37 protein-coding genes are annotated in these 44,574 nt (G+C 67.9%); 9 read left to right on the top strand and 28 right to left on the bottom strand.

The features are described from left to right. Positions 1-38: 38 nt before the first annotated feature. The gene (locus ACPXB3_RS20345) at positions 39-428 is read right to left on the bottom strand and encodes a hypothetical protein (RefSeq protein ID WP_425729314.1); all 390 of its coding nucleotides are present in this window, start codon (positions 426-428) and stop codon (positions 39-41) included. Between the two features lie 878 nt (positions 429-1,306). Here ACPXB3_RS20345 and ACPXB3_RS20340 point away from each other — a divergent pair. Then, positions 1,307-2,119 carry a hypothetical protein gene (locus tag ACPXB3_RS20340; protein WP_425729312.1) on the top strand — a complete coding sequence of 271 codons (813 nt, stop codon included), beginning with the start codon at positions 1,307-1,309 and terminating at the stop codon, positions 2,117-2,119. Between the two features lie 45 nt (positions 2,120-2,164). On the opposite strand, the gene ACPXB3_RS20335 is transcribed toward ACPXB3_RS20340, so the two are convergent. The 3 genes from ACPXB3_RS20335 to ACPXB3_RS20325 all read right to left on the bottom strand — a co-directional run bounded on the left by ACPXB3_RS20335 (position 2,165) and on the right by ACPXB3_RS20325 (position 5,298). Next, positions 2,165-2,821, bottom strand: a complete 657-nt coding sequence (locus ACPXB3_RS20335) for a GNAT family N-acetyltransferase (RefSeq protein ID WP_425706487.1) — start codon at positions 2,819-2,821, stop codon at positions 2,165-2,167. Positions 2,822-2,893: 72 nt separating this feature from the next. Then, entirely contained in the window at positions 2,894-4,198 is a 1,305-nt protein-coding gene (gene glp / locus ACPXB3_RS20330; RefSeq protein WP_425706488.1) for a gephyrin-like molybdotransferase Glp, read from the bottom strand. A gap of 149 nt (positions 4,199-4,347) precedes the next feature. Then, positions 4,348-5,298 (bottom strand): UTP--glucose-1-phosphate uridylyltransferase, encoded by a 951-nt coding sequence (locus tag ACPXB3_RS20325; RefSeq protein ID WP_425706489.1) that lies wholly within the window; start codon positions 5,296-5,298, stop codon positions 4,348-4,350. 139 nt (positions 5,299-5,437) lie between these two features. Here ACPXB3_RS20325 and ACPXB3_RS20320 point away from each other — a divergent pair, with 139 nt between their 5' ends. Beyond that, positions 5,438-6,028 carry a 5-formyltetrahydrofolate cyclo-ligase gene (locus tag ACPXB3_RS20320; protein ID WP_425706490.1) on the top strand — a complete coding sequence of 197 codons (591 nt, stop codon included), beginning with the start codon at positions 5,438-5,440 and terminating at the stop codon, positions 6,026-6,028. Between the two features lie 11 nt (positions 6,029-6,039). Here ACPXB3_RS20320 and ACPXB3_RS20315 read toward each other — a convergent pair whose 3' ends face one another. After that, entirely contained in the window at positions 6,040-6,381 is a 342-nt protein-coding gene (locus tag ACPXB3_RS20315) for an FmdB family zinc ribbon protein (RefSeq protein ID WP_425706491.1), read from the bottom strand. Between the two features lie 119 nt (positions 6,382-6,500). Then, on the bottom strand, positions 6,501-7,760 hold the full coding sequence (nhaA, locus tag ACPXB3_RS20310) for a Na+/H+ antiporter NhaA (protein WP_425706492.1): 1,260 nt from the start codon (positions 7,758-7,760) through the stop codon (positions 6,501-6,503). A 251-nt stretch (positions 7,761-8,011) separates the two neighbouring features. On the opposite strand from nhaA, the gene ACPXB3_RS20305 reads away from it, so the two are divergent. The 4 genes from ACPXB3_RS20305 to ACPXB3_RS20290 all read left to right on the top strand — a co-directional run bounded on the left by ACPXB3_RS20305 (position 8,012) and on the right by ACPXB3_RS20290 (position 11,381). Beyond that, positions 8,012-8,668: an SAF domain-containing protein gene (locus tag ACPXB3_RS20305; protein WP_425729310.1), complete on the top strand. Its 657-nt coding sequence runs from the start codon at positions 8,012-8,014 to the stop codon at positions 8,666-8,668. 28 nt (positions 8,669-8,696) lie between these two features. Then, entirely contained in the window at positions 8,697-9,707 is a 1,011-nt protein-coding gene (locus ACPXB3_RS20300; RefSeq protein WP_425729308.1) for a carboxylesterase family protein, read from the top strand. 53 nt (positions 9,708-9,760) lie between these two features. Next, the gene (locus tag ACPXB3_RS20295) at positions 9,761-10,267 is read left to right on the top strand and encodes a hypothetical protein (RefSeq protein ID WP_425729306.1); all 507 of its coding nucleotides are present in this window, start codon (positions 9,761-9,763) and stop codon (positions 10,265-10,267) included. Positions 10,268-10,394: 127 nt separating this feature from the next. Then, positions 10,395-11,381, top strand: a complete 987-nt coding sequence (locus tag ACPXB3_RS20290; protein ID WP_425729317.1) for an MscL family protein — start codon at positions 10,395-10,397, stop codon at positions 11,379-11,381. Between the two features lie 397 nt (positions 11,382-11,778). Here the strand turns inward: ACPXB3_RS20290 and ACPXB3_RS20285 are convergent, their stop codons facing one another. From ACPXB3_RS20285 to ACPXB3_RS20260, 6 genes are all read right to left on the bottom strand, one after another. Continuing rightward, a complete protein-coding gene (locus ACPXB3_RS20285; RefSeq protein ID WP_425706495.1) occupies positions 11,779-12,456 on the bottom strand; it encodes an MspA family porin in 678 nt (225 codons plus the stop codon). A gap of 68 nt (positions 12,457-12,524) precedes the next feature. Continuing rightward, on the bottom strand, positions 12,525-13,184 hold the full coding sequence (locus tag ACPXB3_RS20280; RefSeq protein ID WP_425729304.1) for an MspA family porin: 660 nt from the start codon (positions 13,182-13,184) through the stop codon (positions 12,525-12,527). A gap of 663 nt (positions 13,185-13,847) precedes the next feature. After that, on the bottom strand, positions 13,848-14,471 hold the full coding sequence (locus ACPXB3_RS20275) for a MogA/MoaB family molybdenum cofactor biosynthesis protein (protein WP_425706497.1): 624 nt from the start codon (positions 14,469-14,471) through the stop codon (positions 13,848-13,850). A gap of 92 nt (positions 14,472-14,563) precedes the next feature. Continuing rightward, positions 14,564-16,147: a S1C family serine protease gene (locus tag ACPXB3_RS20270; RefSeq protein WP_425706498.1), complete on the bottom strand. Its 1,584-nt coding sequence runs from the start codon at positions 16,145-16,147 to the stop codon at positions 14,564-14,566. A gap of 181 nt (positions 16,148-16,328) precedes the next feature. After that, positions 16,329-17,747: an ATP-binding protein gene (locus tag ACPXB3_RS20265; RefSeq protein ID WP_425729315.1), complete on the bottom strand. Its 1,419-nt coding sequence runs from the start codon at positions 17,745-17,747 to the stop codon at positions 16,329-16,331. Between the two features lie 160 nt (positions 17,748-17,907). After that, positions 17,908-18,594 (bottom strand): response regulator transcription factor, encoded by a 687-nt coding sequence (locus ACPXB3_RS20260; RefSeq protein WP_425706499.1) that lies wholly within the window; start codon positions 18,592-18,594, stop codon positions 17,908-17,910. A gap of 168 nt (positions 18,595-18,762) precedes the next feature. Here ACPXB3_RS20260 and ACPXB3_RS20255 point away from each other — a divergent pair, with 168 nt between their 5' ends. Continuing rightward, positions 18,763-22,953 carry a molybdopterin-dependent oxidoreductase gene (locus tag ACPXB3_RS20255; RefSeq protein ID WP_425729302.1) on the top strand — a complete coding sequence of 1,397 codons (4,191 nt, stop codon included), beginning with the start codon at positions 18,763-18,765 and terminating at the stop codon, positions 22,951-22,953. Positions 22,954-22,970: 17 nt separating this feature from the next. Here the strand turns inward: ACPXB3_RS20255 and ACPXB3_RS20250 are convergent, their stop codons facing one another. The 6 genes from ACPXB3_RS20250 to ACPXB3_RS20225 all read right to left on the bottom strand — a co-directional run bounded on the left by ACPXB3_RS20250 (position 22,971) and on the right by ACPXB3_RS20225 (position 30,653). Then, positions 22,971-24,635, bottom strand: coding sequence for an MFS transporter (locus tag ACPXB3_RS20250; protein WP_425729300.1), 1,665 nt, complete (start codon positions 24,633-24,635; stop codon positions 22,971-22,973). A gap of 143 nt (positions 24,636-24,778) precedes the next feature. Further along, positions 24,779-25,111 (bottom strand): Rieske (2Fe-2S) protein, encoded by a 333-nt coding sequence (locus tag ACPXB3_RS20245; RefSeq protein WP_425729298.1) that lies wholly within the window; start codon positions 25,109-25,111, stop codon positions 24,779-24,781. Beyond that, a complete protein-coding gene (gene nirB, locus ACPXB3_RS20240) occupies positions 25,108-27,606 on the bottom strand; it encodes a nitrite reductase large subunit NirB (RefSeq protein WP_425729296.1) in 2,499 nt (832 codons plus the stop codon). Before nirB ends, ACPXB3_RS20245 begins: the two co-directional genes overlap by 4 nt. Beyond that, positions 27,606-27,953, bottom strand: coding sequence for a molybdopterin oxidoreductase (locus tag ACPXB3_RS20235; protein WP_425706504.1), 348 nt, complete (start codon positions 27,951-27,953; stop codon positions 27,606-27,608). Before ACPXB3_RS20235 ends, nirB begins: the two co-directional genes overlap by 1 nt. A 181-nt stretch (positions 27,954-28,134) precedes the next feature. Then, positions 28,135-29,718, bottom strand: coding sequence for an FAD-dependent oxidoreductase (locus tag ACPXB3_RS20230; RefSeq protein WP_425729294.1), 1,584 nt, complete (start codon positions 29,716-29,718; stop codon positions 28,135-28,137). Continuing rightward, on the bottom strand, positions 29,718-30,653 hold the full coding sequence (locus ACPXB3_RS20225) for an AurF N-oxygenase family protein (RefSeq protein ID WP_425706506.1): 936 nt from the start codon (positions 30,651-30,653) through the stop codon (positions 29,718-29,720). Before ACPXB3_RS20225 ends, ACPXB3_RS20230 begins: the two co-directional genes overlap by 1 nt. Before the next feature lie 170 nt (positions 30,654-30,823). Between ACPXB3_RS20225 and ACPXB3_RS20220 the strand changes: the two genes are divergently transcribed. Then, on the top strand, positions 30,824-31,594 hold the full coding sequence (locus ACPXB3_RS20220; protein ID WP_425706507.1) for an SDR family oxidoreductase: 771 nt from the start codon (positions 30,824-30,826) through the stop codon (positions 31,592-31,594). A gap of 27 nt (positions 31,595-31,621) precedes the next feature. On the opposite strand, the gene ACPXB3_RS20215 is transcribed toward ACPXB3_RS20220, so the two are convergent. The 3 genes from ACPXB3_RS20215 to ACPXB3_RS20205 form a co-directional block, all read right to left on the bottom strand. Continuing rightward, positions 31,622-33,913, bottom strand: coding sequence for a CocE/NonD family hydrolase (locus ACPXB3_RS20215; protein ID WP_425729292.1), 2,292 nt, complete (start codon positions 33,911-33,913; stop codon positions 31,622-31,624). Positions 33,914-34,062: 149 nt separating this feature from the next. Beyond that, positions 34,063-34,236, bottom strand: coding sequence for a 50S ribosomal protein L32 (gene rpmF, locus ACPXB3_RS20210; RefSeq protein ID WP_425706509.1), 174 nt, complete (start codon positions 34,234-34,236; stop codon positions 34,063-34,065). Between the two features lie 152 nt (positions 34,237-34,388). Then, positions 34,389-35,036 (bottom strand): DUF4190 domain-containing protein, encoded by a 648-nt coding sequence (locus tag ACPXB3_RS20205; RefSeq protein WP_425729290.1) that lies wholly within the window; start codon positions 35,034-35,036, stop codon positions 34,389-34,391. A gap of 141 nt (positions 35,037-35,177) precedes the next feature. On the opposite strand from ACPXB3_RS20205, the gene ACPXB3_RS20200 reads away from it, so the two are divergent. Beyond that, on the top strand, positions 35,178-36,110 hold the full coding sequence (locus ACPXB3_RS20200) for an AEC family transporter (protein ID WP_425706511.1): 933 nt from the start codon (positions 35,178-35,180) through the stop codon (positions 36,108-36,110). A 6-nt stretch (positions 36,111-36,116) separates the two neighbouring features. On the opposite strand, the gene ACPXB3_RS20195 is transcribed toward ACPXB3_RS20200, so the two are convergent. From ACPXB3_RS20195 to ACPXB3_RS20165, 7 genes are all read right to left on the bottom strand, one after another. After that, on the bottom strand, positions 36,117-36,764 hold the full coding sequence (locus tag ACPXB3_RS20195; protein WP_425706512.1) for a DUF1707 SHOCT-like domain-containing protein: 648 nt from the start codon (positions 36,762-36,764) through the stop codon (positions 36,117-36,119). 84 nt (positions 36,765-36,848) lie between these two features. Further along, positions 36,849-38,834: a vWA domain-containing protein gene (locus ACPXB3_RS20190; RefSeq protein ID WP_425706513.1), complete on the bottom strand. Its 1,986-nt coding sequence runs from the start codon at positions 38,832-38,834 to the stop codon at positions 36,849-36,851. Between the two features lie 22 nt (positions 38,835-38,856). Further along, positions 38,857-40,326, bottom strand: coding sequence for a sigma 54-interacting transcriptional regulator (locus ACPXB3_RS20185; protein WP_425729288.1), 1,470 nt, complete (start codon positions 40,324-40,326; stop codon positions 38,857-38,859). A gap of 36 nt (positions 40,327-40,362) precedes the next feature. Beyond that, positions 40,363-42,684, bottom strand: a complete 2,322-nt coding sequence (locus ACPXB3_RS20180) for an ArnT family glycosyltransferase (protein ID WP_425706515.1) — start codon at positions 42,682-42,684, stop codon at positions 40,363-40,365. Between the two features lie 120 nt (positions 42,685-42,804). Then, complete coding sequence (locus ACPXB3_RS20175; RefSeq protein WP_425706516.1) at positions 42,805-43,389, bottom strand: TIGR03086 family metal-binding protein; 585 nt, start codon at positions 43,387-43,389, stop codon at positions 42,805-42,807. Next, positions 43,386-43,880 carry an SRPBCC family protein gene (locus ACPXB3_RS20170; RefSeq protein WP_425729286.1) on the bottom strand — a complete coding sequence of 165 codons (495 nt, stop codon included), beginning with the start codon at positions 43,878-43,880 and terminating at the stop codon, positions 43,386-43,388. The genes ACPXB3_RS20175 and ACPXB3_RS20170 overlap by 4 nt, the downstream gene beginning before the upstream one ends. Then, a complete protein-coding gene (locus ACPXB3_RS20165; RefSeq protein ID WP_425706518.1) occupies positions 43,877-44,245 on the bottom strand; it encodes an ArsR/SmtB family transcription factor in 369 nt (122 codons plus the stop codon). The genes ACPXB3_RS20170 and ACPXB3_RS20165 overlap by 4 nt, the downstream gene beginning before the upstream one ends. Between the last annotated feature and the right edge of the window lie 329 nt (positions 44,246-44,574).

Below are 44,574 nucleotides of genomic sequence, written 5' to 3'. Positions count from 1 at the left end.
AGCGGCTTTTGGGCGTCCAGTGCGTGCCATACCCAACCCTACAACATATTCAATGAATTAACGGCGCGGAACACTAGCAGTTCCAGTTCTTCTCGAACGCTGGTGATTGATTTGAACACCTCAGTGTCGACTGCCTGCGCCCACTGCGCGACGCCTTCGGCCAAGCCAAGGGTGTCAAAGCGTCGCGGCCGTTGCTCGCCCGACATAACGAAGTGATCGCTAATCGTTGCCGGCCCGTCACCTGATTGCGAAGCCTGCGGTGGCCAGCCCAGGAATGTGTTGTAAGCGATGAGCCTGCCCAGACGGGTGTCTTCGTAGCCGACGAACTGCAGCCACCGTCCGACGGGCGCCCGGACCAACCGCGTTGAGGCCCCTTTGCCTGCGAGCACCCAGTCCTCACCCAGGATCTCGGCGGCACCGACGGCCAATTCCCGCCAGCCTCTCGCTCCAACGCCCACTATGTCCTCGTTCCTGTCGTGTCCTGTATCGATGTCTCTTGTGAGCTTGTCGGCTGAGCCCGATCGAACTGCCTCATGGCGTTGCCGCCGGCGGAGTGGGCGGCGGCGCGGTCTTGGGAGGCCGCGGGATGTTCGTTTTGACCGACTGCATCACGTCTCGTGCGATACCGAGTGCCCTGCTCAGATCATTTCGCCAACTGTTGCTGACGTCGGCGTTTCCAGTCTTAAGGTCGATGATTTGGAAGACCTCCTCGAGGATTGCCATCGCTCACATGACGCCTCCCTCATACCCACCAGTACACCGCAGTGGATGTGCGATGTCAGATTCTGAACCGTTCCCAGATACCTAACCACGACTCACAGGATTCGGCAACCTAACTAAGACCGACACCGCGTTCATTGATTCCCATCCGTGCCGGTAGGGGCGGTAGGCGGAAATTCCGGACCGGGAAAGACCCCCCAAAACGGGAATCGCGGAAAACATTCCTTGAACGAACACCTAGCCTCGAGTGGCGAACGGGTGAGTAATTGGTCCCGCAACCAGTCGATCGGCGATCGGACCGGTCCGCTGGACGAGTTGGATTGCCGCACAACCGAGTACGAGCACCACCGGCACCACCACCGACAGCAGCCGACACGTGGCCACCGACCGCACGAACCCGACGACCTGCACGGTGACTGTAGTCGCCGCACCGCGCCCCCAGCACCCTCCGCGCGGACGATTCCCCCGTCATCCGCGCGGAGGAGTCCACAGGAGACAGAACCGTTCGCACCGCCGATGCGGTGGCACCAACCCCATGCGAAGGATGGTAGACGCCCCATCCTCCATCCGAAAGACACTCTCGCCCATGACTACTCACTTATCCAGCCGTCCCGGCCCTCGTCGGGTCATCGCCCTCGCCGGCACCACGGTCGCCCTGGGTGCGGCGACGATGCTCCTCCCGGCACCCCTGGCCGGGCTGGGCGGCGGCCGACCCGCCGACATGTCAGCAGCCACCGCCGACGCCGTCGTCGACTTCTGGACCCACGGCATCGCACAGCTCCCGGACGATCTGGCCGCACTCGTCGACTACTGGCAGCGTTTCCACATCGTGAAAGCAGTTCTGGCGGCGGCACTTCTGGTCGTCGCCGTGCGCCTGACGATCGACCTCTACCGCGGTGGCCGCCGCACCCCGACGGCGCCCGACGGTTCCGGCCGACACCTGGTACGCGCCACGCCCGCGGCGGTCGTCGCCGCCCTGGCGCTGACCATCGTGGCGGCCAACCTGCAGGGCGTCGTCGCCCCGCTCTCCACGCTGATACCGCTGGCCACCTACGCGGGCGATCCCCGGATCAGTGCCATCAGCGAGCAGGCGTACGCGCAACTGACGCCCCCGGGCGGTACCGTGCCGTCTGCGCCACTTTCGGTCCTCGTCGACGATTTCGCCCTGTACCACAAGGCTTTCGCTGTGATCTCCGCCGTCCTCGTCGTCGCCTTCGGCGGCTGGGCGGTTGGCATCGCAGCCGCGGCCCGCCGAACCCCGGCCGGACACCGGAGCCGTCGATACGCGTCCGCGGCCGCACTGACGGTGCTCGCGGTGGCAACCGGCGTGGTGTGTGCCGCGAACGTGTCGTCGGCGCTCGACTCGGCGCACGCGCTCGCGTTGTTCTTCGGCGGCTGAGCAGCCGGCGACTCGGCCAGCCGGCGACGTGAGCAGCCGGGGCCGCTACAGGAACGCCGCCCGCCCCGACCGGACGAGGGTCTCGACGGCGCTGCCGGTCACCTCTTCGACGGTCAGGGCGTAGAGGTAGTGATCGCGCCACCGTTTGTTGACGTCCATGTAGCGTTCCAGCAGCCCTTCCCGGCGGAAGCCGATCTTGCGCAGCACCGCTTGGGAGGCAACGTTTTCCGGTTGCACCGTCGCATCGAGGCGGTGCAGTCCGACCGGCCCGAAGCAGTGGTCGACGCCCAGCGCGACGGCCGCGGTGGTGATGCCCTGGCCGGCATGGCCTGCGTCGATCCAATATCCGATCCACGCCGTGCGCACCGCTCCGCGCTGGATGTTGCCGACGGTGAGCTGCCCGATGTAGCGGCCGTCGAGTTCGATCACGAACGGCAGCAACGTGCCCCGCTTGGCCTCGGATTTGAGGACCGCGAACAGCGGCGGCCACGAACTCACCTGATGCCGCGACGCCCAGGGGCCGATGCCCGTCGGTTCCCAGGGCAGCAGCGAGTTCTGGTTGCGGATGCGCAGCTCACTCCAGTCCTTGGCATCCCGCAATTTCACGGGCCGCACGGTGACCGCCCCCGCCGGGGTCCCCAGCGGTCCCAACGTTGCCGGCCATCCCGGACTGACCGGGTCGCCACTCAGCCACCTGAACACATCAGGGAGTCTATGCGGTGACCGGTCGGCGGCGCGGCGGTAACCGGCTCATGCGCGCAGCGCGGCCAGATGTCAGCCGCGTTGGGCGAGGAAGGCCACCTCGACCTCGTCGCCGATGCCGAGTTCTTCGACGTCGGATTCGACGATGATGAGGCAGTTCGCCTCGGCGAGTTCGGCCAGGAGGTGACTCGAGCCGGTCGGGGACGCGCCGAGGACCTGCACCAGGTACTCCCCCGACCGCTCGTCCCGCATGAGCTGACCGCGCAGATATCCCTTACGGCCCTTGACCGACGCGATGGGACCGATGGTGCGCGCCTTGATGACCCGTCGCATCGGCTGCCGTTTGCCCAGCGCGATGCGGATCAGCGGGCGCACCATCACCTCGAAGGAGACGAGTGCGCTGACCGGATTGGCAGGCAGCAAGAAGGTGGGCACATCGTCACGGCCGAGCCGGCCGAAACCCTGGACCGACCCGGGGTGCATCGCCACCCGCACGATCTCGAGGTCGCCGAGGTCGGCCAGCGCGTCGACCACCGCATGCCCCGCCAAGCCGCCGATGGCACCGCAGATCACCACGATCTCCGACCGGATCAGTTGAGCCTCAACAACTTCGCGCATGCGGGAGCTGTCCCGTTCGGCGATGCCGACGCGGTTGACGTCGGCGCCGGCGTCGCGCGCGGCCGCGGCCAGCGCGTAGCTGTTGACGTCGTAGATCTGGCCGGGGCCGGGTGTGCGGTCGATATCGACGAGTTCGGAGCCGATGGAGATCACCGACATCCGCGGCCGGGGATGTACCAGCACCCGGGCATGGCCGACGGCGGCGAGCAGGCCGACCTGCGCCGACCCGATGATCGATCCGGCGCGCACCGCGACGTCACCGGGCTGCACGTCGTCGCCGACGCGCCGCACATAGTCGCCGCTCTCCACCCCGTGGCCGACCTTGACCTTCGAGTCACCGCCGTCGGTCCAGCGCAGCGGGACCACCGCGTCGGCGAGAGTGGGCATGGGAGCACCGGTTTCGACCCGAACCGCTTGCCGCGGCTGGAGCCGGGTCGGGGTGCGTGCGCCGGGCGCGACTTCGCCGACGACCGGCAACGACACGATCATCGGTTCACCGGCCTCGAGGTCGATGAGTTCGGCGCCGTTGGCGTCGAACGCCTCGACGTCCTCGGGCGCGGGCACCCCGGCGAATGCCACGTCCACCGCGCGGACCGCATAGCCGTCGACGGCGGCCTGATCGAAGCCCGGCATCGGGTGTTCGGTGACGACTTCCTCGGCGCACATCAGGCCCTGCGCCTCGGAGATCGCCACACGTACCGGGCGTGGCGCGACCGCGGCGGCCGTCACCAACGACAGATGATCCTCAACCGAACGCATCTCACCTCACTCCGCCGCCGGCCGCGTGCAACGTCATCGGCCGGGATCCCTGCCCGGGCGACCTTCGCATAGAGGCTAGCCGCCGCCGCGGCGTGCACGCGGCAGGCGCGCGGAGACACCGCACCGTCGCACACCGCGTGCCCGGCCGTTCAGTCCCGCTCGAGGCGTTCGGTCAGCCACTCCCGCAGATCGGGGCCGTAGTCGTCGCGATCGAGGGCGAAGTCGACGGCCGCCTTCAGGTAGCCGCCGGGATTGCCGAGGTCGTGGCGGGTGCCGTGGTGGACCACCACGTGTACCGGCTCGCCCTCTTCGATGAGCAGGGCGATCGCGTCGGTCAACTGCAGTTCACCGCCGGCGCCGGGCTTGATGCGGCGCAACGCGTCAAAGATCTTGCGGTCGAGGATGTATCGTCCCGCAGCAGCCAGATTCGACGGCGCCTGCCCGGGCTCGGGCTTCTCGACCATGCCCTTGAGCCGCTTCACGTTCGGGTTGTGGGCGTCGGGCAGATCCTCGACGTCGAAGACCCCGTAGGCGCTGATCCGATCCTCGGGTACCTCGATGGCGCACAGCACCGAGCCGCCGCGGCGCTGACGCGTGCGGGCCATCACCTCGAGCACGCCGCCGGGCAGTACCAGGTCGTCGGGCAGCAGGACCGCGATGGCGTCCTCGTCGTCGTCGAGGTAGTCCTCGACACAGCCGACCGCGTGACCGAGACCGAGCGGCTTCTCCTGCACCACCGATGCCACCTCGAGCAGCGACGGCGCCTTGCGCACCTTGGCGAGCATGGCCTGCTTGCCGCGCTTGGCCAGGGTGCTCTCGAGGACGAAGTCGTCGACGAAGTGTGCGACCACCCCGTCCTTGCCGGGTGCGGTGACGATCAGCAGCCGCTCGGCACCGGCCGATTTCGCCTCCTCGGCCACCAGCTCGATACCGGGGGTGTCGACGACGGGCAGCAGTTCTTTGGGCACGGTTTTGGTGGCAGGCAAGAACCGGGTGCCCAGGCCCGCCGCCGGGACCACCGCGGTGCGCGGAATCGGCGGGGTGTCCGGGGTGTCGCTGTACTCCGGGAACTCGGTCGTCGAGCTACTCGCGCTGGTCATGTAGAACACCCTAGTGTCGGATGCCGGGAACGAGCCACAGGTACCGCGGTGCGACGCTGGGCGGACAGTACGGCCGAGACGAGCGTCACACCGGCTCGGCGGCGGGCTGCCGGTCCAGACGGGACGAGAGGAGGCGGCGGTGCCGACGAAGGCCGAATTGCGGGCGCGATTCGCGGCCCGGCGTGCGCAGATGCCTGCCACCGATCGCGCGCACGCGGCGTCGGCGCTGATCACCCATCTCGCGTCGAGTCCGTTCCGGCTGGGACCGAGCGTGACGATCGCGGCCTACGTGCCCATCGGCGCCGAACCGGGATCGGTGGAGTTCGTGGATGCGTTGCATGAGCGCGGGTGCGCGGTGCTGCTGCCCGCGGTGCCTGCAGGCGATCCGCGGCCACTCGAGTGGGTGCACTATCGGTTGGCAGACACGGGGCCGGCGGACGCCCTCGAGCGCGGGCGGTTCGGTCTGCTCGAGCCGCGTGGCCCGCGCCTGGGCGCCGATGCCGTCGACGACGCGGCGGTCATCTTTGTACCGGCGCTGGCCGTGGCGCACACCGGAATCCGCCTCGGCCGCGGTGCCGGCTACTACGACCGCACGATCGGCGGGTCGAGGGCCGAGCTGGTGGGAGTCGTCTACGACGACGAACTCGTCGACGACCTACCCGCCGACGCCTACGACGTGCCCATGGGATGGGCGCTCACGCCGGGCGGCGGGTTCGAAAAGCTGGGGTGATCGGGACCGACTCAGGCAGACGCGGGAGTCGCGGCCTTGGTGCTGCTCGACGACGAAGACGAGTCGCTCGACGACGAGCCGGAGCTGGCGGACGACGAGTCCGAGGACGACTTGGCATCCGACTTGGACTCGGACTTCGACTCCGACGACGACGCGCTCTCCGACGACGTGGAGCCGTTGCGTGAGTCGGTGCGGTAGAAGCCGCTGCCCTTGAAGACGATGCCGACGGAGTTGAAGAGCTTGCGCAATCGGCCCGCGCACTGCGGGCACTCGGTGAGCGAATCGTCGGAGAACGACTGGACGATATCGAACTTGTTGTCGCACTCCGTGCACGCGTACGAGTAGGTGGGCACCGCAAACCTCCACAGGAAACGTATGAAATCTTGCCTAGTTTAACTGAGACTGGCACTCCGACATTCCGAGTGCCAAAGAGGGTGCCAAGAACAGTGCCGGAGAGGGCGCCAAGACGGGTTCAGCCGCCGATGACCTCGGTGTCGTGGTCGGGAATGCCGTCGCAGTTCATGTCGGGGTCGCGGGCCTTGCGCGCGTCCCAGCGCAACAGCACCGCGGCGAGGGCGGCGGCCACCACCGAGCCGCACAGGACCGCAGCCTTGGCCGGCGCCGCATGCTCGCCCTCACCGAAGGACAGTTCAGCGATCAGCAGCGCGACGGTGAACCCGACACCGGTGAGCATGCCGATGGGCACGAGGTCACGCAGCCCGATCGAGTCGGGCAGGCGCAGCGGGGTGAACCGCGTCATGATCGCGGTCGCGCCGAGCACCCCGACGAACTTGCCGACGACCAGCGCCACGACGATGCCGATCGACACCGGTTGCACCAGCGAACCCCCGGCACCGACCACCGACACCCCGGCCGCGGCGAATGCGAACAGCGGCAACGCCACCGATGACGACCACGGCCGGACGGCGTCGTCAAAAACCTCTGCGCGGCTGGTCTTTTCACTACGGATCGGCTTGGCCGGCACCACGAACCCGAGGAGCACACCGGCGACGGTGGCGTGTACGCCCGACGCATGCATCAGTCCCCACGCCACGACGGCGAGCGGGAGCAGCACCCACCAGCGCGTCCGTGGCGCGCGGACCGCGATCGCGAACACGGCGACGACGAGCACCGCGGCCACCAGTGTCAGCAGGTCGATGGTGTCGGTGTAGACGGTGGCGATCACGATGATGCCGAGCAGATCGTCGACCACTGCCAGGGTGAGCAAGAAGGTGCGCAATGCCAGCGGCAGACCGCGCCCGCAGATCCCCAGCACCGCGAGAGCAAAGGCGATGTCGGTGGCCGTGGGCGTCGCCCAGCCGTGCAACGCCGAGGAGTCGCCGGACATGGCGGCCACGACGGCGAGATAGACGAGCGCCGGGCTGATCATCCCGCCGACGGCCGCGGCGATCGGCACCCCGGCCAACCGCAGGTCACGCAGGCTCCCGGCGATGAATTCGTGTTTGAGTTCCACCCCGACCACGAAGAAGAAGATGGCGAGCAGCCCGTCGGCGGCCCACTGTTCCAGCGACAGATGCAGATCCAGCGATCCCGGGCCGACCTCGATGGCCAGCAGGTCGTGATAGGCGTGCCGCCACGGCGTGTTGGCCCACACGACCGCGACAGCCGCGAAGGCCAGCAGCAGAATGCCGCTGGTGGTGTCGAGGGCGAGGATGCGGCGCAACCGGTCGCGGCGGGTCGAGGTGGGCGGGGTGAATTCGGGTTCTGCCATCGGCAGCTCCTGATTCGGTCGGGATCGCGATCGGTGCAGATCTGCGATCGGGTCGGCACGAATCCGCCCTGTTCGAGGACGGAGCCGACCAGACTTCCCGGCACACCGCCGTCCATTCTCCCGGTTCGACCCCGGTTGCGTCCAATCGGCACGCACATCTCTGTGGAAACACCGTGTGAAGCCCGGGGTCTGTCCACAGCCGGCCGTCACCCGTCCACTGTGGCGCCCGCACGCCAGTATCGTTCTGCCGCATGGACCTTCGGAGGCGGGGAACGGCACTCGGTCCGCGGCTGCGTGACCGCGTCGCGTACGCGGTGCGGCCGGGGTGGGCACGGTCGGTGATGATCCGGCGCGTCGCGTCCGGTGTGCTGGTGGCCGTCGCCGTGGTCGTCGAGGTGGGCGGCCAGCGTGCCACCACCGATGCCCCGGTCCTGGTCGCCGCACATGATCTGCTGCCCGGCCAGACCATCACCGGCACCGATCTGCGGGAACTCCGCTTTCCCGTCGAGCTCGTTCCCGACGGGGCGTTGCGACTGCGGGCCGACGGCGAGGCGCACACCGTGACCGGCCCGGTGCGTACCGGTGAGGTCGTCACCGAATCCCGGCTGCTCTCACCACGTCTGCCGATGCAACTGACCGGACGCGCCGACGCGCGGCTGGTCCCGATCCGGCTGGCCGACGACACCGTCGCCTCCTTGCTGCGCGCCGGCGACGTCGTCGACGTACTCAACGCGCAAGCGCAGATCCTGGCCGCCGGGGCCATCGTTGCGCTCGTCCCGACCGCCGCGGCGTCGACACCCACTCGCAACACCACGACGCCGCCGATCCTGCTCGCGATGACCGAGAGCGCCGCACACCGGGTGGCCGGCGCCGGGCTCGACGCGGCGCTCGCGGTGGTCCTGCACTGAGTTGGGCGGCGTGCGATAGGAAGAGTGCATGACCGACGCCGCCATGGCCAACAGCACAGGGACCGACGACACGGGGACCATCCACCACGCCGAGGCCGACACCGTCACCGGACGGGTGCGCGGTTGCTGGCGCGGCGAGCCGGGAGCCGGTGGGTCGGCGGCCTTCCTCGGCATCCCGTTCGCGCAGCCGCCGGTCGGTGATCTGCGGTTCGCCGCGCCGGTACCCGCCGAACCGTGGGCGGGCGTACGCGACGCGCTCGACTACGGGGCGACGGCACAGCGCGGCGATCCCGGCGTGACACTCATCCCCGAGCCGTCCGTCCCGGGCGAGGCCACGCTGAACGTCAACGTCTTCACCCCGGCCCCGGGCACCGATGCCGCGCTCCCGGTGCTCGTGTGGATTCACGGCGGCGGATACTTCGCCGGCTCACCGGCGAGCCCCTGGTACGACGGCCGCTCGTTCAACCGCGACGGCGTCGTCACCGTGACCATCTCCTACCGCCTGGGATTCGACGGGTTCGGCTGGATCGAGGACGCGCCGTCGAACCGCGGGGTGCGCGACTGGCTGCTGGCACTGCAGTGGGTGCACGACAATATCGCGTATTTCGGCGGCGACCCGTCGCAGGTCACGATCGCCGGCCAGTCCGCGGGCGGCGGGGCGGTGCTGACGCTGCTCGCGATGCCGGCAGCCCAGCACCTGTTCCACCGCGTGTGGGCGATGTCGGCGGCCACCACCGACATCGCGGTCGATCGGTCCGAAGCGCTCGGGCGCGCCATCGCCGGCGGCCTCGGCGTCGCCCCGACCCGGGCCGGCCTGTCGACCGTGACCGAGGAGCGGCTCCTCGAGGAACAGCAGGCCCTCACCGAAGTGAACAGTCTGGGCGCGGCCCGGGAGCTCCTGACCCACGGCTTGCATTTCGGTCCGTCGATCGACGGCGAGCTGATCACCCGGCCGACCATCGACGCGATCGCCGCCGGCGTCGGCGCCGACAAACCGCTGGTTGTCGGAGCCGCCGAAACGACGAATTCTCGGTGCTAGTCGCCCGTGCCGCCAAAAACCCCCGCGCCGCCACCATTCTCCGGTGGCTTCCGTTGACAGCTCTGCTCGGCGCGGCCGGACTCCCGCGAGCGCAGCGCTCCGGATACCTCGCCGCGAATCGCGAGGTCGCCGCGCGAGGGCGCGCCGCGCTGCTGGGCCGCTACCTCACCGACCGCGTGTTCCGTAGCACGGTCGTGCGCATCGCGCGGGCCCGCGGCACCGCCCCGACATGGGTGTACCGCTACGCATTCCGGTCCGCACCGCCGAGCCCCATGCGGGGGTGGGCGGTGCACTGTATCGACGTACCGTTCTGGTTCGACTGTCTCGACGCCGTCCGGGTCGAGGTGTTGACGGGCCGCCGTCCGCCGCAGTCACTTGCCGACCGGACCCACGCCGCGGCGATCGGCCTGACGATCGGCGGTGACCCCGGCTGGCCGGCGTGGTCGTCGGCACCGGGCACCGCGCGCGTGTTCACCGGGCCGGCGTGGTCCCCCGATCTCGACCCGGACGGCTACGCCTCCGTCGCACCCCTGCTCGCCAGGACCGGCGCGTCACATTGACTCGGCTGAACAATTTGGCCAGTCTCGTTTACGATCCCGGATAGAGTTTCGTGAAAGTCCTTGTCCATTCGGGGACTTTGACGGCATGGATACCTGGCACCAGAAACCGATCAGGAAGGACCGGAGAGTGCTCAAGGGCTTCAAGGACTTCATACTCAGAGGCAACGTCGTCGAATTGGCGACCGCGGTCATCGTCGGCGCCGCGTTCACCGGCATCGTCACCGCCTTCACCAAAGGGATCATCAATCCGCTGCTCGCGGCGATTCCGACCGGAAGCGGCGATTGCGCCCCTGCCACACCGGCCAGCGGCGACGCCGTCAACGCCCCGGTCTCCGTCTGTGGTCTCGGATTCAAGGTCACCGACAACAATGCGACATTTCTCGATTTCGGCGGGCTCATCGCTGCGATCATCAATTTCCTGATCGTCGCGGCCGTCGTCTACTTCATCATCATCGTTCCGTACAACAAGCTCGCCTCGCTGGGCCGCAAGCCCAACGAAGCCGAGGTCACCGAGATCTCGCTGCTGACCGAGATCCGGGACTTCCTTTCCCCCGACGACTCGGGCTCGGCGGCACGGGAACAGGCGGAGTCGGTGTTGCCGCCACACCTCAGCGATCCGTCGGGGCCTCCGACCGGTGGACCGGGCGACGGCCCGACCGGGCCGGACGACACCTCCACGAGGCAGTTCAGCACGCCGCCGCCCTCGCCTTCGGCCCCGCCCGCCCCCTCGTCACACTCGGCCCCGGGCTCGTACTCGGATCCCGGCCCCTACTCGGGACCGATCGCCTACTCCGATCCCGCGCCTTCGGGTCCGTTGGCGACTCCCGAGCATCCCGGTCAGGCACCGGAAACCGCGCCGTATCCCGGCCCGGGCGCTCCGACGCCGTCGCCCGCACCGGGCAACTACCCGCCGCCCCCGCCCGGCAACTATCCCCCGCCGCCCGGGGGCCAGCCCGGCAATTACCCGCCCCCGGGGAACCATCCGCCCGCCAACTACCCGAATCCACGGCCCGGGCAGCCGTACCCGGGTGAGCAGTATCCCGGCGACCAGTATCCGGGGGAGCAGTATCCCGGCGAGCATCCGCCGGAGGGCCCCGGTCGGCATTCGCGCTGACCGGGCCCGACCGGCCCAGACCCGAACGGCCCGCGTCCTGGTGGACGCGGGCCGTTCGCTGTCTTTCACCGCGCCGGCAGTTGAGCGCCTACCTCGACCGCGCCGAACGAGCGCCCCCGGAGGGACGGCAACCCCTACGGGCCTCCGCACGAAGCCGCTCGCGTCGAGCGCGGACCGCGTCCGTTGAGGGGATTGCGTTCCCGGTGGGCGCGCGGCGCCGGCGAGCGCAATGCGCGGCGAAACATCCAGCGACCCAACGACTCCTGAACGATCACCTGGCGCATGGAACGCCAAAGGGCGGGAAACCGATTCCGGTTTCCCGCCCTTTGTTTCTAGATGATGTGTTTCTAGATGATGCTGCGTTGCGTGGTGGACCTGACGGTCCGGACGCGATAGATCAGCCGATGCTGAACGGCTTGCCGTACAGGGTCACAACACCCTTGACCGCATCGGTGTCGACGGTCACGGTCACCTTGGCCTTGGCCTCGGCGAAGCCACCGCAGTTGCTGACCTTGAAGCGCTCCTGGCTGTAGGCGACGCCACCCTTGTTACCGGTGAACGTGTAGTCGCTGACGCCGTCACCGTCGCTGTCCTTCTCCTGGACGATCGGGACGTAGCCGGCCTGGCCGGGGCCGAGGCTCAGAGTCGTGCCAGCGGTGCCCTCACCGCTCGGCGAGGCGGACACCGGCGGATTGCTGCCGGGCTTCGGCGTTGCGGTAACCCCACCGTCGACGCCACTCTCTGCGCCGAGCCCGATGTCGACCTGGCAACCGACGATGTAACCGGCCGCGACGGTGCCACCGGTGGCCTTGCCGCCGACGGTGACGCGGACCTTGCCCGACACCCAGACCTCACGAACCAGGTTGAACGACTCGACGATCGAGTTCTGGTAGTTCACGTCCTGGCCGAACAGCTGGATGGTGACCGGGGTGCCGTCGACCAGGGTCTTGGTGAACGTGGTGTTCGCCACCGGCGACGCCGACGCATCGCCCGAACCGGCAGCGGTGATCGCCATCAACGCGGCACCGGCAACGCCGACGCCCGCCGCAACGCGACGTGTGATGATCTTCTTCATGATTCCCCTTCGTGGAATGTGCATCTGCCCGAAGCAGATAGAGCTTGAGAGTTGGTTATCTGCTTGGGTCAGCTGACGAAGAACGGCTGGCCGTAGAGAGTGGACTTGAGGAGCGTGCCCTCACCGGTGACGGTGTCGTCGTCGGCGTTGATGTCGTATCCCTTGGCGCCGGTGGCGACCACGATGGTGCGGGCCGAAGCGTAGCCACCGCAGTTGGGGAACTCGATCTCGAAGTTCGAGAGCTGAACGGCCGCACCCTTGCCCGACTTGAACTTCTTGGTGACCGACACGTCCTGGATGGTCGCCTCACCGGGCTTGATCGGCAAGCTGATGCCACCGGTGATGGTCGCCGACGGAGATGCCGACAGGGTCAGGGAGCCACCGGTGGTCGCCGAGAAACCGCTGACGTCGATCTGGCAGCCGGCCAGGATCTTGACGCTCAACTTGCCGTTGACGCCGTCGCTGCCCTGGGCGGCGTAGGTGCCCGAAAGCAGCGCGGTCCGGCCGAGGCCGTTGTTGGCGACGCGCGCGACCGAGAACTGCGACTCGGCGGTACGGGAGGTCTTGATGCTCTCGCCGTCGAGGCCGGTGACGACCTTCTGGCCGTTGGCGAGGGGAGCCGCCGCGGCGTTCCCCGACCCCATGCTTGCCAGCCCGATCGCCGCGACGGCGGTGATGGCGCATGCACCCGCAGCACGGCGCAGCCCAAGCTTGCTGAACTTGCTCATTCGTTCCCTCTCACAGGATTCTGCTGTATCTCCGGGCGGTGCAACCCACACCTCCGGTTGTGACCTTGGTGATCGAAGGAATCGTGTCCGACCCCGGTAACCCGTTCGCATCGATGGGGTTACGGGGACGTGAACAGACCTTGCCACCACTGCAGCCCCGCTCGCGCGAGTCCACAGGACCCTCTCCCGGTCCTCCACGCTGGGCACCGGTTGTTGTCCCGGCGAACGCTATCTGAGAAATCACAAAGAGGGCAACAGCTGGAATCAGCCGTGTCTCGGCGTCGGCCTTCACTATCGCGAATCGCTACTCGGCCTCTGCCGAAAGCGCGGAAGTTAACAAAAGGAAAACTTGCTGAATGCGGCGCTGCGAGCGTCATTCATAGTGCGGTGGCCGCTCGCGGTCATAACGCGAGCGACCCTCACTCTTGTGATGCTCATCACGATCATCGCGGGTAACGTCCGGAAGTGCATCGCCAAAGATCGCGTCGAGGTCACGGCGACGGCGGGCGGCCCGCCTGACCTGTGCCGACGATTCCCCGGAGGACGATGGCCCGCCTTCTGTCGGCGGCGTCGCGGCATTGTTTCCGTCATATGTTCCAGAAGCCATATAAAACCCTCCTGAACCGAAAATCACCCCGGCCGAGTTTCTTGCCCGGTGTGCGCTCAGAAATCCCGAATGCTGTCGATGACGTGTTTGGCCAACGGAGCAACGGTGGCCATGCCGTCACGGACGGCCGCGCGGGAATCGGCGATGTTGACCACAAGCGTCTGCCCGGAGATTCCGGCCAGCCCGCGCGAAAGTCCACCGTCGGTCGCACCGGCGGCCAGACCCGAGCTGCGCACGGCCTCTTCGATGCCATGCAGGCGCCGATCCAGCAGCGGGTCGGTAGCCTCCGGGGTGACGTCACGCGCGCCCACCCCGACGCCGCCGACCGACACCACGAGGTCCACGCCACCGATCACCGCGGTGTTCAGCGCGTTGCGGATCTCCACCTCGTCGCCGGGGACGAGGATCGTCGCATCGACGTGGAAGCCGGCCTCGTCGAGCAGTTCACCGACCAGTGGGCCCAGCGGGCTATCGACGTCGCCGTGCGCAACACGGTCACTGACGACGACGACGAGCGCGCGGCCCGCCTCGTCACCGGCACCGTCGCGGGCCGGCCCGCCATGGCGTGCCGCGAAGGCGCGGGCCGCGGCGTCGGCGGCAACGACGTCGGCCGGATCCACCTCGACCTTCTCGGTCGGCGCGTTCTCGGCCACCTGGAAATCGGAGTCGCTGGTCATCATGGCCACTGTCCTCTCTGCGAGTCGGCACGATTGCTGCGTGCTCGTGGTGATTGCGGTTCTCGGTCAGGCCGACGGCATCTGCGTGGCGGGCGTCAGTTCGACTGCAAGGTGGCCAGCGTGACCGTGGCCGTCTTGGTCTGGCCACCGGCGGTGTAGGTGACCTGGACTCGATCACCGGGCTTGTACGAGCGCACGGCGGCCACCAGTGCGTCTCCGGTCGTGATGTTACGGTCGTCGATCTTCGTGACGACCGCCCCCTTCGGGATTCCGGCCGCGGCGGCCGGCCCACCGGCCTGGACGTCGGCGATCAGTGCACCGGGGGCGTTCGGATCGGTGCTCGGCCGCACCGACACGCCGAGGCCGGCGTGGGTGGCCTTGCCGGTGTCACGCAGCTCGTTGGCCACGCGGATCGCCTGGTCGATCGGGATCGCGAAGCCGAGACCGATGCTGCCGCTCTGCTGTTCCTGACTACTGCCGCCCAGCGTCGCGATCGCGGTGTTCACGCCGATCAACGCACCCCGCGCATTCACCAGCGCACCACCGGAATTGCCCGGGTTGATCGCCGCGTCGGTCTGGATCGCGTCGATGACCGAGGTGGTGTCACCCTCGCGGGTGGTCGAGACCGGCCGGTTCAGCGCCGAGATGATGCCGGTGGTCACCGTTCCCTCGAGGCCGAGCGGTGCACCGATGGCGATCACGTCCTGCCCGACGGCGAGATTGTCGGAGGTGCCGACCTTGATCGGGCGCAGACCGGTCTTGTCGACCTTGATGACGGCGATGTCGGAGATCGGATCGGCGCCGAGAACCCGTGCCGAGGCCCGCGACCCGTCCTGGAAATTGACCACGACGTCGCCGGCCGGGCGGCCGTTGCTGCCGCTGACGACGTGATTGTTGGTCATGATGATGCCGTCGGCGCTGAGTACGACGCCCGATCCCTCACCTTGCTCGTTGCCTGCGGTGACGTCGATCGACACCACCGACGGCAAGGTGTCGGCGGCCACCTGCTGCACCGATCCGGCCGGGGCCGGAACCTCGCCGGAATCGCGCGAGCTGGGATCGCCGCCGAGCGGCTGATTGTTCGCGGTGTTGGTCGTCGAGTCGTCGTCGAGCTGGGCGCCGACGACCCCGCCGACGCCGCCGGCGACGAGCGCGAGAACCACGGCACCGGCGGCAAGGAGTGCGAACAATCCGCCACGCGACTTCTTGTGCGGACCCTGCGGGTCGCCGCCCGCCGGTGGCGGGCCGAACCCGGTACCCGGTGGGGGACCCGACGGGCCCAGCGGACCCGTTCCGGGGCCATACGCGGAGGTGGGAGTGCCGTGCGCACCCTGGGATTCGGTGCCGTAACCTGCGCCCGGCCCCGCCCCGAAGGACTGCGTCCGATCAGCACCTCCCGGGCCGAAACCCGGTGTCTGCGACTGGGGTTCGCTCGTGGACGCGCCGCTGGTGTCGCCGAATGCCGGTGACCGCTCCCACGGCGCCGCCCCCGGCGAACCGCCGTAGGGCGACCCTGGGTACGCGGGTACGGGCCCGGTCGACGGACCGGCCCCCGAGGGCGGGCCACCCGGATTGCCGGATTCCTGGCCGCCCGGACGGCCGTACGCACCGGACCACCCGGATTCGCCGGAGTCCTGCGAACCGTCATATGGCCCGCGGTGCGAACCTCCACCCGTCATCGTCGTCCCCACATCTGTCGTCCGAAAATCCTGTTCCGACACTGCTGCCGGTATCCGACAGGCATCCGCCCTGCCGACAACCGGCCACCACCGTTGCATCGTGGCGCAGATAACCCTAGGCGATCACCACCCTGGCCTGCGCGCGAACACCGCCCGGATGTCATCTGCACCGCGTACCTCTCTACTGACGAACCACCCGCGGCGATGGTTCCACCGGCGCGGGATGACCGGGCAAGGTCATCAGGATGACCGTCCCGCCGAGATGTGATTGTTCGGCGCGGACCGTCCCGCCCATCCGGTCGACAACCTGCCGCACGATGGCCAGCCCGAGTCCCGAACCCGGCATCGACCGCGACTGGGTGGCCCGGTAGAACCGCTCGAACACCATCTGCCGATCCTCTTCGGGGATGCCCGGGCCGGCGTCGGCGACGGCGAGTTCGGCCGTCGTCGGATTCAGTTGGCTGAGCACGACCTCCACGGTGCGCCCGCGCGGCGACCACTTGGCGGCGTTGTCGAGGACGTTGAGCACCGCACGCGCCAGGCCGTGCTGATCGCCGAAGACGTACCACGGCGTCAGGGTCATCGTGAACTCGATGTCGGTGCGCCGGCGCCGGACCCGCTCGAGCGCACCGGAGACCACCTCGCCGAGATCGAGCTCCTCGTGCACCACCTCCGGGGCGTCCTCGCGTGCGAGGTCGACGAGATCACCGACCAGGGTCGACAATTCGCCGATCTGCGCCATCACGTCCGAGCGCAGTTCCACCATGTCCGAGGCGGGCACCGCCGGCGCGCCCGGTTCGCTCGAGGCGATGAGCAATTCGAGGTTGGTGCGCAGCGAGGTGAGCGGGGTCCGCAGCTCGTGGCCGGCGTCGGCGACCAGACGTGCCTGCTGGTCCCGCGATTCGGCGAGCGCACGCAGCATGGTGTTGAAACTCTCGGTCAGACGCGCCAATTCGTCGTTACCGGTCACCGGGATCGGCGTCAGATCCTGGGTGCGGGCCACCCGTTCGGCGGCCCGCGTCAGTCTGGCGACGGGTCTCAACCCGGCCCGGGCCACGGTCATCCCGGCCAGGGCGGCCAGCGCCACCCCACCACAGCCCACGACGAACAGCACCCAGGCGAGCCGTTTGAGCGTGCGATCGGTGTGCAGCAACGACTGCGCCAGGATGAGGGTGTTGCCGTCGTCGAGTTTGCGGGCGAGCACCCGCTGGCGCGCGACGGTGTGCAGGCTCTGATTGTTGTTGCCGGGACTGTTCGTCGATTCGGCGATGTCGCGTTCGGCGTCACCGAACGGCACGTCACCGATCCGCAGAGCCAATCCGTCGGGGCGCACCAGCGCGATGGAGATGTTGGTGGAGAACACGGTTCCGGTGACCAGCGCACCGGGACGCTGATTGAGCGTGCCGGTCTTGGCCAGCGCCGTCATGCCGTCGGCGCGACTCTCCAGGCCGGTGTCGATCTCGTTGTACATGGCCCGGTAGACGACGAAGTACGCCGCGCCGGCCATCAGGGTCACCGCCAGCAACACCACCGTCATCGACAGCAAGGTGACCCGCACCCGCAGCGACACCGATCGGGTCAGCGCCGTCGGTGCCCGCATCTCCCGGTCGGTGTGGTGGCGGAAGCGGAACCAGCGCCGGGCCGCCTGCCGGTGCAGGCGGCGCGGTATCGACGCACCGGGGTCGGTGGCCGGGCCGTGCGGTGAACTCACCGACCACCGCCCGCCGGGGCGCCGACAGATCCGGGTCCGAAAGCGGCCACTACGGCGATGTCTCCCGCAGCACATAGCCGACGCCACGCACCGTGTGGATCAGACGTGTCTCCCCGTCGGCCTCGGTCTTGCGGCGCAGATAACCCACGTAGACCTCGAGTGCGTTACCCGAGGTCGGGAAGTCGTAACCCCACACCTCCTCGAGGATCCGGCTGCGCGAGAGCACCCGGCGCGGGTTGGCCATCAACATCTCCAGCAGCGCGAACTCGGTGCGCGTCAAGCTGATCTGCCGCTCACCGCGGTAGACGTCGCGGGTGACCGGGTCGAGCGACAGATCGGCGAAGGTGAGGGTCTCCGAGTCGGGGCCGTCCTCGGGGGCCGAACGCCGCAGCAGGGCCCGCAGACGCGCGAGCAGCTCTTCCATCGCGAACGGTTTGGGCAGATAGTCGTCGGCACCCGCGTCGAGACCGGAGACCCGCTCGGAGACCGAATCGCGCGCGGTCAGCACGAGAATGGGCAGGTCATCGCCGGTGGAACGCAGCCGACGGCACACCTCGAGGCCATCGAGGCGTGGCATCATCACGTCGAGGATCGCCACGTCGGGGCGTTCGGCGACGAGCTTTTCCAGCGCCTCGATGCCATCGCCGGCCGTATCCACGGTGTAGCCGTTGAAAGTGAGAGATCGGCGCAATGACTCGCGCACCGCCCGATCGTCGTCGACCACGAGTATCCGCATGGGTACTAGTCTTATCCACAACGACTGAGAGCTGTCTGAGCAACGCCGTAACTCGTTCACGCAGGTGACGCCACCCGCACATCGGCCGATCTGCGGTGTGAGGCCAAGTTGATAGCGGCGTAACCGCAGTATTCGGGTTGCGAAACACGCCCTGCCGAGGCTGGAGGAGTGACGACCTCCACCTCCACTGCCACGCTGTGCGCCTATTGCGGGGTCGGCTGCGGTCTCGACCTGGCGGTGTCCGACGCCACCGACGGGCCGGTACGCGCACTCAAGAGCACCGGGCGCAAAGACCATCCGACGAACTTCGGCCGACTCTGCACAAAAGGCTCGACGACCGCGGACATGCTGAATGCCGGCGGCCGCCTGGGCGCGCCGCTGCTGCGCGAGACCCGTGACGCCGACCCGCACCCCGCCGACCTCGACGCCGTCATCGACGGCACCGCCGCCCGCCTACGCAACATCGTCGACGAGCACGGGCCCGACGCCGTCGCGCTCTACGTCTCCGGACAGATGTCGATGGAGGCGCAATATCTGAGCAACAAACTCGCCAAGGGCTTCATCGGCACCAACCAGATCGAGTCGAATTCGCGGCTGTGCATGGCCAGCGCCGGCACCGGCTACAAACAATCCCTGGGAGCCGACGGGCCGCCCGGGTCGTATCAGGACTTCGATCACGCCGACGTCTTCTTCGTCATCGGCTCCAACATGGCCGACTGCCATCCGATCCTGTTCTTGCGGATGATGGACCGCGTCAAGGCCGGCGCCACGCTCATCGTCGCCGACCCGCGGCGGACCGCGACCGCCGAGGCCGCCGACCTCTACCTGCCGGTGCGTTCGGGTACCGACCTCGCACTGCTCAACGGGCTGCTGCATCTGCTCACCACCGGCGGACACCTCGACGAGGCGTTCATCGCCGAGTTCACCGACGGCTTCGAGCAGATGACCGACTTCGCCGCCGGGTACCCGCCGGAGAGCGTCGCCGAGGTCTGCGGCATCGACGAGGCCGACCTGCGCTCGGCGGCGGAGTTGATCGGCAACGCCGCCAACTGGATGAGCTGCTGGACGATGGGCCTCAACCAGTCCACGCACGGCACCTGGAACACCAACGCGCTCATCAATCTTCATCTGGCGACGGGCGCGATCTGCCGGCTCGGCAGCGGTCCGTTCTCGCTGACCGGGCAACCGAATGCCATGGGTGGCCGCGAGATGGGGTACATGGGGCCGGGGTTGCCGGGTCAGCGCGCCGTCGTCTCCGCGGCGGATCGTGCCTTCGTCGAGGACCAATGGCAGATCCCGGCGGGCACGCTGCGGACCGACGTCGGCGGCGGCACCATCGACATGTTCTCCCGGATGGCCGACGGCGAGATCAAGGCATGCTGGATCATCTGCACCAATCCGGTTGCCTCGGTGGCCAACCGCGCCACGGTCATCGATGGCCTACGGCGCGCCGAGCTCGTCGTCACGCAGGACGCGTTCACCGACACCGAGACCAACGCCTACGCCGACGTCGTGCTGCCCGCCGCGCTGTGGAGCGAGTCCACCGGCACCATGGTCAACTCCGAACGCAACATCACCCTGTTCGAGCCGGCGATGCCCGCACCCGGTCAAGCGATCCCCGACTGGCAGATCATCGCCCGGATCGCCTGCGCGATGGGCTATTCCGACGCCTTCACCTATGACAGCGCCGAGCAGATCTTCGACGAGATCCGGCGCTTTGCCAATCCCCGCACCGGATACGACCTGCGCGGGGTCACCTATGAGCGGTTGCGCCGCTCCCCCATCCAATGGCCGTGCCCACCCGAGGAGACGGGTCCGGCCGACGATTGCGGCCCGGCCGACGGCCGCCACCCGATCCGCTACCTCAACGACGGGCGCAGTCAGTCGGTCCACACCCTCGACGACGGCAGCAGCCCACGGCTGGCCTTCGCCACCCCGACGCGCCGCGCCCAGTTCTTCGCGCGCCCGCACGTCGATCCGGCCGAGATGCCCGACGACGACTACCCGATCCTGCTCAACACCGGCCGGCTCCCGCATCAATGGCACACCCTCACCAAGACCGGCCGCGTCGCCAAGCTGAACAAGCTGGCGCCCGGACCGTTCGTCGAGATACATCCCGATGATGCTGCGCCCCTCGGTATTTCCGACACCGACCGGGTCGAGGTCGCGTCCCGGCGCGGGCGGGCCGTGCTGCCGGCACGCCTCTCCGATCGGGTCCGCCCCGGCTCGGTCTTCGTGCCGTTCCACTGGAACGACCTGTGGGGCGAGCACCTCGCCATCAACGCCGTCACCTCCGATGCCATCGACCCGGATTCGCAGCAGCCGGAGTTCAAGGTGTGCGCGGTGGCATTGACCAGAGTCGGTGCCGCATTGCCGGTGCCCGAGCCGCCGGCTTCGGCGGCCGCACCGGTCGCGGCGGTGGCGGCACCCGATTCGGCGTCGGCCCCGGTGGACGCACTGGCCACCGCGCTCGGTGTCACGACCGTCGCCGCACCGTCCTTCACCGAGGGTGAACATCTCTATCTCGCCGGCCTCGTCGCCGGATTGCGCAGCGCACCAACGACCGACACCACTCCCACACTCCCCGCCGACGCCCAGCTGTCACCCACCTCCCACGCCTACGTCTCCGGCCTGCTGGCCGGATTGTTCTCGCGCACCGGCACTTCGGCGCCGCAGGCATTGCCCGACAAAACGCCACTGCCGCCGGTCACCGTGCTGTGGGCGTCACAGATGGGCAATGCCGAGGAGTTCGCCGAGGTCGTCACGCAGCGGGTGCGTGACACCGGCCGGACGGTCATCTCCGCGTCGATGGACGACGCCGACCCCGCCGCGTTGACCGGGACCGTCCTGTTCATCACCGCGACCACCGGCGACGGCGACCCACCCGACAACGGCACCTCCTTCTGGGACCGGCTCTCTTCCGAGCACACTCCCCGACTCACCGAACTCTCGTATGCCGTACTCGCCTTCGGGGATTCGAGCTACAACGACTTCTGCGCGCATGGCCGCAAACTCGACGAGCGCCTCACCGACCTCGGTGCACATCGCCTGACCGACCGGGTCGATTGCGAGCCCGACTTCGAGGAGGACGCGACCGTCTGGCTCAAACGAGTGCTCGCATACCTCGCCGAGGCCGCCGATGCCGACGCCGATGACTCGGCGCCGCGCGCGACACCGACGGTCACGGTCACCGAACCGGCGAAACCCGCCGAGCGGGCCGCCCCCCGCCACTCGCGCAAGAAGCCGCTGATGACCAGCCTCGTGCACAACGTGCGGCTCAATGCGGCCGGATCGGCAAAAGACGTACGTAACTTCGCCTTTCAACTCCCACCCGGCGCCCTCGAGTATCGCGTGGGTGATGCGTTGGGCGTCTATCCCCGCAACAGTGCGAACCTCGTCGACGAGTGGCTCGCCCACACCGGTCTCGATGCGGACGCTCCCGTCGACATGCCCACCGGGCCTCTCGGCCCGGGCGGAACCACGACCCTCGGTATCGCCCTGCGCGACCGACTCGAGATTGCGCGCCTCACCCCGGATCTGCTGCACTTTCTGGCCGAACGCACCGGTGATGGGGAGCTCACGGCGCTGACCGCTCCCGGCAACAAGGACGCATTCAACGCGTGGGCGTGGGGACGGCAGTCGGTCGACGTCCTCGGCGCGCATCGCATCGACGCCGCCCCGCAGGAGTGGGTCGATGTCATGAAACCACTTGCACCGCGGTCCTATTCGATCTCGTCGTCACCGCTGACCTCGCCCGACCAGGTGCATCTCACGGTGTCGGCGGTGCGCTACAACGTGCACGGGACGCCGCGGCACGGCGTGTGCTCGACCTTCCTCGCCGATCATGCCGAGGACGCGGAGGTGGGCATCTTCCTCACTCCCACCAACCATTTCCGGCCGCCCGCCGATCCCGACACCCCGATGATCATGATCGGACCGGGCACCGGAATCGCCCCGTTCCGCGCATTCCTGCACGAACGCCGAGCGCTCGGACACACCGGACGCAACTGGCTGTTCTTCGGCGAACAGCACAGCGCCACCGACTTCTACTACCGCGACGAGCTCACCGGCATGCTCTCCGACGGCCTGCTGACCCGCCTCGACGTCGCATTCTCCCGCGACCAGGACCGCAAGATCTATGTGCAGGACCGCATCGCCGAACACGGCGCCGAGTTGTACCAGTGGCTGCACGACGGCGCACACATCTACGTGTGCGGTGATGCCACCCGGATGGCCCGCGACGTCGACGACACGATCAAAGGTGTTGTCGCCCAGTACGGCAAGCTGTCGGAGAAGAGTGCCGAACAGTATGTGAAGGCACTCGCCGCCGACAAGCGGTACGTGCGCGACGTGTACTGAGCCGGCTGCCCGCCGGCCTAGACGTCGTCGTCGGGGACGTCGTCACCCGTGGCGTCGTCGGCTGTGTCGTCACCGTCACCGTCGATGTTCTCGCGCCGATATGCGGGGAGCCGGCCGGCCGGGACGATCGCCGTGGCACTGATCGCGGCGAGGACGAGGAAGCCGTACTTCAGCGCCTGCAGGCGGGTGTCCTCGTTGACGCCGACCGCTTCGGCGATCTGGGCGGGCGTGGCCGTCGTCTCGGCGAGCGCCTTGCGCAGGTCGTCGTTGCTGACGAAGTTGACGTTGTCGAGGTCGACCTGCGAGACCAACTCCTCGGGCAGCTTCGGATGGTCGGTGATCGACTGCACCACACCGAAACTCAGCAGGGCCACCAGCAAGGCGCCCATGGTGGCCGTGCCGACCGCCGACGCCAGGTTCTGCGTGGTGCCGCGGATGGACCCGACATCGCCCGCCAGTTGTTTCGGCACCGCGGTGACCAGCACGTTGAACACGAGGGTGACGAGTGCACCCTGACCGATACCGAACACGATCAACCCGAGGATCGTGGGCACCGTCTCCCAGTTGTTGGTCACGACGAAGCCCAGCCACACCAGCGCGGCGGTCGTGAGAACGAAGGAGAACACACCGATGGTCCGCGGCGGGAAACGCTTGTAGGTGCGCACCACGAGCGTGGCGGTGACGAACACGGTCAGGTTGAACGGGATCATCGCGACGGCGGTGTCGAAAGCTGTGCGGCCCTGCACGATCTGCGTGTAGAGGGGGATGGTGAAGTTCACCGCCGCCTCCATCGCCACGATGATGAACATGGCGTACACCGCGGCGCGTTCACGCGGGCTGCGCAGCACCGACAGGTCGACGAGGGGAACCTTCCCCGCGGCGGTGCGTCGGCGGGTCCAGAAGAAGAAGAGCTGACCGAGGATCACGCCCAGCACGACCATCAGCGGGGCGGGTGACACCCCGGCGATGTCGAACGGCGCGCCGGGATCGGCGAAGAAGATACCCCAGTTGTTGAGGTTGTTGAAGCCCAGCGTCAGCAGCACGATCCCGGCGCCGATGAGGATCGCGGCGACGATGTCGATGTCGATGGCCGGGTCGCCGGGCACCGCCCGGAGGCGGAAACTGAGCACGAACACCAGCGCGGCGATCACGAGGACGATCACGAACACCGGACGCCAGCCGACCAGGGTGCCGAGTGCACCGCCGATGAAGAATGCGCTGAACCCGGAGATAGCCCGGGCCGAGCCGAGGGAACCGATGGCCGTCGCCTGCTGCTCACCCTGGTAGTTCTCGGCGATCAGCGCGACGAGTGCGGGCACGATGATGGCCGCCGACGCACCCGCGAGCGCCTGGCCCGCGATGGCCCAGCCGACCGACGGCGACACGATCATCAACACCGACGAACACGCGAACAAGATGATGACGGCACGGAAGACCCGCAGCCAGCCCAGACGCTGACCGATCTTCGCGCCGACCATCACCAGCGCGGCGACTGCCAGGCCATACACCACGATGGTGGTGCTCGCCACGGTCGGTGCGACCCCGAAGTCCTCGACCATCCCACCGAGGGAGACCGGCAGCGCCGCGACATTGAACGACATCAGCACCTGCGCCAGAAACAGCCCGATCATCGGAATCCAGGATGCGCGCACCGCGGCATCGTCCCGGACAGATGCAGTCATCAGACCTCCACGATCATCGAGTCGAGCGAAGACCCGGCGACCGGCCCCCGCGTATCTGCGCCGACCCTACTCGCCAACGGTTCCGGCCACATCTCGGACCGTCGACACTCTTCTCCCGCAGCGTGGGCTCAGATCCACACGGCTCAGATCCACACCAGCATCCGGCCGTCACGGTCCTCGATGCGGTACGTCCATACCGAACCGATCCCGTCGGTCGTGCACCGGCCGTCGGTGAAGGCGAAGGCGTATTGGTGTAGCGGGCACACGATCTTGCCGAGGTCGAACTGCCCGTCGGCGAGCGGGCCGCCCTTGTGCGGGCAGACCGCCGACGTGGCGCGCAACGTGCCGTCGGTCATCCGGAAGACCGCGATCTGCTCGTCGCCCACCGCGTAGGCGCGGCCCTCGCCCACCGCCACCTCGGAGCCCTGGCCCACCTCGACCGGTTCGGTGGTGACGGCGCGCTCGAGCGCGGTCATCGTACCGGCACCTGCGGCAGCGGCAGCAACGGCAGCGCAGAGGTGAACTGCGCGTTGGTCTTCGGCTCCTCACGGTCGAGCCACGGGTCGACGTAGGCGCCCACGGCCGCGTCGATCCCCTCCTGCAGCCGGCCGGCGAGTCCGTCGCGGTCGTCGACGAGGATCGCCCGCAGCTCCTCGATCCCGACCCGCGGCACCCAGTCATAGGTGCGTTCGAGCCACTTGCCGTTCTCCCGGTAGTGCTGGATGAACAAGCCGCACAGCCGGATCACCTCGTCGGGTGAGTCGGCGGTGGCCAGCAGGTCACCCTTGCGCACATGCGCGCCGGCGGCGCCGCCGACATAGATCTCCCACAGCCCGTTGCCGATCGCCACCACGCCGAAGTCCTTACAGAGCGCCTCGGCGCAGTTGCGCGGGCAGCCGGTGACGGCCAGTTTGAGCTTGGCCGGAGTCTCCAGCCCCTGATAGCGCGTCTCGATGGCGATGCCCAGCGACGTCGAGTCACCCAGGCCGAATCGGCAATAGTCGGTGCCCACACAGGTTTTCACCGTGCGGAAGCTCTTGCCGTATGCGTACCCCGACGGCATGCCCAGATCCGCCCACACCTTCGGCAGGTCTTCCTTCTTGACCCCCAACAGATCCAGACGCTGCCCACCGGTCGCCTTGATCATCGGAATCCGGTACTTCTCGGCCACATCGGCGATCTTGCGGAGCTGCTCGGGCGAGGTGACCCCGCCCTTCATCTGCGGCACCACCGAGAAGGTGCCGTCGCGCTGGATGTTCGCGTGCACTCGGTCGTTGACGAACAATGCACCCGGTTCGCGTTCCCAGTCCGATTCCCACACCACCCGCAGCAGCGAGGCCAGCGGCATCTTCGCCGCCGCGTCCTCACCATCGGGTGCGAGCGCGGCGAACACCGCGCTCACCGACCGCAGGCCCTGACGCCGGATCGCCTCGATCAGTTCGGGTTTCGACAGCGGAATACATGGCACATACCAATCGGCGGAGGCGTCGGCGGTCAGCGACCCACCGGCCGCGTATTCGACGATGTCGGCGACCAGGCCCTTACAAGAACCGCACCCCTTGCCTGCGCGGGTGGCCGCACAGACCTCGGCGACGCTGGTGGCCCCGCCCGCCACACATGCGACCAGATCGCCCTTGGTGACGCCGTTGCAGTTGCACACCTGCACGTCGTCGGCCAGCTCGGCGGCACCGGTCTGTGCGCTCGGCGTCCCCATGTCGAAGAGCATCGAGATGCGTTCCTCGGGTAGCGGCACCTTCTCGTCGAAGGCCTGGGTGAGGAATCCGACCTTGGAAACATCGCCGAGCAGCATCGCGCCGATGAGTTTGTTGTCGCGAACCACCACCGACTTGTAGATGCCGTTACGCGGTTCGTAGAACTGGACGAACTCGTCGTCCTCGCGTTCGGGACCCTTGACGCCCATCGCCGCGACATCCACCCCGGCCACCTTCAGCTTGGTGGTGAGGCGCGAGCCATGATATTCGGCCCGTGGGTCGGCTCCGGTCAGCACGTCGGCGAGCACCACCGCCTGTTCCCATAGCGGGGCGACGAGGCCGTACACCTCGCTGCGATGCTGCGCGCATTCTCCCACCGAGTAGATGAATCCCTCGTCTTCGCAACGCATCTGGTCGTCGACGACGATCCCCCGCTCCACCACCAGACCGGCGCCGCGGGCCAGCTCCACATTGGGCCGGATACCGGCGGTCACCACGATCATGTCGGCGGGCAGCGAATCCCCGTCGGTGAACTGCACTCCCGCCACCTTTCCGGCGTCGGTGCGCTGGACCGCAGTGGTGCGTTTGCCGGTGTACACCCCGACCCCGAGCGATTCGATCTTGTTGCGCAACACCTTTCCGCCGTGCTCGTCGAGCTGCTGATTCATCAGATGCCCCGGCGAGTGCACCACGTCGACGTCGACGCCCTGCGTCCGCAGCCCGTAGGCGGCCTCGAGGCCGAGCAGCCCGCCACCGATGACGATGGCCCGCAGGTGATCCCGTGAGGTCGCCATCTGCAGCATCCCGTTGGTGTCGGCGATGGTGCGGAAACCGAACACCCCGCGTGCCAGGCGGCCGTCGGCCTCGCGGAGCCCGTCCATGTTCGGGAAGAAGGTGTGCGATCCGGTGGCGATGATCAGTACGTCGAAGCCGATGATCCGGCCGCTCTCGCAGGTGACCGTCTTCGCGAAGCGGTCGAGCTCCACCGCGCGATCGCCGGCATACAGGGTGACGCCGTTGTCGGTGTACCACGACATCGGGTTGAGCATCATGTCGTCGTCGTCGACCGCGTTCTCCCCGGCCAGGACGTGCGAGAGCATGATGCGGTTGTAGTTGCCGTACGGCTCGTCGCCGATCATGGTGATGAAGAACTGCTCGCCGCCGTCGCGGGCCAGGATCTCCTCGACCGTGCGGGCCCCGGCCATCCCGTTGCCGACGACGACCAGCCGCCGCTTGGGGGTCGCGTCACCGTCCCACATCAAATGAGCACCAGCCCGAAGTCGATGACCACCTCACCGGCGCACCCATCGGGTGCGGCGAGCACGAGTTCGAGCGTCGAATCCGGGTCGACGTCCTCGACCACCCGCAGCGGGACGTTGACCGCATCCTTGGCCCCGATCGGGAAGATCCGCATCGGGGCGCCGTCGCGGTTGAGCGACACATAGATCAGCTCGCCGGTGGGGTTGCCGCCACGAAAATACAGCGGCTGCGCCGTCAGTCCCGCGGGCACCACATAGGTCAGCGCCGGGTCGATCGGCGCGGGCTTGGTCAGCCCGGAGCCGGTGAACGCGAAGACGCCCTGAAGGAAGTGCGGGGTACTGGACATGCCGCCACTATCCCGACGGCGCATGAAATGCGACTTGCCCGCGTGTTACGGCGATGTTGTGAGACGCTCACCGCGCATACCCGGCGCGTTGCGAATACCGCATGCAGCTATGGCGACGGCCGAGACGATTATTGTCGTGGTCGTCGCCATAGCTGCACTTCATATGCGTGCGGGGCCTCTATCACCGCTTGCGGCGGCCCGCAGCCCCGACCATGTCGGGGATCCGCGTGAACTTCACGCGCGGACGACCCTGCTCCGCACCAAGCCGGCGCTCGATACGATCGATCGCGCGCATTCCGCGATATCCGATGACATGCCGGGTCCGCTTGCGCAGCAACGCGGTGAACTCGCCGGCCGCACGCGTGGTGCGGGGCAGCTCGCCGCCGACCGCATCCGAGATGAAGTCCTCGACGGTCCGCTGGGCGCATTTCTTGTTCGCCCCGATGCCACCGCTCGGACCGCGCTTGGCCCACCCGAGCACATACCTGCCCGCAAGCACCTGACCGTTCTCGTCGAGCATGCGGCCCGCGTCATTCGGGAAGATGCCGCGCGTCTCGTCGAACGGCAACCCCTGGATCGGCACCGAGCGGTAACCGATCGAACGGACCACGAGGTCGGCGGCGATACGGTGGCTCTGCTGCCCGGTCCGCACCGACACCTCTTCCACCTGCTGCTCGCCGAGGATCTCCGCGGGCGCGCTGTGGAACAAGAAGATGATGCGGCGACGGTTCGGGTCGGCCGGTGCGGTGAGGTCTGGCAGCTGCGCAGCGGGATCGTCGTGGACGACCACCTCGACGCCCGGAATGGTCGAGAGCGCACGGTATTCGGCCGACGTGTAGGCGGCACCGGCCTGATCGCGACGCCCGAGCACGACCACCTCGTGGACGTTCTGCTCCTCGAGGATGCGCAGCGCGCGATCGGCGATGTCGGTGGTGGCCAACAACTCCGGCGGCGAGACGAGAATCCGCGCGACGTCGAGGGCGACGTTGCCGGTGCCGACGATCACCGCACGGCCGGTGGCCGTGTCATCGGAGCGGATCGGCGGGGCGGCGTCCGCGCCGGGAACCGCGTTGTACCAGGCGACCAGCTCGGTTGCCGACGTCGACCCGGCCAGATCCTCACCCGGAATGCCCAGGCGCCGTGACTCACTCGCGCCCACCGCGTAGAAGACCGCGTCGAAGTGTTCGGCGAGTTCCGCCGGCGTGATCTGCCCGGCGTCGTGTCCGACCTCGACGTTGGTGGCCATGGTGACCCGCGGGTCCCGGTACATCAGGTCGAAGCCGCGCAAGACACCCTTGGTGCCCGGATGATCGGGCGCCACACCGGCACGCACCAGGCCGCCCGGCGTGGGCAGTTTGTCGATGACGGTGATCTGCGCCTCGGTCCGGTCGAGCAGGGTGCGCAGCGCGTACCCGCCCGACGGTCCGGTGCCGACGAGCGCAACCCGCAGTCCGGCAGGCAGTTTCGGGATCTCCGGGTACACCACGGGCAGTTGGTCGGCCGAGGCGTCCGGGTTGTTCTTGTAATAGTCGGCGTTGATCTCGATGAACACCTTGTCGCGTGTACCGAGCTTGTCGGCCGGGAAGATGGCGTCCACCGGGCACGCATCGGCGCACGCACCGCAGTCGATGCACACCTGCGGGTCGATGTGCAGGATGTCCGAGCTGCCGAAGCCGCGCTCTTCAGGCGTGGGATGAATACAGTTGACCGGGCAGACCGAGACACATGCTGCGTCGCTGCAACAGGATTGGGTGATGACGTACATCAGAGCATGTGCACTTTCCGGTAGTAATGCATCGCCGGCCGGGTCAGCAGACCGACCTCGTCGAGGAACTCCATCAGGTGCGCACAGCTCCCGCGGATCATCGACTGGAAATGCGAGTTGTGGTTCATCTCCTCGACCGCACGGTCGGCGTCGAGGCCGGCATCCTCGAAGGCCTTGCGCTGCACCAGACTCGACACGATGAAGTATGCGCCGAGCGAGACGTAGAGCGCGCTGAACTGGCGGCGGAACCAGCCGACACCTTCCATGGACTCGCGCACCTCCTCGCGCGCGAACCTCATGTGCCGCGACTCCTCGAGGACGTGGATCTCGTTGACGGTGCGGATGAACGGCAGGACGCGGTCATCACGCATGCAGCCGCGCTGGAAGACGTCGAGGACCTCTTCGGCGACGAGGATGCCGGCAAAGGCCACCTCGTTCTTGGCGGTGCGCTTGAACAGCTTGCCCAGCCGCCCGACCCACTTGGTGGGCTTGTAGGAGGTGCCGACCATCTTCTCACTGGCCTTGGCGAACATGATCGAGTGCCGGCATTCGTCGGCGATCTCGGTGAGCGCGAACTGGAACTCCGGGCTGTGGTAGGCGCCGAGGTACTGATCGCGGATGACCATCTCCTGCAGGATCATCTCGAACCAGATGCCGATGTTCATGATCGAGGCGAACTCGTGGCGGGTGACCGAGATGCGCTGCTCCTCGGTCAGCTCGTCCCAGTAGTCGGTGCCGTAGAGCGAGGACCACTCCGGGCTGCAGCCGTATTTGGTCGGGTCCATCGGCAGGTCCCAGTCGATCTCGGTCATCGCATTGCGCGAGAGCCGGGCCGCCGAGGCGAGTAGTCGCGCCGACACCTCCTCGGTGCCCTCGTCGTTCATGCTGATGACGACGCCCTCGTCGGTCGCCGTACGATCCATCGCGGCAGTCATGTCGTCTGGCCTCCAAGTCGCTCATGTCTTCTATGACAACGTCTGATGTCATATCAACGCTTATTGTCAAGATAGCAGCCCTGTGTGACGCGGTAAACAACTTCGCTACCATACTCACGAGTAAGTTCTGTGGAGTCACACGTTTATGCAGCTCAGAGCAAGGAGTGCACATGTCATCGATCTTCATCACCGGAGGCGCATCCGGCATTGGACTGGCCACCGCGCAACGCTTCGACCGTGCCGGCTGGACCGTCGGTGTGTACGACGTCAACCAGGATGCGCTCGACAAGGTGCACGCCGATCACCCGAACTTCCACACCGGTGTCCTCGACGTGCGCGAGCCGCAGCAGTGGGCCGAGCAGCTCGCGGCGTTCACCGAGCACACCGGCGGCACCCTCGACGTCCTCGACAACAACGCCGGCGTGCTGGTGGCCGGGCGTCTCGACGAGATCTCGCCGGCGGCCATCCGCGCCCAGATCGACATCGACGCGCTCGGCGTCACCTTCGGCGCGCAGGCCGCCTACCCCTACCTCAAGGCCACCCCCGGCGCGCACGTGGTGAACATCGCCTCGGCGTCGGCGATCTACGGCCAGCCGGGCATCGCCACCTATTCGGCCGCCAAGTTCTTCGTCGGCGGTCTCACCGAGGCCCTCGAACTCGAATGGGAGCACGACGACATCCGGGCCGTCAGCATCTGGCCGTTGTGGGCCAAGACCGCGCTGGCCGACAACGACGCCAAGTCCACCAAGACCCTCGGCGTGCGCATCACCCCCGAGCAGGTCGCCGAGAAGGTCTTCGAGTCGGTGCACCCGACCCGCGCCGACCGGCTGCTGCATCGCACGAGCTACTCCGTCGGCGCCCAGACCCTGGTGTTGGGCAATGCCGCCAAGTTCATCCCGAACTTCGTCAACCGCACCGTCAACAAGCTGATCGCGCAGTAACGAGCCGCAACCGCCGGGAATGCGGGGCTACCCGCCGTTCCCGGCGGGCACGTAATGCCGGCACGGCTGCCCGCGCACGCCCTCACAGGTGGTCGACCGGACCGCCGCCGATGCGCCCGGTACGACGGGCAGCACCAACGACGATGCACCCGGACCGAGTTCGACGGTGTCGACCACCCGGCCGCCGGTCGCGGGGGTGCCAAAACGCCACGAGGGCCGGTCGCCGCCGGGGGCGGTGATGGTCACCCGGATGCGTGAGCCCTTGTCGAAGGCATAGGCGATGGGGTTCAGCGCAATGCGCACCGTGTGGAACCCGGGTGAGAGCGGTTGTGGCGCAAGCCAATCCCGCGACGGGTTCAATGTGGTCGCGGCGGCGTTCGTCGCGCGCAGCGAGCTGCGCAGATAACCCGAGGTCACGTACTGTTCGGTCCCGTCGGGCCGTACCTCCGAGATGGTGGCCTGCAGGTCGGTGTCGGGTGCCGATGACGCCAGCTTCAGATCCAGCGACGCCGGACCCACTGCAACGGTGTCCGAGCCGGTTGGCGCACTTGTGAATCCGAGTCCGACGTCGCCGGTGACCGGCGCCCAGTTGTACGCCGGTTCGGCCTTCCACGGATCCTGCGACGCCCCGGATACGTCGAGTGTGCCGGCCGGCCGGCGTGCCGGATCGGGCCGGAATGACGCCTGCCCGGCCGGACCGTCGGCGCCGAGTCGCCCGCCGGTTCCCAGTGGCAGGCGGAGGCCGTCACCCACCGACGCCGGCGGCCACGACGAGTACCCTGCCGACCAGGCCGCGGCCGGGTTGCCGGGGGGACCGCCGCCGGTGCCGTTGCCGTAGAAGACCCGCACCCGGGGGTTCTGGACGAACCGGGCGCGCGCGGCGTTCACCGACGGCTGGCCGGAAAGCCGGTCGGTGACGATCGGAACGCCCGGCGCACCGGTCGTCGCCTCGTAGAGCACCGGTCCGAGCGCGGTCAGCGCCGGATCGGGTGGCGGAACCCGTTTGGCCACAAAGAGATTCAGGAACTCGTACCACGAGCTGAGGATCTGCGGATGTGCCGAGTCGAAGTGTGCGCCGTTGATCGCGGTGACCCACACGTTGGGGTTGTGCGCCAGCCGGGGAATGATCGAGGTCCATTGCGGGCCGGTCTGTTCGTCCTGGAGCGCCCCGGACAGGAACACCGGCACGTCGATCCGGGGTGCCCAGTAGGACGGCGACCGGTGGTCGAACAATGACGGTGTGCGCGTGGGGTTGTCGGCGACGAGCTGTTTGACGTCCTGGGTCTGCAGCCGCAGACGCTGATTGGCCTGGCACACCCGGTCGCCGTCGGCGATGGCCACCCGCGGATAGGGTTGGCCTCCTTGCGGTGCGGGCCGCGCGTCGTCCTGGCGTTCGGTGAGCCACGAGTTGGCGAAGCCGGTGTTGAAGATGCCGCCGGGAAAGCCGGTCGAGTACAGATCGTCGGTGATGCTCATCGGCGCGATGGCCGCCAGGCTGGGCGGGCGAGTTCCGGCGACCGCGATCTGGGAGATGCCGGAGAACGAGATGCCGATCATCCCGACCTTGTGCCCGGCGACAAAGGATTGCCGCGCAACGGTCTCGATGACGTCATAGCCGTCGTAGGTGGTCGGGTAGTCGAAGAGATCGAATGCCCCTCCCGAACAGCCACTTCCGCGCATCTGCACATTGACCGTGGCGAAACCTGCTGCGGGTCCGGCGATGCCGCCCAGCATAGTGGCGATCGCGGGTGCGCGCGGATCGGACACATGCGCGATCGAGCCCAGGGCGCCGAGGACAAAGTCGCCGGGTGCGGCCGTCTGATAGCCGGAGTATTCGATGACCGTCGGAAACGGGCCGTCGGCGAGGGTCTTTCCGACCGGCAACCGCACCATCACCGCGAGGCTGATCCCGTCGCGCACCCGGATGTAGTTGTATCCGGGTTTGAGATGCTGCCGATAGAGATCGGTCGGCGGCGGCGAGGTGTCGAGCACACCGAATACGTTGCCGGGCTTCCCGTCGACGGCGAACCGGTAGCCGCCGCCCGGCGCGAGATCGCGCACCACAAAGGACCCGAGCTGATCGACCCGGCCCGACCCCACCTGCGCGCCCGAGGCGTCGCGGAGGCTCACCGATGCCCCCGGCGTCGCGCCGGTCAGGTAGGCCTGTGTGACGCTGCCCGCGCCGACGCCCGCCTGCACGGCGGCAGCGGCCGGGCCGACCGAGAGCGGCACGATGACGGCGAGTACGCCCGCCACGACAACTGCGACGAACCCGCGCACACCGAACAGACGACGACGATCAGATTTTTCCCCCGGCATGGTCTGACGATACGACGATCGGCCCATCCGGGGATGTGGATCGATCGATACAGTCAGATCGATCCGAATCGCCTGCCCGCCGACAGCAACGACCGCCCCGCGGAGATCGCGGGGCGGTCGGTACGTGTATGACCCGGTGGGCCGGTCGGTCAGCGGCGGTCGAGATCGATGATGCCGGCCTGAGCGGCCTTGACGAGGCGGCGCGGAATGCGCTGCGCAACGCCGTTCACCTTGACCTCTTGCAGTACGGGGTTGTCCGCCTTCCACTGCGAACGACGGCTGCGGGTGTTCGCCCGCGACATCCGGCGCTTCGGTACAGCCATGATCGTGCCCTTCTCTACGTGTTCTCGCCGTCCATCCGCACCGACGGGCGGGGAATGGTTGGTCCTGGTCAGCGCCTCCGCAACCCGGCGGGCGCGATACGCAACCCCACCAGACTACCCGGCCGGTGGTCGGGGATCCAAAACGAGCCCTGTCAGTTGTAGGACGACGAGGACGAGGAGGCGAACAGAGCTACGCCCGCGATCAGGTAGATCAGGACGTAGACGATGACGATGACAAGAGAGATCGCGCCGATGATGATGCCCGCGAGCGCCATCCCCTCCCCCTCCTCGGTGCCGTGCGAGTTCTTGATCTGATTGCGCCCGATCACTCCGAAGACGATGCCGAGCCAGCTGAAGCACCCACATCCGACCAGCGACACGACGAGTGCGGCGATCGCCATGGGATTCGTCCGGCGTGCCGGTACTCCGAGGTACGGCTGCCCGTACCCGGGCTGGCCGTACGCCGGTTGGCCATACGCGGGCTGGCCATAGCCGGGCTGGCCGTACGCCGGTTGGCCGTACCCCGGCGGCGCATACCCAGGCTGTCCGTATTCGGGCTGCGCATATCCGGGCTGTACATATCCCGGCTGCGCATATCCCGGCTGCTCGTAGCCGGGTGGCGGCACCGCGGGCTGGGGTGCCGACGCCTGGTTGAGCTGGGTGGCCTGCCATTCGGACAGGTCATCAGGTGTCGACGCCGACTTGTTGAAGTTGATCTTGGGTTGATGGACTGTCGTCTCGTCGCCCGGCGACGCCCCTGATCCGGCCCACTGTCCGTGGTCATCGTGCGGTGAAGACATCTGTCGGCCCTTCGTGTTCGGTCGCCCCCCGGGGAGCGTGATGCGGCCCAAGCGTAACGAACCCCGGCGGCCATCACCCATCCCGATTGCCCCGACTCATCCGTTCGAACGGCAAATCGATACGGCAATACACTTGTCCGAGTGTCAGGCGTCTTCTCAGGGTTCACAGCGATTTTCATCATGGTCGGCGTCGGCTTTCTTCTCGGTCGCACCGGAGTTCTCGGGGAACACGCGGGCGAGGTGCTCTCACGCCTCGTGTTCTTCGTCGCGACCCCCGCGCTGTTGTTCCACTCGCTGGTGACCACCGATCTGTCGGCGGTGTTCTCCACGACACTCGTCATCGCCGGCGGCAGCGCGCTGGCGATCGCCCTCGTCTACCTGATCGTCGCCAGGGCGTTCCTCCGGCGACCGGTTCCCGAACTCGTCATCGGCGCGCTGTCGTCGTCGTATGTCAACAGCGTGAACCTTGGTGTGCCGATTGCGATCTTCGTGCTCGACGACGCGTCGTTCATCGCTCCGCTGCTGCTGTTCCAGATCCTCATCTTCTCGCCGATCGCGCTCACCGCACTCGATCTGACCGCCCTCGAGCGCGGTACCGGCCGCCCGTTTCGCGACGCGGTGGTCCTGCCACTGACCAACCCGATCGTCATCGGCGGGCTGATCGGCGTGGCCATCTCTGCCATCGGATGGACGCCACCACAGGCGATCCTGGAACCACTGAACATGCTCGGCAATGCCTCGGTGCCCGGCGCCCTGCTGGCGTTCGGCTTGTCGCTCACCGGCGTCACGATCTTCAAGAAGGGCGAGAGCCCGCGCCGCGACATCGTGCTCGCCACGGTCCTCAAGACGGTCGCGATGCCGCTGCTGGTGTATGTGATCGCCCGGTGGGGCTTCGGCGAACAAGGGCACAAACTGTTCGCGCAGACCGTGATCGCCGCGCTTCCGACGGCACAGAACGTTCTGGTGTATGCCACTCGGTATCGGCGGGGGCAGGTACTCGCGCGCGACGCCGCGCTGATCACCACCATCGCGTCCATCCCCGCCATCGCGATCATCGCGTGGCTGCTGGCCTGAGTTGCGCTACCAGAGTTTGCGCGGCTTCTCGCCCCGCTCTTTGCGTTTCACCTCGACGCCACCCATCAGCGCAAACCCGGTGACGTGGACGGTGGGGGCACCGGGCGCGCCCGGGCCCGATGCCCGGCCGCTGAAACCGCCCATGATCGCGGCGCCGCCGATCTCGACGGTCACGTCCGGCGGCACGGTGATGTCGACGCCACCCATGACGGCCACACACTGGATCGTCAGCACCGGCGCGGTGAATTCGACCTCCCGCAGATCGATGTCGACGCCGCCGAGAATGGCGGTGGCCGACAGGTGCTCGCCCACCGCGGCCTGCCCGTTGAGCTCGGAACCCGACAGGATCGCGAGCCGATTGTGAACGGGCTCGCGGCCGCTGCCGGAGGTGATCGTGGACGGGTACGGCGCGTCCGGCGCAGGTAGCGCCACCCCGAGCTGGGTGACCGGCAGATCATCGGTGAGGGCATCGAGCTCACCAAAGGTCTTGGCCATCACCGCCTTCCCCGCACGCTCCTCATACTCGACCGGCGACAAGCTGCCCTGCGCCATCGCCGCGGACAAGATCTCGTGCACCAATTCACGATCGGCGTCGGCGGCGCGCAACCGCGATCGGCGGTCGTCGTCGTGGGTGGGATCCTCTGCAGTGCTCACCGTGTCAGGTTAAACCCGCACCGCGAGCTCGGACATGAGTGAACACCCTGAGATACGACCCTGAGTCGGGCCGCGCCGGCCGGGTCAACCGCGCCGCGAGCCCCGCCGCGAGCGTAGATAGTCGCCGACGACGGCGGCACCGAGTCCGTCGACGTCGGGGGCGACGACCCGCCCGCCGATCCGGCGCGCGATCTGATCCATGAAGTGCGCCAATCCCGGATCCTCACCGAGCCGGAAGAACGTCACCTGCGCGCCGAGGCGGGCGACGTGGTCGAGCTCCCGGACGGTCAGTGCGATCGTCTGCGGATGCGGCGGATAGAAGAAGAACGGCTCGCCGCTGGGATCGAGATGGGCGGTCGGTTCGCCGTCGGTGACGACGAGTACCACCGGTTGCGCGTTGGGGAAGCGACGCAGATGTCGCTGAGCCAGCAGCAGCGCGTGATGCAGGTTGGTGCCCTGCTCCATCCGTGGCTGCAACCCGGTCAGCTCCGCGATGTCGATCGAACGCGCATAGCGGCCGAAGGCGATCACATGCAGCTCGTCGCTGCGGAAGCGGGTGGAGATCAGGTGATTCAGCGCGATCGCCGTACGCTTCATCGGCGTCCAGCGACCCTCCATCTCCATCGAGAACGAGGTGTCGACGAGCAATACCACCGCGGCCTGCGTGCGGGCCTCGGTCTCGGCGACCTCCACGTCCCGGACGTCGATGTGCACACCCGGATGCGCCTCGGTGGTTGCCGCGCCCTCGGCTGCGCTGCGCAGCACGGCGTTGGAGATGGTGCGCGAGACGTCCCACGGATCGGTGTCGCCGTAGGCCCATTCCCGGGTGCCGCCCGACGGCTCCCCCAGCAATCCGCTGCTGCGTGTCTGCCGATCGCCACGGCCGCGCATCTGCTCGGCGATGTCACGGAAGATCGACTGCCCGAGCTGCCGCATCGCCTTGGGACTCAACCGGAGTTGGCCGTCGGCAGTGCGGTCGAAGAATCCTTCTTCGCGCAGCGCCTTCTCCAGCTCCGCCAGGGTGCGCGCGTCGATCCCGGCCTGCTCACCGAGCTGCCGCTCGAGGGCGTCGATGTCGATGTCGTCCATCTGTGCGCCGGCGTACTGCTGCGACAACTGCTCGGAGAGCGCCTCGAGCTCGGAGATGTCACGCAACGCCGCGGCACCCTCCCCCAGCCCCATCTGCTGATCGCCGGAGAACTCCTGGGCGTTGTCCCAGTCGAGCCCCGGGCGCGCCTGCCGCAACGCCGAATCCATCTGGGCGAGTTGGCCCATCAGATCCGGCGAACCGAACGCCTGTTGCGCCAGCTGGTCGAGCTCGGCACGCTGCTCGGGGGTCAGCGAGTTGTAGAACTGCTGCGCCGCCGCCGCCCGCTGTGCGAGTGAATCGATCAATTCCTCGGTGTTGCGCGGGTTCTCTGGGAACCGATCGCCGTGCTTGGCCATGAACTCGTCGAAGGCCTGCGAAGTATCTTCGCCCCGGTTGTGGGCGTCGAGTAACTCGTTGAGGTCTGAGAGCATCTCCGAGATCTGTTGGCGATCTTGGTCATTCGCGCCCTCGAGGGCCTCCTTCATACCGGCGAAACGCTGATCGAGCAGTTCGCGGCCGAGCAGGTCCTTGATCTTGTCGTAGTCCTGACGCGCCTGCGGACTCCGCCACTGATATTCGGACAGTTCTTCGACGGCCTGTGCGGTCGACGGTGGCAACGATCCGATCTGCATCTCGGCGAAACGCGCTTCGTCATCGAGGTCGCGCGCGAGTTGCTTACGCTCCTCGAGGACCGCATTGTCGAGCAGCTCGCGGATCTCGGCGAACGTACCGTCGAGATTGCGGTTCTTCAGCAGCTCCTGCCTGCGCCGGTTGACCTGCTCTCGCAGTTTGTCGAGGCCCGCCATGTCTTGCGACCCGCGCCGCAGGAACTCCCGCAGCGCACGCTGCGGACTGACGCCGCTCATCACGTCGTCGCCGATCTCGTCGAGCGCCTCGCGCAAATCCACCGGGGGCGCAAGCGGATCGGGCCCGCCGGTGTAACGCTGGTATCGGGACCGGTGAAACTTGTTGTGCACCATAGGGTTCTCCCGCCTGTGCCACTCAGCCGTAGATCGTCTGACCCGACTCGTCGGCTTCTTTGCCGATCCGCCGCGCCAAGAAAAGTCCTTCCAGGGCCAATTCGACCGCACTGGCTCGTTCTCCGTCGGAGTCGGCCTCGAGTCGCTCGGCGATCTCGGTGAGCACCCCCGATGTGGTCTCCGGCGACGGCAGCGACGCCAGGAAGTCGGCGGCGGTGACCCTATCGCCGGTGACGACCAGCTCGCCCGATTCCAGCGCCGACACCAGCGGCGCCATGTCGATGCCGCCGAGGTGTGCGCGCACCGTGTCGGCGACCGAACGGCGCATCAGATGCTCCAGGATCTCCAGTTCGCGTCCCTCTTCGCCGGACTCGAATTCGATCTTGCCGCGCAACACCTCGATCACCGACTCGAGGTCGACGACGCGCGCCACCGGCACCTGCTCGCCGGCGACGGCCGAACGGTGCAGGGCCGCCGCGGCGACCGTCTCGGCGCCGGCGATCGAAAAGCGCGCCGACACACCGGATCGCTGGTCGATCGACGGATGGTCACGGGCGTAGCGGGTGAACCGCGCAAGGATCTCGGTGATGAACGTGGGCACCGTCGCCGTGAGGTCGGCCTCCTGCTCGATCACCGCGATCTCGTCGTCGAGTTCGAGCGGATAGTGCGTGTGGATCTCCGCGCCGAACCGGTCTTTGAGCGGGGTGATGATGCGACCGCGGTTGGTGTAGTCCTCCGGGTTGGCACTTGCCATCACCAACACGTCCAGCGGCAACCGCAGCGTGTATCCGCGGACCTGGATGTCGCGCTCCTCCATCACATTGAGCATCGAGACCTGGATGCGTTCGGCCAGATCGGGCAGCTCGTTGATGGCCACGATGCCGCGATGGGCACGCGGGATGAGACCGAAATGGATGGTCTCGGGGTCGCCGAGGCTGCGGCCCTCGGCCACCTTCATCGGATCGATGTCGCCGACGAGATCGGCGACCGACGTGTCCGGGGTCGCCAGCTTCTCGCTGTAGCGCTCACTGCGATGGCGCCATTCGATCGGCAGGTCGTCGAGAAGGTTGGCGGCCTTGCGAATCGAGGCGGGTGTGATCGGCTCGTACGGATGCTCGCCGAGCTCCGAACCGGCGATCACCGGGGTCCACTCGTCGAGCAGACCGGTGAGGGTGCGCAGGATGCGGGTCTTGCCCTGGCCGCGCTCACCGAGCATCACGACGTCGTGTCCGGCCAGCAGAGCGCGCTCGAGCTGCGGAATCACCGTCGCCTCGAAGCCGACGATGCCCGGCCACGGGTCGGTGCCCGCGCGCAGCGCGGTGAGCAGGTTGTTGCGTATTTCGTCGCGCACGCTGCGCTGAGCATGATCGCTTGCGCGTAGTTCACCGAGGGTGCGGGGAGAGGGATGTCGGGTTTCGGTGGTCGTAGAACCGCCGTTCGGGGCTTCGGTGTGGATGCCCCCGGTCGTGAAGTCTTCTGCCACCTCGTCCACGGTACGCCGCAGGTGATTGCGCGCGCCGGGTTCACCTCAGCCGGCGACGACGGGGCGGGGGTTGTCCGTCGAGCCGGGAGTGATGTGGTGGCGGCCGGAGCGGCCGCCGGGCCTGCCCGTGGGCGTGGTACCACGGTTGGTCGACCGGCCGCTGGTGTGCGCGGCCGGGGCCGGCTGGGTGGTCGTCGGCTGGGTGGTCGTCGGCTGGGTGGTCGTCGGCTGGGTGGTCGTCGGCTGGGGCGATGGTGCCACGCCGAGGTCGTAGACGGTGTAGTCGCCGATCGTGGTGCCGTGGAAGTTCGCCTGCACCCATTGCTGGATCTGGGTGGTCACCGAACTGCGGCCACCCCCGAATCCGTGTGCTGCGAACATCTCGGCAACGGCGGCGTCGGCACCCGCACCGCCGGATGCACCACGGCCGCCGCCTGCGCCGTCGGATGCCAGGTAGTAGCCGACGTCCTTGTCGGCGACGTACTTCTGGAACTGCGCGAGGCTGGGCGCGGGATCGCCCGAGAAACCGCCGATACCCATCACCGGAACCCGCGCGGCGAGTTCGACGCCCGATGCGGTGGCGGTACGCGAGACCGCCGCCGCCCAGCGGGCGTGGCTGCCCTGCAGCATCGACTCGAGTTGTGCGGGCACTCTGGTGGCCCCACCGCCGAACCCGCTGCCGCCCATTCCGCCGGCCCCGACGCCGCCCGCGCGGCTTGCGCCGGCGGTGCTCGCGATGTGACCGGTCGGCGATCCCCGGTCGGGCAGGACCGAAGGGCTGCCGCCGGTGTGTGCGACGGTGTCGCCGGTGATCGCGTACGCCGCGGGCGCGGCGAAGACACCGATGAAGCCCAGGATTCCCGCCGCAACTGCCACCCGGCGCCCGAACCTGCCCGGCACGAGGACGAGCACGGCGGCCACGACGGCGGTGCCGAGCACCACCCAGCGCAGCCACGGCTGCCAGCCCGGCTGGCGATCGAGCAACACAAAGGACCAGATGCCCGCCGCGGCGATCATCGCGGCCAATCCGCCGCGCGCCGTGTACCGCCGCCACGACACCAGATCCTCACGTGCACACCAGGATTGATAGACCCCCAGGCCGACGAGCCCGGCGATCGGCGGCGCGATCGCGAGCGAATAGTACGGATGTGCCGTTCCACCCATGTAGGACAGCAGCAATCCGTCGACGAGCAGCCAGAGACCGAACAGGACCGCCCCCGCACGTACGAGGTCGGTGCGCGGACGCCGGCCACGCAAGGCGAGGAGGACGATGAGTGCGACCAGTGCGGTCGGCAGCAGAAACGAGATCTCGCCGCCGAATTCGCCGGTGAACAACCGCGTGATGCCCGGCCCCGATCCGAACATCCCGCCGAAGCCACGTCCGCCACCACCATGGCCGCCGAATCGGTCTGCGACGGACGGGTTTTCGCGCATGAAGTCCGTCATCGCGCTCGAACCGCCGTGCGCGCCGGCACCGCCGCTGCGGCCCTGCACCCGGTCGAGCCCGTTGTAGCCGATCACCAGATTCATGAAGTTGTTGTCGGTCGACCCGGCGAGGTACGGCCGCGACGACGCGGGCCACAGCAGCGTCAGGACGACATACCATCCGGCCGAGACGGCAAGGGCGACTGCGGCGACGAGCAGATGGCCGACGCGACGCCAGAACGGCACGGGTGCGGCGAGGAGGTAGACGACGCCGAGCGCCGGGAGCACCATCAGGCCTTCGAGCATCTTCGCCAGGAACGCGAATCCGAGTGCCACCCCGGCCAGCGCCAGCCACCGCATCGAACCGCGGGCGGTGGCGCGCATGGTGCAGTACGCGGCGGCAGTCATCAGCAGGACCATCGCCGCGTCGGGGTTGTTGAACCGGAACATCATGGCGGCAACCGGCGTCACCGCGAGCGCGAACCCGGCGAGCAGCCCGGCCGGACGCCCACCGATACGGGCGACCATCGCATACATCAGTGCCACCGCGGCGACGCCCATCAGGGCTTCGGGGATCAGCATGGCAGCCGAGGAGTATCCGAAGATCTGGCCGGACAGGCCCATCACCCACTGCGACACCGGTGGCTTGTCGACGGTGATGAAGTTGGCCGGGTCCACCGAACCGAAGAGCAGCGCCTCCCAGTTGCGTGAACCCGCCCACGCTGCGCCGGCGTAGAAGGTGTTTCCGTCGCCGTTGATGGTGATGTTCCACAGGTAGAGCACCGCGGTGGTGACGAGCAGGGCGGCGAGCAGCGCCCGGTCCCGGCCGGTTGCGGGCGGCAGGGCCGCATCGCTCGGGATCGTCTCGTCGACGCGGCGGGGTGAGTGGGCAGCGGTCTCGGCGGTGTCGAACGTTGCGACGTCGGGTCGGGTTGCGGTCACGGTGACGATGGTCCGCCGGGTCCACTGGCTTTCCGGTGTGCGCCACCTGCGAGCTTGCTGTGAGGACCGGGGAATGGGCCACACAGAATCGGTCACACGGAATCGGTCACACGGAATCGCTCAGATGGTGGCGGTCGGCGCCCACGCCGGGTCGCGGCCGATGAAGCCGATCAGTGCGGTGACGGGGTCGGCGTCCGCGGGCACCGGCACCGCGGGGCCGTACTGTCCGGAGCTACGGAGTACCTCCTCCATCCCCCGCATACCGGCATGGAGTTGCGCGGCGAATTCGGGGTCGAGGTGTGCGTCGCGGCCGGCCGCGGCAGAGAGATCCCAGGTGTGCATGAACACATCGGCGGTGTAGAACATGTCGATTGCGTCGGCCAGGCGGAATTCGCCGATCATGGGATGGGTGAACGCCTCGCCCGCTGCGGGCCCGTCGAGCAGCGTCGCGATGTCGCGTCGGCGGGCATCCCATGCGGCCGCCGGATCGTCGGCGACATCGGGTACGCCCGGCAGGTGTACGCCGCCGGCGGAGAGAAATCCCGGGAACCAGTCGATGAGATGGGAGACCACGTCGCGGGCCACCCATCCGGCCACCGGCGTCGGAGCGTCCCAATCATCGACTGCGGCAATCTGTTCGGCGAATCCCTCAGCGATCACGGCATGTCGCTGCGCCGGGGGCATCTCGGCGAGGGGCGCGCTCACAGCTCTCCCGCGGCGAGCATGCGGTCGAGTGCGGCATAGCCTTCGGCGACACCGGCTTCCATGCCCGATGCGAGCCAGCCATCGCGCGCCTGGAAGCTGTCACACAGCGATTGGGCGCGCAGCCGCGTGGTGCCGTCGCCGAGGTCGTCGAACCACAGTGTCTCCAGCGACACCTCGTCGGGCATGCCCTCGAAGGTGAAGGTCTGCACGATCTTGTCGTCGGCGACGGTGTGGAAGCAGCCGCGGAAGCCGTACTCCTGCCCATCGTGTTCGGAGACGTAGCGCCAGCTGCCGCCGTTACGGACGTCCCACTCGATGATGCGGCTGGTGATGGCGTCCGGCCCGACCCAGCGCACGAACAGTTCGGGGTCGGTGTGGGCGCGCATCAGCTGGGACACACTGCCACGGAAGTCGCGGGTGATGCGGATGATCGGCACCTTTGCGTCGGCTTCGATCGTGGCCTCTGGATAACGGGGCTGGGTGGTGGTCATGATGCCTGTCCTCTTCTCTCGGGTCGGTCGGTCTCGGCCGGGTTGTCGTTCATCTCCACCAGCAGTGCGTCGAGGCGCCGGTAACGCTCCTCGGCCCGTCGGCGGTATCGCTCGATCCATGCGGTCATGAGGTCGAACACCTCCGCTTCCAGATGGACCGGACGCGTCTGCGCCTCCCGTGTTTTCGTCACCAATCCGGCGTCCTCGAGGACCTTGAGGTGTTTGGACACCGCCTGGACGCTCACGTCGTACGGTTCGGCGAGCGCAGTGACCGTCGCATCGGAAACGGCCAGTCGCGCAACAAGGTCGCGTCGAGTCGGATCTGCCAGTGCGGCAAAGACCTTCGACAACTCGTCGTCGGCCATCGGTTCCTCACTCCATGTCTTCGGCTTGTGGTCTGTCTTCAACCGATTGGTTTAATACGAGGGTGAGCGCCGACCGCACCTTTGTCAACCCCTCGGTTGAATGCGACGTAGTTGAACGACGTAGTTGAATACGGTGCGCGGTGCAGCTGACGACGTCAGCGTGGGTGGGTGGTGATGGCCTGCCCGGTATCCCGATGCCGCCAGGTGACCGTGCGGTCGATGTTCAACGTGGGCCGCCAGATTCCCAAATGTTTGCGTTGATGATCGGGGCGGCACAACGGGATCAGATCAGCGGGCAGCGTCCAACCCCCGGCCCGCGGATCGGCATG

Source organism: Gordonia sp. DT219 (assembly GCF_049847065.1).
Lineage (GTDB): Bacteria > Actinomycetota > Actinomycetes > Mycobacteriales > Mycobacteriaceae > Gordonia.
This window is presented reverse-complemented; position numbering and strand designations above follow the sequence as displayed.

Bases quoted from the DNA above. Each gene is read 5' to 3' on its own strand.
- ACPXB3_RS20340 (WP_425729312.1), top strand. From the start codon at position 1,307: ATGACTACTCACTTATCCAGCCGTCCCGGCCCTCGTCGGGTCATCGCC.
- glp (WP_425706488.1), bottom strand. From the start codon at position 4,198: ATGCGTTCGGTTGAGGATCATCTGTCGTTGGTGACGGCCGCCGCGGTC.
- ACPXB3_RS20325 (WP_425706489.1), bottom strand. From the start codon at position 5,298: ATGACCAGCGCGAGTAGCTCGACGACCGAGTTCCCGGAGTACAGCGAC.
- nhaA (WP_425706492.1), bottom strand. From the start codon at position 7,760: ATGGCAGAACCCGAATTCACCCCGCCCACCTCGACCCGCCGCGACCGG.
- ACPXB3_RS20305 (WP_425729310.1), top strand. From the start codon at position 8,012: ATGGACCTTCGGAGGCGGGGAACGGCACTCGGTCCGCGGCTGCGTGAC.
- ACPXB3_RS20300 (WP_425729308.1), top strand. From the start codon at position 8,697: ATGACCGACGCCGCCATGGCCAACAGCACAGGGACCGACGACACGGGG.
- ACPXB3_RS20285 (WP_425706495.1), bottom strand. From the start codon at position 12,456: ATGAAGAAGATCATCACACGTCGCGTTGCGGCGGGCGTCGGCGTTGCC.
- ACPXB3_RS20280 (WP_425729304.1), bottom strand. From the start codon at position 13,184: ATGAGCAAGTTCAGCAAGCTTGGGCTGCGCCGTGCTGCGGGTGCATGC.
- ACPXB3_RS20275 (WP_425706497.1), bottom strand. From the start codon at position 14,471: ATGATGACCAGCGACTCCGATTTCCAGGTGGCCGAGAACGCGCCGACC.
- ACPXB3_RS20270 (WP_425706498.1), bottom strand. From the start codon at position 16,147: ATGACGGGTGGAGGTTCGCACCGCGGGCCATATGACGGTTCGCAGGAC.
- ACPXB3_RS20265 (WP_425729315.1), bottom strand. From the start codon at position 17,747: ATGCGGGCACCGACGGCGCTGACCCGATCGGTGTCGCTGCGGGTGCGG.
- ACPXB3_RS20260 (WP_425706499.1), bottom strand. From the start codon at position 18,594: ATGCGGATACTCGTGGTCGACGACGATCGGGCGGTGCGCGAGTCATTG.
- ACPXB3_RS20250 (WP_425729300.1), bottom strand. From the start codon at position 24,635: ATGACTGCATCTGTCCGGGACGATGCCGCGGTGCGCGCATCCTGGATT.
- ACPXB3_RS20245 (WP_425729298.1), bottom strand. From the start codon at position 25,111: ATGACCGCGCTCGAGCGCGCCGTCACCACCGAACCGGTCGAGGTGGGC.
- nirB (WP_425729296.1), bottom strand. From the start codon at position 27,606: ATGTGGGACGGTGACGCGACCCCCAAGCGGCGGCTGGTCGTCGTCGGC.
- ACPXB3_RS20235 (WP_425706504.1), bottom strand. From the start codon at position 27,953: ATGTCCAGTACCCCGCACTTCCTTCAGGGCGTCTTCGCGTTCACCGGC.
- ACPXB3_RS20230 (WP_425729294.1), bottom strand. From the start codon at position 29,718: ATGTACGTCATCACCCAATCCTGTTGCAGCGACGCAGCATGTGTCTCG.
- ACPXB3_RS20225 (WP_425706506.1), bottom strand. From the start codon at position 30,653: ATGACTGCCGCGATGGATCGTACGGCGACCGACGAGGGCGTCGTCATC.
- ACPXB3_RS20220 (WP_425706507.1), top strand. From the start codon at position 30,824: ATGTCATCGATCTTCATCACCGGAGGCGCATCCGGCATTGGACTGGCC.
- ACPXB3_RS20215 (WP_425729292.1), bottom strand. From the start codon at position 33,913: ATGCCGGGGGAAAAATCTGATCGTCGTCGTCTGTTCGGTGTGCGCGGG.
- rpmF (WP_425706509.1), bottom strand. From the start codon at position 34,236: ATGGCTGTACCGAAGCGCCGGATGTCGCGGGCGAACACCCGCAGCCGT.
- ACPXB3_RS20205 (WP_425729290.1), bottom strand. From the start codon at position 35,036: ATGTCTTCACCGCACGATGACCACGGACAGTGGGCCGGATCAGGGGCG.
- ACPXB3_RS20190 (WP_425706513.1), bottom strand. From the start codon at position 38,834: ATGGTGCACAACAAGTTTCACCGGTCCCGATACCAGCGTTACACCGGC.
- ACPXB3_RS20170 (WP_425729286.1), bottom strand. From the start codon at position 43,880: ATGACCACCACCCAGCCCCGTTATCCAGAGGCCACGATCGAAGCCGAC.
- ACPXB3_RS20165 (WP_425706518.1), bottom strand. From the start codon at position 44,245: ATGGCCGACGACGAGTTGTCGAAGGTCTTTGCCGCACTGGCAGATCCG.